General features: G+C 69.7%; 44 protein-coding genes and 2 pseudogenes. 21 read left to right on the top strand and 25 right to left on the bottom strand.

From position 1 onward, the window contains the following. Nucleotides 1–1,306 (top strand): hypothetical protein (locus FPZ47_RS30195; RefSeq protein WP_210419855.1); only part of this gene is annotated, 1,306 nt, incomplete at its 5' end. A gap of 7 nt (nt 1,307–1,313) precedes the next feature. Here the strand turns inward: FPZ47_RS30195 and FPZ47_RS07585 are convergent. After that, on the bottom strand, nt 1,314–2,456 hold the full coding sequence (locus FPZ47_RS07585) for an SPFH domain-containing protein (RefSeq protein ID WP_144950140.1): 1,143 nt from the start codon (nt 2,454–2,456) through the stop codon (nt 1,314–1,316). A 37-nt stretch (nt 2,457–2,493) separates the two neighbouring features. Beyond that, entirely contained in the window at nt 2,494–2,925 is a 432-nt protein-coding gene (locus FPZ47_RS07580) for an NfeD family protein (RefSeq protein ID WP_144950142.1), read from the bottom strand. Between the two features lie 67 nt (nt 2,926–2,992). On the opposite strand from FPZ47_RS07580, the gene FPZ47_RS07575 reads away from it, so the two are divergent. Next, entirely contained in the window at nt 2,993–3,916 is a 924-nt protein-coding gene (locus FPZ47_RS07575; RefSeq protein ID WP_144950144.1) for a hypothetical protein, read from the top strand. 18 nt (nt 3,917–3,934) lie between these two features. Here FPZ47_RS07575 and FPZ47_RS07570 read toward each other — a convergent pair whose 3' ends face one another. From FPZ47_RS07570 to FPZ47_RS07555, 4 genes are read right to left on the bottom strand one after another with little or no spacing between them, the layout of a single operon-like run. After that, nucleotides 3,935–4,942: a ferrochelatase gene (locus FPZ47_RS07570; protein WP_144950146.1), complete on the bottom strand. Its 1,008-nt coding sequence runs from the start codon at nt 4,940–4,942 to the stop codon at nt 3,935–3,937. A gap of 6 nt (nt 4,943–4,948) precedes the next feature. After that, entirely contained in the window at nt 4,949–5,758 is an 810-nt protein-coding gene (gene inhA / locus FPZ47_RS07565) for an NADH-dependent enoyl-ACP reductase InhA (RefSeq protein ID WP_144950148.1), read from the bottom strand. A 24-nt stretch (nt 5,759–5,782) separates the two neighbouring features. Continuing rightward, nucleotides 5,783–6,550 (bottom strand): 3-oxoacyl-ACP reductase FabG1, encoded by a 768-nt coding sequence (gene fabG1, locus FPZ47_RS07560; RefSeq protein ID WP_144950150.1) that lies wholly within the window; start codon nt 6,548–6,550, stop codon nt 5,783–5,785. A 52-nt stretch (nt 6,551–6,602) separates the two neighbouring features. After that, complete coding sequence (locus FPZ47_RS07555; protein ID WP_144950152.1) at nt 6,603–7,172, bottom strand: TetR/AcrR family transcriptional regulator; 570 nt, start codon at nt 7,170–7,172, stop codon at nt 6,603–6,605. Nucleotides 7,173–7,342: 170 nt separating this feature from the next. Here FPZ47_RS07555 and FPZ47_RS07550 point away from each other — a divergent pair, with 170 nt between their 5' ends. From FPZ47_RS07550 to qcrB, 3 genes are read left to right on the top strand one after another with little or no spacing between them, the layout of a single operon-like run. Beyond that, nucleotides 7,343–8,167 carry a bacteriorhodopsin-like gene (locus FPZ47_RS07550; protein ID WP_144950154.1) on the top strand — a complete coding sequence of 275 codons (825 nt, stop codon included), beginning with the start codon at nt 7,343–7,345 and terminating at the stop codon, nt 8,165–8,167. 42 nt (nt 8,168–8,209) lie between these two features. Next, nucleotides 8,210–9,283 (top strand): beta-carotene 15,15'-dioxygenase, Brp/Blh family, encoded by a 1,074-nt coding sequence (locus tag FPZ47_RS07545; protein ID WP_168209383.1) that lies wholly within the window; start codon nt 8,210–8,212, stop codon nt 9,281–9,283. Further along, a complete protein-coding gene (qcrB, locus tag FPZ47_RS07540) occupies nt 9,280–10,923 on the top strand; it encodes a cytochrome bc1 complex cytochrome b subunit (RefSeq protein ID WP_144950158.1) in 1,644 nt (547 codons plus the stop codon). The genes FPZ47_RS07545 and qcrB overlap by 4 nt, the downstream gene beginning before the upstream one ends. Before the next feature lie 76 nt (nt 10,924–10,999). Here the strand turns inward: qcrB and FPZ47_RS07535 are convergent, their stop codons facing one another. The 6 genes and pseudogenes from FPZ47_RS07535 to FPZ47_RS07510 all read right to left on the bottom strand — a co-directional run bounded on the left by FPZ47_RS07535 (nt 11,000) and on the right by FPZ47_RS07510 (nt 17,210). Further along, complete coding sequence (locus FPZ47_RS07535) at nt 11,000–12,007, bottom strand: VWA domain-containing protein (protein ID WP_144950160.1); 1,008 nt, start codon at nt 12,005–12,007, stop codon at nt 11,000–11,002. After that, complete coding sequence (locus FPZ47_RS07530; protein ID WP_144950211.1) at nt 12,004–12,915, bottom strand: DUF58 domain-containing protein; 912 nt, start codon at nt 12,913–12,915, stop codon at nt 12,004–12,006. The genes FPZ47_RS07535 and FPZ47_RS07530 overlap by 4 nt, the downstream gene beginning before the upstream one ends. Before the next feature lie 50 nt (nt 12,916–12,965). Further along, a complete protein-coding gene (moxR1, locus tag FPZ47_RS07525) occupies nt 12,966–14,099 on the bottom strand; it encodes a chaperone MoxR1 (protein WP_144950162.1) in 1,134 nt (377 codons plus the stop codon). Nucleotides 14,100–14,239: 140 nt separating this feature from the next. Next, nucleotides 14,240–14,974, bottom strand: a complete 735-nt coding sequence (gene ripB / locus FPZ47_RS07520) for an NlpC/P60 family peptidoglycan endopeptidase RipB (protein WP_144950164.1) — start codon at nt 14,972–14,974, stop codon at nt 14,240–14,242. Between the two features lie 10 nt (nt 14,975–14,984). Further along, nucleotides 14,985–16,430 carry an NlpC/P60 family peptidoglycan endopeptidase RipA gene (gene ripA, locus FPZ47_RS07515; RefSeq protein ID WP_144950166.1) on the bottom strand — a complete coding sequence of 482 codons (1,446 nt, stop codon included), beginning with the start codon at nt 16,428–16,430 and terminating at the stop codon, nt 14,985–14,987. A gap of 232 nt (nt 16,431–16,662) precedes the next feature. Beyond that, a pseudogene (locus FPZ47_RS07510) lies at nt 16,663–17,210 on the bottom strand (Rv1476 family membrane protein). Nucleotides 17,211–17,444: 234 nt separating this feature from the next. On the opposite strand from FPZ47_RS07510, the gene FPZ47_RS07505 reads away from it, so the two are divergent. After that, entirely contained in the window at nt 17,445–20,261 is a 2,817-nt protein-coding gene (locus tag FPZ47_RS07505; RefSeq protein WP_144950170.1) for an aconitate hydratase, read from the top strand. A 68-nt stretch (nt 20,262–20,329) separates the two neighbouring features. Next, nucleotides 20,330–20,905, top strand: a complete 576-nt coding sequence (locus FPZ47_RS07500) for a TetR/AcrR family transcriptional regulator (RefSeq protein WP_144950172.1) — start codon at nt 20,330–20,332, stop codon at nt 20,903–20,905. A gap of 69 nt (nt 20,906–20,974) precedes the next feature. On the opposite strand, the gene FPZ47_RS07495 is transcribed toward FPZ47_RS07500, so the two are convergent. From FPZ47_RS07495 to trxA, 4 genes are all read right to left on the bottom strand, one after another. Next, a complete protein-coding gene (locus FPZ47_RS07495; RefSeq protein ID WP_144950212.1) occupies nt 20,975–21,166 on the bottom strand; it encodes a helix-turn-helix domain-containing protein in 192 nt (63 codons plus the stop codon). 130 nt (nt 21,167–21,296) lie between these two features. Next, nucleotides 21,297–22,925, bottom strand: a complete 1,629-nt coding sequence (locus FPZ47_RS07490; RefSeq protein WP_144950174.1) for an ABC-F family ATP-binding cassette domain-containing protein — start codon at nt 22,923–22,925, stop codon at nt 21,297–21,299. Nucleotides 22,926–22,940: 15 nt separating this feature from the next. Next, nucleotides 22,941–23,750, bottom strand: a complete 810-nt coding sequence (locus FPZ47_RS07485) for an enoyl-CoA hydratase (protein WP_144950176.1) — start codon at nt 23,748–23,750, stop codon at nt 22,941–22,943. Nucleotides 23,751–23,807: 57 nt separating this feature from the next. Beyond that, nucleotides 23,808–24,179: a thioredoxin gene (gene trxA / locus FPZ47_RS07480; protein ID WP_144950178.1), complete on the bottom strand. Its 372-nt coding sequence runs from the start codon at nt 24,177–24,179 to the stop codon at nt 23,808–23,810. A 148-nt stretch (nt 24,180–24,327) separates the two neighbouring features. Between trxA and FPZ47_RS07475 the strand changes: the two genes are divergently transcribed. Both FPZ47_RS07475 and FPZ47_RS07465 read left to right on the top strand, forming a co-directional pair. Beyond that, nucleotides 24,328–26,154: an acyl-CoA dehydrogenase gene (locus FPZ47_RS07475; RefSeq protein WP_144950214.1), complete on the top strand. Its 1,827-nt coding sequence runs from the start codon at nt 24,328–24,330 to the stop codon at nt 26,152–26,154. Nucleotides 26,155–26,262: 108 nt separating this feature from the next. Next, complete coding sequence (locus tag FPZ47_RS07465; RefSeq protein WP_246133328.1) at nt 26,263–27,066, top strand: DUF5666 domain-containing protein; 804 nt, start codon at nt 26,263–26,265, stop codon at nt 27,064–27,066. A gap of 134 nt (nt 27,067–27,200) precedes the next feature. Here FPZ47_RS07465 and FPZ47_RS07460 read toward each other — a convergent pair whose 3' ends face one another. Genes FPZ47_RS07460 through FPZ47_RS07430 form a run of 7 tightly spaced genes read right to left on the bottom strand, consistent with a single transcriptional unit; the run spans nt 27,201 to nt 34,666 of the window. After that, nucleotides 27,201–27,551: a metal-sulfur cluster assembly factor gene (locus FPZ47_RS07460; protein ID WP_144950182.1), complete on the bottom strand. Its 351-nt coding sequence runs from the start codon at nt 27,549–27,551 to the stop codon at nt 27,201–27,203. After that, complete coding sequence (gene sufU, locus FPZ47_RS07455; protein ID WP_144950216.1) at nt 27,526–27,993, bottom strand: Fe-S cluster assembly sulfur transfer protein SufU; 468 nt, start codon at nt 27,991–27,993, stop codon at nt 27,526–27,528. The genes FPZ47_RS07460 and sufU overlap by 26 nt, the downstream gene beginning before the upstream one ends. 16 nt (nt 27,994–28,009) lie before the next feature. Then, nucleotides 28,010–29,272 (bottom strand): cysteine desulfurase, encoded by a 1,263-nt coding sequence (locus FPZ47_RS07450; RefSeq protein ID WP_144950184.1) that lies wholly within the window; start codon nt 29,270–29,272, stop codon nt 28,010–28,012. Further along, nucleotides 29,273–30,082 carry a Fe-S cluster assembly ATPase SufC gene (sufC, locus tag FPZ47_RS07445; RefSeq protein WP_144950186.1) on the bottom strand — a complete coding sequence of 270 codons (810 nt, stop codon included), beginning with the start codon at nt 30,080–30,082 and terminating at the stop codon, nt 29,273–29,275. It abuts the gene before it with no gap. Then, nucleotides 30,079–31,248, bottom strand: a complete 1,170-nt coding sequence (gene sufD, locus FPZ47_RS07440; protein ID WP_144950188.1) for a Fe-S cluster assembly protein SufD — start codon at nt 31,246–31,248, stop codon at nt 30,079–30,081. Before sufD ends, sufC begins: the two co-directional genes overlap by 4 nt. Next, complete coding sequence (gene sufB, locus FPZ47_RS07435; RefSeq protein ID WP_210419854.1) at nt 31,245–33,821, bottom strand: Fe-S cluster assembly protein SufB; 2,577 nt, start codon at nt 33,819–33,821, stop codon at nt 31,245–31,247. The genes sufD and sufB overlap by 4 nt, the downstream gene beginning before the upstream one ends. Beyond that, nucleotides 33,818–34,666 carry a helix-turn-helix transcriptional regulator gene (locus FPZ47_RS07430; RefSeq protein WP_144950190.1) on the bottom strand — a complete coding sequence of 283 codons (849 nt, stop codon included), beginning with the start codon at nt 34,664–34,666 and terminating at the stop codon, nt 33,818–33,820. Before FPZ47_RS07430 ends, sufB begins: the two co-directional genes overlap by 4 nt. A 69-nt stretch (nt 34,667–34,735) precedes the next feature. Here FPZ47_RS07430 and mptB point away from each other — a divergent pair, with 69 nt between their 5' ends. Genes mptB through FPZ47_RS07410 form a run of 4 tightly spaced genes read left to right on the top strand, consistent with a single transcriptional unit; the run spans nt 34,736 to nt 39,160 of the window. Continuing rightward, entirely contained in the window at nt 34,736–36,433 is a 1,698-nt protein-coding gene (mptB, locus tag FPZ47_RS07425) for a polyprenol phosphomannose-dependent alpha 1,6 mannosyltransferase MptB (protein WP_144950192.1), read from the top strand. Continuing rightward, nucleotides 36,430–37,383, top strand: coding sequence for an ABC transporter ATP-binding protein (locus FPZ47_RS07420; RefSeq protein ID WP_144950193.1), 954 nt, complete (start codon nt 36,430–36,432; stop codon nt 37,381–37,383). The genes mptB and FPZ47_RS07420 overlap by 4 nt, the downstream gene beginning before the upstream one ends. Next, on the top strand, nt 37,380–38,156 hold the full coding sequence (locus FPZ47_RS07415; RefSeq protein WP_144950195.1) for an ABC transporter permease: 777 nt from the start codon (nt 37,380–37,382) through the stop codon (nt 38,154–38,156). Before FPZ47_RS07420 ends, FPZ47_RS07415 begins: the two co-directional genes overlap by 4 nt. A 32-nt stretch (nt 38,157–38,188) precedes the next feature. Next, on the top strand, nt 38,189–39,160 hold the full coding sequence (locus FPZ47_RS07410; RefSeq protein ID WP_425461756.1) for a COX15/CtaA family protein: 972 nt from the start codon (nt 38,189–38,191) through the stop codon (nt 39,158–39,160). On the opposite strand, the gene FPZ47_RS07405 is transcribed toward FPZ47_RS07410, so the two are convergent. After that, nucleotides 39,107–39,976 carry an ATP-grasp domain-containing protein gene (locus tag FPZ47_RS07405; protein ID WP_144950197.1) on the bottom strand — a complete coding sequence of 290 codons (870 nt, stop codon included), beginning with the start codon at nt 39,974–39,976 and terminating at the stop codon, nt 39,107–39,109. The two genes, FPZ47_RS07410 and FPZ47_RS07405, sit on opposite strands and share 54 nt — an antisense overlap. A 19-nt stretch (nt 39,977–39,995) precedes the next feature. On the opposite strand from FPZ47_RS07405, the gene FPZ47_RS07400 reads away from it, so the two are divergent. Beyond that, nucleotides 39,996–40,970, top strand: coding sequence for a quinone oxidoreductase family protein (locus tag FPZ47_RS07400; RefSeq protein WP_144950199.1), 975 nt, complete (start codon nt 39,996–39,998; stop codon nt 40,968–40,970). A gap of 78 nt (nt 40,971–41,048) precedes the next feature. Here FPZ47_RS07400 and FPZ47_RS07395 read toward each other — a convergent pair whose 3' ends face one another. Further along, nucleotides 41,049–42,029 (bottom strand): heme o synthase, encoded by a 981-nt coding sequence (locus tag FPZ47_RS07395; protein WP_281291816.1) that lies wholly within the window; start codon nt 42,027–42,029, stop codon nt 41,049–41,051. Nucleotides 42,030–42,305: 276 nt separating this feature from the next. Here FPZ47_RS07395 and tkt point away from each other — a divergent pair, with 276 nt between their 5' ends. From tkt to FPZ47_RS07360, 7 genes and pseudogenes are all read left to right on the top strand, one after another. Continuing rightward, a complete protein-coding gene (gene tkt / locus FPZ47_RS07390) occupies nt 42,306–44,393 on the top strand; it encodes a transketolase (protein WP_144950201.1) in 2,088 nt (695 codons plus the stop codon). A 14-nt stretch (nt 44,394–44,407) separates the two neighbouring features. Then, a complete protein-coding gene (gene tal / locus FPZ47_RS07385) occupies nt 44,408–45,529 on the top strand; it encodes a transaldolase (protein WP_144950203.1) in 1,122 nt (373 codons plus the stop codon). Continuing rightward, complete coding sequence (gene zwf / locus FPZ47_RS07380) at nt 45,526–47,070, top strand: glucose-6-phosphate dehydrogenase (protein WP_144950204.1); 1,545 nt, start codon at nt 45,526–45,528, stop codon at nt 47,068–47,070. Before tal ends, zwf begins: the two co-directional genes overlap by 4 nt. 49 nt (nt 47,071–47,119) lie before the next feature. Continuing rightward, nucleotides 47,120–48,031 carry a glucose-6-phosphate dehydrogenase assembly protein OpcA gene (gene opcA, locus FPZ47_RS07375; RefSeq protein WP_144950207.1) on the top strand — a complete coding sequence of 304 codons (912 nt, stop codon included), beginning with the start codon at nt 47,120–47,122 and terminating at the stop codon, nt 48,029–48,031. Then, nucleotides 48,028–48,771, top strand: a complete 744-nt coding sequence (gene pgl, locus FPZ47_RS07370; RefSeq protein WP_144950209.1) for a 6-phosphogluconolactonase — start codon at nt 48,028–48,030, stop codon at nt 48,769–48,771. The genes opcA and pgl overlap by 4 nt, the downstream gene beginning before the upstream one ends. A gap of 9 nt (nt 48,772–48,780) precedes the next feature. Then, nucleotides 48,781–49,162: pseudogene (locus tag FPZ47_RS07365) on the top strand (ATPase). A 92-nt stretch (nt 49,163–49,254) separates the two neighbouring features. Continuing rightward, nucleotides 49,255–50,952 (top strand): cation:proton antiporter, encoded by a 1,698-nt coding sequence (locus tag FPZ47_RS07360; RefSeq protein WP_246133329.1) that lies wholly within the window; start codon nt 49,255–49,257, stop codon nt 50,950–50,952. The last annotated feature ends 73 nt before the right edge of the window (nt 50,953–51,025 follow it).

Here is a 51,025-nt window from a genome sequence, read left to right as displayed (position 1 = left end):
GGGGGGGGGGGGGGGGGTAAGGGGGTTTTGGTGGGGGGGGGGGGGCGGGGGGGGCTGGGGGGGCCCTGTATCCGGGGCCACGGGCGCCCGGGGGGGCGCCGGCGGCCAAGCCGGCCTACTCGCCGGAGTCGGCGGGGCCGGCGGCCAGGGCGGCCAGGGCGGACTCGGCCGCGGCGGCGACGGCGGCATCGGCGGCCAGGGAATCCTCATCGGTGACGGCGGGCACGGCGGCGTCGGAGGCACCGGCGTCGGCGGCGACGGCGGCACCGGCGGCACCGGCGGCGCGGCCGGACTCATCGGCGTCGGCGGCGGCGGGGGCACCGGTGGCACCGGCACCGGCTCCAACGGCACCATCCTGGGCGTCGGGGTGGTCGGCGGCGACGGCGGCGCCGGCGGCGCCGGGGGCGCACTGCTCGGCATCGGCGGTGCCGGCGGCAACGGAGGATTCAGCGGGCCGTTCACCGGCGGCGGCGTCGGCGGCCACGGCGGCGCAGGCGGCGCGGCCGGACTCGTCGGCGCCGGCGGGGTCGGCGGCGCCGGCGGCGCAGCAGGCTTTGGCTCCGGCGGCGCGGGCGGCACCGGCGGCACCGGCGGCGAACTGCTCGGCCTGGGCGGATCAGGCGGCACCGGCGGCTACGGCGCCTCCGGAATCGGCGGCGACGGCGGCGACGGCGGCGCCGGCAGCACCCTGGGCATCGGCAACGGCGGCGCCGGCGGTGCCGGCGGCAACAGCGGCCCGGCCACCGGCGGCACCGGCGGCCATGGCGGCCAAGGCGGCCTGATCGGCGGCAACGGCGGCGACGGCGGCGCCGGCGGCGCCAGCGGCACAACGTTCCTGGGCAAAGGCGGAGCCGGCACCAACGGCGCCGCCGGCGGCGCCGGCGGCAACGCCGGCACCCTGTTCGGCACCGGCGGCAACGGCGGCGCAGGCGGCGGCGGCGCCGAACTGCCCAGCGCCACCGGCAACGACGGCGGCCCCGGCGGCAACGGCGGCAACGGCGGATTCCTGGAAGGCGGCGGCGGCACCGGCGGCAGCGGCGGCACCGGCGGCACCGCGAACAGCGCAAACACCGGCACCGGCGGCGCCGGCGGCAACGGCGGCAACGCCGGCCTCCTCGGCAGCGGCGGCACCGGCGGCAGCGGCGGCAGCGGCGGCAACGGCACCGTCGGCGGCACCGGCGGCAGCGGCGGCAGCGGCGGGCACGGCGGCGGCACCGCCGGCGCACCCGGATCCGCCGGCGGCACTGCGGACAGCGGCGCAGGCGGCAGCGGCGGCGCCGGCGGCACCGGCGGCGGCCTGCTCTAAACGCCGACTACTGATTCAACTCCGGTGGCAGCCCACCATGACCATCCACCGGCTTCTGCGCAATCGCCTCCGCCTTGGCCACCGCCCGCGCAATCACCGGATCGGTCTCGGTCGAAAACCAGTCGGCGACGTCGGCGTCGTCGCCTGCCGCCGGTGCGGGCGCCTCGTCGACCGGCGACGGCTCGAACCGGAACACTCCGTCCTCGCCCGGTTTGCCCAGCATCCTGGTGAACCCCTGCAACGCCGCGCTGAAGTCGCTGGGCACCACCCACACCTTGTTGGCGTCACCGCGCGCCAGCTCCGGCAGCGTCTGCAGGTATTGATAGGCGAGCAACTCCGGGGTGGGCCGGGCGGCCTTGATCGCGGCGAACGTCTTCTCGATGGCCTTGGCCTGCCCCTGCGCCTGCAGGTAGGCCGCGGCGCGCTCGCCCTGGGCGCGCAGCATGCGCGACTGCCGCTCGGCCTCGGCGGCCAGGATCGCGGCCTGCTTGGCGCCCTCGGCCGCCAGGATCTGCGCCTGCTTCTGCCCCTCGGCCTCCTTGATCGACGACTCGCGCATCCCTTCGGCGGTCAAGATCATCGCCCGCTTCTCGCGGTCGGCCTTCATCTGCTTTTCCATCGACGCCTGGATCGACGGGGGCGGGTCGATGCTGCGCAGCTCGACCCGCGCCACCCGCAGGCCCCAGCGGCCGGTCGCCTCGTCGAGCACGCCCCGCAACTGACCGTTGATCTGGTCGCGGGACGTCAGCGTCTGCTCCAGCGTCATGCCACCGACGACGTTGCGCAGCGTGGTCGTGGCGAGCTGCTCGACCCCGACGAGGTAGTTGCTGATCTGGTAGACGGCCGCCTGCGGGTTGGTGACCTGGAAGTACACCACCGTGTCGATCGACAGGGTCAGGTTGTCCTCGGTGATCACCGGCTGCGGCGGAAACGACACCACCCGCTCGCGCAGGTCCACCCGCGCGCGGACCCGGTCGATGAACGGCACCAACAAGGTCAGCTGGCCGCTGACCGTGCGGCTGTACCGGCCCAGCCGTTCGATCACCGCCGCCTCGGCCTGCGGGACCAACGCAACCGACTTGGCCACCACAACGATGGCGAAGATCACCAAAACGGCCAGCAATACCAGGCCTGCAACCGCACCTTGCATCGGACTTCCTTTCTCCCGCAGCCTCTGTCGAACACCGTCACGCGGTTCGGAACACCACCGCGGTGGCGCCGTCGATGTGCACGACGGTGACCGACTCCCCCGGTTCGTAGACGTCGCCGTCGTTCAGCGGCCGCGCCGTCCAGACCTGGCCGTCGAGCTTCACCTGGCCCGCGTCGCGGGCCACCCGGTCGAGCACCAGCGCGCTGCGGCCCTCCAGCGCCTCGATGCCCAACTGCGGCGCCCCGGGCGTCAGCCTGCGCCGCAGCGCCGGACGGACCAGCACCAGCAGCAGCACCGAAACGATCAGGAACACCAGCCCGTCGGCCCAGATCGGCCAGTCCGCCAGCCAGCTGGCCGCCGACGCGGCCAGCGCGCCGCCGCCGAGCATGAGCAGGAACATATCGCCGGTGAGGGCCTCCGCGCTGGCCAGCACCAGTGCGCAGATCAGCCAAAGCGCCGCGCCGGGCATGCGGCCAGAATACGCGTGATCGCGCATGATCGGCCCGCGGCGGACAAAGCCACTACACTGCGACATCGTGTGGTGTCCCAGTGTTTCGCTGTCCCTGTGGGCCAACGCCTGGCTTGCGGGCAAGGCCGCGCCCGACGACGTTCTGGACGCGTTATCCCTTTGGGCGCCAAAGCAATCCGTCACCGCATATGATGCGGTCGCGGCCGGCCACACCGGGCTGCCGTGGCCCGATGTCGACGACGCCGGCGCGGTGTCGTTGTTGCAGACCCTGCGCACGGCGTCGGGACGCCCGGCGGCCGGCGGCCCGGTCCGGTTGCGCGGCACCATCAACGTGCTGCTGCCGGTGCCCGGCGACGTGCGGGGGCTGGCCGCGGGAACCCAGTTCCAGCGCGACGCGCTGGCCGCGGGCGAGGCGATCATCATCACCGGCCCCGACCCTGACGGCAGCGCCGTCGGGATGGTCCCCGAGTTCGGCTACGACGACTTCGAGGATGCCACCGGCGACGCGGGCCTGCCCGAATCGTCGGCGCTGTCATGGACCGTGTACTCCCTGCCCGGTGCGCCGGCGCTGCAACACCACGAACTCGGCGATGCCGAGTACTCCCTGCGCTCGGCCGTGCGCTCGGCCGCCGACGCGCTGGGCGCCCTCGGGATCGGATCGGCGGCCACCGACGTCGACGACCCGCGCGGGCTCGTCGAGCAGCTGCTGGAATCCGCACGGCAGCACCGGATTCCCGACCATGCACCGTCGCGGGCACTGCGGGTGCTGGAGAACGCCGCGCACGTCGACGCGATCATCGCGGTCAGCGCCGGGCTCAGCCGATTGTCGGACTCTGCCCGTGGTCCGTTCGCCGGGGCGGAACCGGTCATGGCGCAATCCTCGTCCGAGTCACGCATCGCCAACGACGCGCTGCGACCGCTGACCGCGGTGGTGCGGTCGGCGCGGATGGCCGCGGTCACCGCGATCCTGCGCTCGGCCTGGGCGGACTGAGGCGCCGGTGAAACGCCGCTACCGATCCCGCGCCACGCAGTGCGGCGGGCGGCACGGCTCGCCGTTGACGCTGGCCAGGCAACCCGGCACCGGGTCACGGCCGGTCACCCGCTCGGGCGTGCGGTCGCCGCACAGTTCGTCGATCAAACCGGCGGCCAGCCGGGCGAAACGCCGGTCGGCATTGGGTGTCGCGGCCCGGGCGAACGCCACGCCCGCCGCCCGGGCCTGCAGGCGCAACTCGTGGTCGAGATCCCACACCACCTCGATGTGGTCGGCGACGAAGCCGATCGGACAAACGACGACGGCGTCGGTGCCGGCTTGCGCCAGCGCCGCCAGGTGGTCGCCCACGTCGGGTTCCAGCCAGGGCACCCGCGGCGGCCCCGAACGCGACTGCCACACGACGTCGTAATCGGCGTATCCGGCGGCCGCGGCCACCAGCCTTGCGGCATAACCGACTTGGCGGCTGTAGAGGTCGGGGCCGCAGCGCCGGTCGGCGGCCACCGGGATGGAATGCGCGGTGAACACCAGCCGCGCGCCACGCGGGACCGTCGCGGCGGCCGCGGCGATCGACTCGGCGAACATCTCGACGAACAGCGGATGGTCGAAGTAGGGCCGCAGTTTGACCAGTTCGGGTGCGCCCGGCCCGGTCACCCGCCGGGCCCGGGCGATGTCCTCGACGTACTGGGTACAGCTGGAATACCCGCTCCACGCCGAGGTGGTGAACACCGCCGCCCGGCGAACACCGTTGTCGCGCATGGTCGCAACGGTCTCTTCGACGTAGGGCTCCCAGTTGCGGTTGCCAAAGTACACCGGCAGGCCCAGCTCTTCCCGCAACTCGGTGATCAGCGCGCGGTTGATCCCGTTGATCGGCGACACCCCGCCGAAATGCAGGTAGTGCTCCGCGACCTCGTCGAGGCGTTCGGGTGGCACGCCACGGCCGCGGGTGACGTTCTCCAAGAACGGCCGCACCTGCTCAGGCCCCTCCGGCCCGCCGAACGACAGCAGCAGGACCGCATCGAATTGCATTGGTGCCTACAATAACTGGGTGCTGGCGCCGCCGTCGGCGAAGATGATGGTACCGGTCGTCGCGGGCAGCCACTCCGACAGCAGTGCGCACACGGTCTTGGCGACCGGCGTGGGGTCCTTCATGTTCCAGCCGATCGGAGCGCGCTGGTCCCAGCCCTCCTCCAGCAGCTGCATCTGGGCGCCGGCCTCCTCGCCGAGCGCACCGCCGACGATCGCACTCATGGCCAGCGTCCGGATCGGGCCCGCGGCAACCAGATTCGAGCGCACCCCGTACTTGCCCGCCTCGCGCGCCACGAATCGGTTCACCGACTCCAGCGCGCTCTTGGCCACCGTCATCCAGTTGTAGGCGGGCATGGCGCGGCTCGGGTCGAAATCCATGCCGACGATGCTGCCGCCGGGATTCATGATGGGCAGCAACGCCTTTGCCAGGGAGGCGTACGAGAACGCCGAGATGTGAATGCCCTTGGAGACGTCTTCGTAGGGCGCGTCGAAGAACGGGTTGATCCCCATCCCGGTCTGCGGCATGAAGCCGATCGAGTGCACCACGCCGTCGAGCTTGTTGTCCTGCCCGATCACCTCGATCACCCGGTCGGCGAGCGTGTTCAGGTGCTCCTCGTTCTGCACGTCGAGCTCGATCAGCGGCGCCTTCTCCGGCAGCCGGTCGGCGATGCGCTGGATCAGCCGCAACCGGTCGAAACCGGTCAGCACCAACTGCGCCCCCGCCTCCTGGGCCACCTTGGCGATGTGGAACGCGATCGACGAGTCGGTGATGATCCCGCTGACCAGGATTCGTTTGCCTTCGAGCAGTCCTGCCATGTCCGTCCTAATCTTGTGGTTTCGTCAGTGGCCCATACCCATGCCGCCGTCGACCGGGATCACCGCACCGGAGATGTAACTCGCGTCCTCGGACGCGAGGAAGCTGACCACCCCGGCGACCTCGGCGGCGGTGCCGACCCGCTTGGCCGGGATGAATTGCAGCGCCCCCTCCTGAATCCGCTCATCCAGCGCGCGGGTCATGTCGGTGTCGATGTAGCCCGGGGCCACGACGTTCGCGGTCACGTTGGCCTTCGACAGCTCCCGGGCGATCGAGCGGGCCATGCCGATCACACCGGCCTTGGAGGCCGCGTAATTGGCCTGGTTGCCGATGCCCCAGGTGCCCGATACCGACCCGATGAAGATCATCCGGCCGAACCGCTTGCGCTGCATGCTGCGCGACGCCCGCTGGGCGACCCGGAACGCACCGGTCAGGTTGGCGTCGATGACCTTCTGGAACTTCTCCACGGTCATCCGCATGAGGAACGCGTCCGCGGACAGGCCGGCGTTGGACACCAGCACCTCGACCGGGCCCTGGTGTTGCTCAACGTCTTTGAAGGCGCGATCGACGGCCTCCTCGTCGGTGACGTCGCACTCGACGCCGAACAGCCCCTCGGGCACCCCGGAGCCACGGTGCGTGACGGCCACCTTGTGGCCGTCGGCGGCCAGCCGCTGCGCGATCGCCAGGCCGATCCCCCGGTTTCCCCCGGTGACCAGGACGGAACGGGACACGAACGGTGGCCTGACCGCTGCCGCGGCGTTCTCGGTGCTCTTGTCGGTGGCCGTGTCAGTCACCCCGCCAACCTAGCGCCTTGCCGCGCGGGCACTGCAATCGGCTCGCCGCGGCTCAACGACGACGAAGGACGATGTCGACCGCGGCCTCGATGACGTCGTCGCCGGGCACCGTACCGAACATCAGCGACGGGCACGCAACCACGCCGGAGAGCATCGAAACCGCCGCATCCAACTCCGGACCCTCGAAGACGTCGGCGAGAATCGTCCGGATCGGTCGCTGACCCTCGGCATTGATCTCGTTTCTGATCCGACTCATCGTGTCGACCGTCGCCCACTGGGCCATCGCGGAGAGCACCCGGTCGAGCCGCAGGTCGACCACCCCCTGCCGGAACGCCGTGAGCTGCCCGATCAGATCGGCGCGGATATCGCCGGTCCGTTCGTGGTGCTTGACCTCCCGAAGCGCCTCCAAGGCCAGGGCCGCAAGGTCGGACCGCAATGGCCAGTGCTTGTAGAGGGTGGTCTTCGAGTAGCCGGCCCGCTCGGCGACGCGGGCGTGCGTGAGCGCCTCGGCCCCCTCCTCGATCAGGACGTCGAAAGCCGTGCGCGCGATGTCGCCCCGGGTCCGGGTGATCCGGGCGTCCTCGTCCGGAGGGCCCGTCCGGCGGCCGTGCGCGAGTGTCATCCGAGCGTCCCTTCCCCCGCTGCACGCGGGCTGGATGTGTCGCAGGTGGTTCCCAAAACTACCCGATGAACGGTTCAACCAGAAATGTGTGTTCTAACCACTACTGGATAGTTTGTACATTAGTGTACGATCTGTTTCATCCCTGTCCCCTCAAGTTCAAAGGTTCAACGATGACCCCTGACGAACTGACCCACTCCCAATTCGACACGGTCTACAACCTGCTGTCCTTCTCGATCGCGGCGCAACTGTTCACCGCGATTTTCCTGCTGGCCGCGCAAGGACGGGTGCTGGCTCGCTACCGGCAGGCCGTACTGATGTCCGCGATCGTCTGCGGCATCGCCGCCTACCACTACTTCCGCATCTTCGACTCGTTCAAGCAGGCGTTCGTCACCACCGCCGTGGGCGGACGCGGCACCTACGTCCAGGCGGCCGGGCAATCGTTCAACGAGGCGTACCGCTACGTCGACTGGGTCCTCACGGTGCCACTGCTGCTGACCGAGCTCGTCGTCGTGCTGGCGCTGGCCCGCAAGCTGCAGAATTCCCTGCTCTACCGGCTCATTCCCGCATCGGCCCTGATGATCGGTCTGGGCTACCCCGGGGAGATCAGCGGCGACAATGCGGTGCGCAACGTCTTCGGGTTGCTGTCCACGATTCCCTTCCTCTACATCCTCTACGTGCTGTTCGTCGAGCTGACCCGATCGCTGGATCGTCAGCCCGCAGCCGTGCGTAGCACCGTGAGCGGAATCCGTTACTTGCTGCTGGCCACCTGGGGCGTCTACCCCATCGCCTACATCATTCCGCTCTACGCGCCGCACGCGGGCGCGGCCGCATGGGTGGTCAAGCAGGGCGGCTACTCGGTCGCCGACATCTTGGCCAAGTGCCTCTACGGGCTGTTGATCTACAAGATCGCCCGCGTCAAGTCCACGGCCGACGAACCCGACTTCGCGGTCCGGGAGGGCGTGCACACCGATCAGCGCGTCAGGGTAGCGGCGTAGCGCCAGCGGTCCGTCATGGTTCTTCTGGCAAGGCAGGTTCGCATGGGTACCGGAAGCCGCACCCGCCCTCGGGGCGCAACAGTCGCGGCGACCGGCCCGTGCGGGCCGGCGTCCCCCGGCACGACCGCCGGGCGAACGCCGCTCACGACCGCCGCCACCTGGTCGAGATGGGTGCTGTCGGGTACGGCGGTGGTGGCGGGCGGACACCTCATCGGACTGCCCGCCGTCCCGGCGCCGGTGGTGCTGGCACTCGCCGGCCTGGGGCTGGTGGCCGGAGTCCCGCACGGCGCGGCCGACCATGCGATCGTCGCGCGCCTGGCCGGGGACAGACCCGTGGCGGCTGTCGCGGCCGTCTACGCCGGAGCGGCGGCGGGCGTGTGCGCGTTGCTGCGGTGGGCCGATCCGGCCGCGTTGATCGCCGTTGTGATCCTGAGCGGGCTGCACTTCGGCCTCGGCGAACTCGAGGTCGCACGCCGACTCACCGGCTGGCGGCCGCCGCACCTGGTGGCCCTTGCGGTCGCCGTCGCCGGAACCGGGGCGCTCCTGCTGCCCCTGGCCCGTAGCGGCGACCAGCTGAGGGCGGTGGCGACCACCGTCTCACCGGGTCTTGCCCGGGCGCTCGGCTGGGCACCGATGCAGACCGGTCTGGTCGCGGTGTGGCTGCTGGCGGCGCTGGTCGCGGTGGTCGCGTCGCTGCGGACCGGTCATCCGGCGGTCGCTCTCGACGTCCTGATCCTCGGCGCCGTCGGGCTGCTCGCGCCACCGCTGCTCGCGTTCGCCGTGTGGTTCGGCGGCTGGCACTCGCTGCGCCACTGCGCGCGGCTGCTGACCATCGAGCCGGGCTGCGCCGCGCTGCTCACCACGGGCCGACGCCGCGAGGCCGTCCTGCGGCTGATCCGACTGGCCGCGGTGCCATCGCTTGCGGCATGGACGGCGTTGACCGCGCTCGCCTGGTTGACGGCGTCGGCGTCGGATCCACCCGCGGTCTTGGCCCAGGTCTTACGCCTTCTGCTCGCGCTGACGGTGCCGCACGCACTGGTCGTCCTCTGGGCAGACCGCAATACCCGCCGCACCGACGTCCTGCCAGACCCACCTCGTGAAGGGCACGCCACATGAGTTCCAGCCTCGATACTCCCACCACGCTCGCGCGTCAGGCCGAGGCGATCGATACCCGCTACCACCCCGCCGCGGCGGTGCGTCGCCAGCTGAACAAGGTGTTCCCGACGCACTGGTCGTTCCTGCTCGGCGAGATCGCGCTCTACAGCTTCGTCGTGCTGCTGCTCACCGGCGTGTACCTGGCGTTGTTCTTCGACCCGTCGATGACGGAGGTCACCTACCGCGGCGTCTACCAGCCGCTGCGCGGCATCGAGATGTCGAAGGCGTACGCGTCGACCCTCGACATCTCCTTCGAGGTGCGGGGCGGGCTGTTCATGCGGCAGGTCCACCACTGGGCCGCACTGATGTTCGCCGCCGCGATCATGGTGCACCTGGCCCGGATCTTTTTCACCGGCGCGTTCCGCCGGCCCCGCGAGGCCAACTGGGTGATCGGGTCGCTGCTGCTGATTCTGGCCATGTTCGAGGGCTTCTTCGGCTACTCGCTGCCCGACGACCTGCTCTCGGGCACCGGCCTGCGGGCGGCGCTTTCCTCGATCACCTTGGGGATCCCCGTGATCGGCACCTGGCTGCACTGGGCGTTGTTCGGTGGGGATTTCCCCGGCGACGTCCTGATCCCGCGCCTGTATGCGATCCACATCCTGATCTTCCCGGGCATCATGCTGGCACTGATCGGGCTGCATCTGGCGTTGGTGTGGTTCCAGAAGCACACCCAGTTCCCCGGGCCCGGACGCAGCGAGCACAACGTGGTCGGCGTGCGGGTGATGCCGGTGTTCGCCGTCAAGTCCGGCGCCTTCTTCGCGGCGATCGTCGGCGTGCTCGGCCTCATGGGTGGCGTGTTGCAGATCAACCCGATCTGGAATCTGGGTCCCTACAAGCCGTCTCAGGTTTCCGCGGGCTCGCAGCCGGACTTCTACCTGATGTGGACCGACGGGCTGGTCCGGCTGTGGCCGGCGTGGGAGTTCTACTTCTGGCACCACACGATCCCGGCCGCCGTGGCCGTCGCGGTGCTGATGGGTGTCATCTTCGCCGTCCTCATCGCGTATCCGTTCCTGGAGAAGCGGTTCAGCGGCGACCACGCGCACCACAACCTGCTGCAGCGCCCGCGTGACGTCCCGGTGCGTACGTCGATCGGAGCGATGGCGATCGCGTTCTACATCGTGCTCACGTTCTCGTCGTTCAACGACATCATCGCCTACAAGTTCAACATCTCCTTGAACGCGATGACGTGGCTGGGGCGCATCGGGATGGTGGTGCTGCCGCCGATCGTCTACTTCGTCACCTATCGCTGGTGCGTCAGTCTGCAGCGCAGCGACCGCGCGGTGCTCGAGCACGGCATCGAAACCGGCATCATCAAACGCCTGCCCCACGGCGCTTACATCGAAGTGCACCAGCCGCTGGGCCCGGTCGACGACCACGGCCACCCCATCCCACTGCCGTATCAGGGCGCCCCGGTGCCCAAGCGCCTGAACAAACTCGGCCTGGGCGGACGACCGGGCTCGGGCAGTCTCCTGTTCGCCGATCCGCCGGCCGAAGCGGCGGCACTGCGCGACGCGGCCCACGCCGGTGAACAGCGTGCCCTGACGGCGCTGCGCGGACGCCAGAACGGCGCCGAAGCCAACGGGCAGCACCGGGGCGGCTAGCCAGGCGGTCGGCGACGGCTCGCCGCCTGGCGCGCCCAGCGAAAAGCCGAGAAGCGACGCGACAATCCCAGAAGCGTCAGCCCGGCAGGCGGCGGTTGATCAGCAGCGCGGCCAGCGCCGCCAGCGTCAGCACCAGCGCACCCAGCCGCAACCAACCCACGCTGGCATCGCCCTTGATGGTCTCGTAGCCGATCTGCTGCTGCAGCGTCGCGTAGATCGCTTTGAGCTCCGAAAGGCTGGACGCGTTATACCAATTCCCGCCGGAAAGTTCGGCGACCCTTTTCATGGTGGAGTCATCGACCGGCACCGGCTGGCGCTGGTCGTTGATCTCGACGAAGCCGTACGGCGTGCCGAACGAGATCGTCGAGATCGGCACCCCCTGGTCCTTGGCGGCGCGCGCGGCGGTGAACGCCCCCTTGGGGTTGTCCGGGTTGGTCGGCATCGTCTCCTTGCCGTCGGAGAACAGCACGATGCGCGCCGGCGGCGGGGTGTCGCCGCCGCCGATCACCGCGCCGACCGTCGCGATCGCCTGCAGGGCGGTGAAAATGGCCTCGCCCGTGGCGGTCCGGTCGGCGAACTGCAGCTTGCCCAGCGCGTTCTTGGTCGCATCCCGGTTGGTGGTCGGCGACACCAGCACCGACGCCGTGCCCGCGTAGGAGATCAGCCCGAGGTTGATGCCCGGGGTCAGCTCGTCGGCGAACTGCTTGGCGGCATCCTGCGCGGCGGCCATCCGGTTGGGCTGGACGTCGGTGGCGCGCATCGACTGCGACACGTCGATCACCAGCATCACCACCGCGCGGTTGCGCGAGATCCGGACGTCGCGCGTGGGGCCTGCCATCGCGACCGTGAGCACCGCCAGCGACACCACCAGCAGGATCGCCGGCACGTGCCGCCAGCGAGAGGCCCGCTTGGGAGCGACGCTCTCCAGCAGCTCCATGTTGGCGAAGCGCAGCATCCGCCGCTGCCGGGCCACCTGCATCACCACGTACAGCGCGGCCAGCCCGACGACCACCACGAAGAAAAGAAAGAACCACGCATGCGCGAAGCCGGACAGCGACATCGCGCCGAAGAACGGCAAGGTCACTGCCGCCCCGCCAGTGCCCCGCGCCGGCGGGACTCGACGAAGCGGACGATGTCGGCGATCCAGTCGCGGTCGGTGCGCAACGTCAGCACCGGGGCCCCGCAGCTGCGGATCGTGCGGGCCACCTCGGCGCGGTGCGCGGCGGCCGCCCTGGCGAAGTCGTCGCGCAGCTGGGCGTCGATGGTGAACTCGCGGGTCACTCCGGATTCGGCGTCCTGCAGCACGACGTCGCCCACGTCGGGCAGTTCGACGTCGCGCGGGTCGAGCACCTCGATGGCCAGCACCTCGTGGCGGGCCGAGATCGCCCGGAGCGGGCGCATCCAGTTGATCGGCCCCAGGAAGTCGCTGATGATGACCGCCATGCCGCGGCGGCGTTCCGGGCGGCGCAGCGCGTCGATGGCCGTGGCCAGATCCCCGCGCACCCCGACCGGCGCCCGCGGCGTGGTGGCGATGGTGCGCAACAGCGTCTGCTCATGCTGGCGCCCCGACCGCGCGGGCACCCGGATCATCCTCTCGCCGTTGGTGATCAGCGCGCCGAGCCGGTTGCCGCCCCCGCTGTTGAGGTAGGTGATCGCGGCCGCCGCCGCCACCGCCAGGTCGCGCTTCTCGCATCCCACGGTGCCGAAGTCCAGGCTGGCCGACAGGTCGACCACCAGCCAGGTCTCCAGCTCCCGATCGGCGATCATCTGCCGGACGTGGGGGTGCGTGGTGCGCGCGGTGACCGCCCAGTCCATCCGGCGGACGTCGTCACCGGGCTGGTATTCGCGGGACTCCCCCGGCTCGCTGCCCGGACCCGGGATCAGCCCGAGGTGATTGCCGTGCAGCACGCCGTCCAGCTTGCGGCGCACGGTGAGCTCCAGGGTGCGCAGCGCCGCCGACAGCTTCGGGTCGTTGATCTGCCCGCGCTGCATCGACGGTGGATGGCGAGGAGCCGCGGGTACCGCGGCGGGGTCGGTGTCGGTCACCGACCGCTGGCCGCGCCCGCGGCCTGCATCACCGGGGGCACCGATTGGCCTTGCTGCGGAACGGCATTCACCTGCGGCAGGGCAACCGTCTGCAACACCCGGTTGATGACGACCTCGGGGCTGATCTCGTCAGCCAGCGCGTCGTAGGTCAGCACCAGCCGGTGGCGCAGCACGTCCGGGATCACCTCGACGATGTCCTGCGGGATCACGTAATCGCGACCGCGCACCAGCGCCAGCGAGCGCGACGCCGCGATGATGCCCAGCGAGGCACGCGGGGACGCGCCGAACGAGATCCACGCCTTGACGTCGTTCATGCCGAGCTGCTCGGGATGACGCGTGGCGGTGACCACGCGCACCACGTAGTCGACCAGCGCATGGTGGACGAAGTTGTTGGCCGCGATGTCCTGCAGCCGCAGCAGGTCGCCCGGGTTCATGATCTGCTTGGGCTGCGGCGGCTTGACGCCCATCCGGTAGATGATCTCGCGTTCCTCTTCCGGCGTCGGGTAGCCGACGTTGATCTTGAACAGGAAGCGGTCCCGCTGCGCCTCGGGCAGCGGGTAGACACCCTCGTGCTCGATCGGGTTCTGCGTCGCCATCACCAGGAACGGGTTGGGCAGCGGGAACCTCTTGCCACCGATGGACACCTGGCGTTCCTGCATGACCTCCAGCAGCGCCGACTGCACCTTCGCCGGGGCCCGGTTGATCTCGTCGGCGAGCAGGAAGTTGACCACCACCGGGCCGAGCTCGGTGTCGAACTCCTCCTTGCCCTGCCGGTAGATCCGGGTGCCGATGATGTCGGTGGGAACCAGGTCGGGGGTGAACTGGATACGCGCGAACGTGCCGCCGACCACCTTCGCGAACGTCTCCACGGCCAGCGTCTTGGCCACGCCGGGGACACCCTCGAGCAGCACGTGACCCTTGGACAGCAAACCGACGAGCATGCGCTCCACCAGCTGGTCCTGGCCGACGATGATCCGCTTGACCTCGAAGATCGCCCGCTCCAGCGTGTGGACCTCGGCGGCCAGCCCGTCACCGCCCGCGGACGGCCCGTCGGGGGCCGGCGGGACGGCGTGCGCGCCCGGGCCCGAGTAACCGCTGGCGCCCGGGGGCGGCCCGCCTGCTGATGTCATTAGCAATCCTCCACAGCTCAATCGGACACATCCGCCGGCACGACCGAAATCGTGGGGCAGCCACGTGCCCGCGTCCAACTATTCCAGGCCCGCCGGATTCCGTCGACGCCGCGGCTCCCGCCCGGGCGACCGCGCCTGGCTCAGTACTCGATAATCCTAGTCAGGAACGGCGTCATGCCGGCCTTGCGCACCGGGCTGACGGTCACCTTGCCGGCGCTTCCGGACGCCTCGAGCATCTGGCCGTTGCCCAGATACATCGTCACGTGCTGGCCGCCGCCGGGGCCGTAGAAGATCAGGTCGCCGCGCCGGGCCTGGTCGGGCGGGATGTGGCGGCCCGCGTTGTACTGGTCCCCGGAGAACCGCGGGATCAGCACACCGACCCCGGCGAAGGCGTACCGCATCAACCCGGAGCAGTCGAAGCCGGTGATGTTGGCGCCGTCGCCGACGCCCTTGCTGGGGCCCTGCAGCGAACCCCCGCCCCAGGAATAGGGCACACCCATCTGCGAGCCGCCCCGCTTGATCACGTACTCGATGGCCTGGCGCCCGTAGACGCGCGGGATCTTGCCGCCGGGATTGCTGGTGGCGGCGGCGGGGGCCTCCCCGCCGGGGAGGTTGATGCCGAGCCCGCCCAGGAACTGCCTGCCCAGATCGAAGGTGGTCTGGGTGGCCTGGGCGGTCGCCTGCAGCGACGCGTTGGCGACCGCCAGCGGGTCCCCCGGTGCGCCCGCGCTGACCATTGCCGGCAGCGTCGGGTCCCACGGGCCGGGGTCCGCGGCGGCCGGACTCGCCCCGGACACCAGCGACGACCACGTCAGCCCGGTCACCAGGGCGGCGCTGAAGGCGAGATTGATGAGGCGAAAGTGCTTGCGGCGCATGGCTCCTCGCTCAGTACTCGATGTAGCGGACCACGTAGGGCGTCATGCCGCTGGTACGCACGGGCGCGACACGCACCTTCAGGCCGACGTCGGGGGCCTCGAGCATCTGGCCGTTGCCGAGGTAGAGCGTCACGTGCTGGCTGCCGCCCGGTCCGTAGAAGATGACGTCGCCGCGGCGCATCTGCGCCGACGGGATCTGGCGGCCCAGCTTGTACTGCGCACCCGAGTAGTGCGGCAGCTTGATGCCCACCCCGGCGAACGAATACAGCACCAGGCCCGAACAGTCGAAGCCGACGGTGCCGGCTCCCGAGTCGATGCCCTTGCTGGGCCCGGCCGCGTTGCCGCCGCCCCAGGAGTAGGGGACCCCGATCTGCGATATGCCGCGCCGGATCACGTACTCGGAGGCCTGCCGGCCGTAGACCCGCGGAATCCGGCCCCCGCGAGCGCTGTTGGTGATGCCGGTGTCATCCGGCTTGAGGATGCCCAACTGTTGCAGGAAGTTTCGCCCCATGCTGGCGGTGACCTGCGTCGAGGTGGCCGAGTAGCCCAGCACCTGATTGATCACCGCGACCGGGTCCCCGGGCACGTTGGCGCTGGGCACCATGGGCAGCGTCGGGTCCCAGCCGCCGTCCCACTTGCGGCCGCCGGCCGACGGTGCGGCGGAGTCGCCGGATCCCCACCGGTCCCCCGACGGCGGGGTGGCGGACCCGCCGCTGCCCGTCGACCATTTGTGCGCGGCCTCACGCCTGGCGGCCTCGAGCGTGGCCTGGGCCTCGTCGCGCTCGGCGGCCAGACGGCTGACCTCCTCGCGTTGCCGGACGAACTTGTCCTTGGAGTCCACCAGCGCCGCCACCGCGGCGTCCTGGCTGGCCTTGGCGTCGGCGGCGGCCTTGTCGGCCCTCTGCTTGGCAAGCCGCGCCGCCGACTCCTTGTTCACCTGCTCGGTGCGGGCGCGCTGCAGCTTGTCCATCGCCGACTGCGAGCTGGCGGTCAGCGCCTGGGCGGTGGCCTGCGTGTCGAGGATGTCTTCGGGGCTGGTCGCGGTCAGGTAGCTGCCCGACGGCCCGTTCATGTACATCGCCGCGGCGAAGCGGTCGAAGCGGTGCTGCGCCGCGGCGATCGCCGCGTCGGCGTCCTTGACGGCCCCCCGGCTGGTCTCGACGTCGTGTTCGGCCGTGGCGGCGCTGTCCCGCGCGGTCTCGACGTCGACCATCGCCTTGTTGACGCTTTCGAGTTCGGTCCGGATTTCCGCGTTGAGGTCCTCCAGGCGCTGGTTGGCCTTGGCGACGTTGGCGATCGCGGCGGCCAGCTTGTCGGCCACGGGATCGGCGTGCGCCGGCCCGGTGGTGCCCACCAGCAGCGCCGCGCTCACGATCGAGCCCAGGACCGAGGGGATGACCGGCCGTATCAGCTTTGCGGCCGGTCTTACAGAAAAGCCACGCAGGGTGCCTCTCATTCGACTCAGGTCTCCTACGTCTGACGCGGATGGACGGCGCAGGTCGTGACGTAAGGCGCCATAGATAACACGAGCATCATTTGCACCGTACGTCACATATGACGCAGCGGAAACGGTGGTCACAAACTGCATTCTGGACGTGCGTTTAATGTGACCGAATGGTGATCTGCAGTATTTGCCGGGTGGAGTCGCGGGGAGCGCGCCCGGTGGGCGCCGCGCCGAAAGCTATTGGTCAGACACCTTTTCCGGCCGGGTCGCCGGAACGTCGGGCGCGCCGGCCGATGTTGCCGCACGCCTGGCACGCAACTGCAGGAAACGGGTCCCGACGGCCGCCGCGAGCACCCCGATCAGCAGGAATATCGTCAGCCCGGTCCAGGGAAACTCGGGCGTGTCCAGGGTGTGCAGAAAGTTCTGCGCCGAGACCACCGGGTTGCCGGTCTTGGAGTGGTCTTCGCCGGCCTCGAGCGTCACGCGCGGGAACTGGGTGCTGTAGCTGCCGACATAGCTCGGGCTGAGCGTGAGGACCGTGGCGTCGGGGTAGTCGGCGCCGACCACGGTGGAGATGTCGCGCAGGGGCGTGTCGTTGGGCGGATTGTGGTCGAGCAGCACGATCTTGAGGTTGATGCCTTCGGCGTGCGCCTGGTTGACCACATCGCGCAGTCCCGGGACCGCCGCCGGCGGTGCGCTGACCCCGTCGGCCGCCACCTGGGCTTTGACCACGGTCATGTCGACGTCCTGCGGGATGTAAGTCGGCAGGAGAGGTTGCCAGAAGAAAGTCATCGTGTCGCTCCTGTCGCGCCGTCACGCTCGCGTGGCACTGGGCCACGGCGGTCACTCTAGCGTGGCCGCCGGCGGGATCCGGGGGCTGCACGCGGCGAAGGGGGTTTGATCCCGCACCCCGCGCGACAAGACTGGGGTGGTACCCGTGCAGCCGCAATGCAGGACAAACGTACTGTTAAAGTGGCTCCGCCGGCGCGGCCCGTCGGCGCAAGAACTCAATCCCCGGGAGTTGATGTGACTAGCAAGGATCCTGTGAACTCGTTCGGAGCCCGCAACGACCTGAAGGTCGGCGGCAGGAGTTACCAGATCTATCGCCTGGACGCCGTCCCCAACACCGAGAAGCTCCCGTACAGCCTCAAGGTGCTCGCCGAGAACCTGCTGCGCAACGAGGACGGCAGCAACATCACCAAGGGCCACATCGAGGCCATCGCGAACTGGGATCGGCAGGCCGAGCCCAGCATCGAGATCCAGTACACGCCGGCCCGCGTGATCATGCAGGACTTCACCGGCGTGCCCTGCATCGTCGACCTGGCCACCATGCGGGAGGCCATCGCCGACCTGGGCGGCGACCCGGACAAGGTCAACCCGCTCGCACCCGCCGACCTGGTGATCGACCACTCGGTGATCGCCGACCTGTTCGGCCGGGCCGACGCGTTCGAGCGCAACGTCGAACTCGAGTACCAGCGCAACGGGGAGCGCTACCAGTTCCTGCGCTGGGGCCAGGGCGCGTTCCGCGACTTCAAGGTGGTGCCCCCGGGCACCGGCATCGTGCACCAGGTGAACATCGAGTACCTGGCCAGCGTGGTCATGGAGCGCGACGGAGTGGCATATCCCGACACGTGCGTGGGCACCGACTCGCACACCACGATGGTCAACGGCCTCGGCGTCCTGGGCTGGGGCGTGGGCGGCATCGAGGCCGAGGCCGCCATGCTCGGTCAGCCGGTGTCGATGCTGATCCCGCGGGTCGTCGGCTTCAAGCTGACCGGCGAGATCCGGCCGGGCGTCACCGCCACCGACGTGGTGCTGACGGTCACCCAGATGCTGCGCGAGCACGGCGTGGTGGGCAAATTCGTCGAGTTCTACGGCGAGGGTGTCGCCGAGGTGCCGCTGGCCAACCGCGCCACCCTGGGCAACATGAGCCCCGAATTCGGTTCCACCGCAGCAATTTTCCCGATCGACGAGGAGACCATCTCCTACCTGCGGTTCACCGGGCGCAGCGAGGAGCAGCTGGCGCTGGTCGAGGCCTACGCCAAAGAACAGGGCATGTGGCACAACCCACACCACGAGCCCGCCTTCTCCGAATACCTCGAGCTCGACCTGGCCGACGTGGTGCCGTCGATCGCCGGGCCCAAGCGTCCGCAGGACCGAATCCCGTTGTCGCAAGCCCAGGCAACGTTCCGCCGGCAACTCCCCGGCTATGTCGACGACAGTCAGGGCACCGCGGAGTACTCGAAGCTGGACGAGGCCGTCGACGAGAGCTTCCCCGCCAGCGACCCGTCGTCGCTGTCCTCCAACAACCACGGCGACGCCCCCGTGGCATCGGCCGCCGAACACGCCAACGGCCGTCCGAGCAACCCGGTGACCGTGAAGTCCGCGGAGCTCGGCGAATTCGTGATCGACCACGGCGCGGTGGTGATCGCCGCGGTCACGTCGTGCACCAACACGTCCAACCCCGAGGTGATGCTGGGCGCGGCGCTTTTGGCCCGCAACGCCGTCGAGAAGGGCCTGAGCTCCAAGCCGTGGGTGAAGACGTCGATGGCGCCCGGCTCGCAGGTGGTCCACGACTACTACGAGAAGGCCGGGCTGTGGCCGTACCTGGAGAAGCTCGGCTTCTATCTCGTCGGCTACGGCTGCACCACCTGCATCGGCAACTCCGGGCCGCTGCCCGAGGACGTGTCGAAGGCCGTCAACGACAACGACCTCGCGGTGAGCGCGGTGCTGTCCGGCAACCGGAACTTCGAGGGCCGCATCAACCCCGACGTGAAGATGAACTACCTGGCTTCGCCGCCGCTGGTGGTCGCCTACGCGCTGGCCGGCACGATGGACTTCGACTTCGAGAAGAATCCGCTGGGCACCGACAAGGACGGCAACGACGTGTTCCTCAAGGACATCTGGCCGTCGCAGAAGGACGTCTCGGACACCATCGCCTCGGCGATCAACTCCGAGATGTTCACCAAGAACTACGCCGACGTGTTCAAGGGCGACGCGCGCTGGCGCAACCTGCCGACCCCGAGCGGCAACACCTTCGAGTGGGACCAGGACTCGACGTACGTGCGCAAGCCGCCGTACTTCGACGGCATGCCGGCGGACCCCGAACCGGTCGACGACATCACCGGTGCGCGGGTGCTGGCGCTGCTCGGCGACTCGGTGACCACCGACCACATCTCCCCGGCCGGCGCGATCAAGCCGGGCACCCCGGCGGCGCAGTACCTCGACGAGCACGGCGTGGACCGCAAGGACTACAACTCCTTCGGTTCCCGGCGCGGCAACCACGAGGTGATGATCCGCGGCACGTTCGCCAACATCCGGCTGCGCAACATGCTGCTCGACGATGTTTCCGGCGGCTACACCCGCGACTTCACCCAGGAGGGCGGTCCGCAGGCGTTCATCTACGACGCGGCGCAAAACTATGCGGCACAGAACATTCCGCTGGTGGTGCTGGGCGGTAAAGAATACGGGTCCGGCTCCTCTCGGGACTGGGCGGCCAAGGGCACGCTGCTGCTGGGCGTGCGGGCGGTGATCGCCGAGTCGTTCGAGCGCATCCACCGGTCCAACCTGATCGGCATGGGCGTCATCCCGCTGCAGTTCCCCGAGGGCAAGTCGGCCGGTTCGCTCGGGCTCGACGGCACCGAGGTCTTCGACATCACCGGGATCGGTGCGCTCAACGCCGGCAAGACGCCCAGGACCGTGCACGTCAAGGCGAGCAAGGACTCCGGTGACCCGGTCGAGTTCGACGCGGTGGTGCGCATCGACACCCCCGGCGAGGCCGACTACTACCGCAACGGCGGCATTCTGCAGTACGTGTTGCGCAACATGCTCAAATCGGGCTAGTGGCGATCGCAAGCGCGGCGCGGCCGGGCGCAGCGGGTCGCCACCCGCGGACCTAGCCCCCACCACCTGTGCCCAAAGTCAGCCAGGACCATCTGGCGGCCCGCCGCCGCCAGATCCTGGACGGCGCCCGTCGTTGCTTCGCCGAGTACGGCTACGACAAGGCCACCGTCCGCCGGCTGGAACAGGCGATCGGGATGTCGCGCGGCGCGATCTTCCACCACTTCCGGGACAAGGACGCGCTGTTCTTCGCGCTCGCACACGAGGACGCCGAACGGATGGCCGACGTGGCCTCCCGCGAGGGCCTCGTCCAGGTGATGCGCGACATGCTCGCCGCGCCCGAACAGTTCGACTGGCTGGCCACCCGGCTGGAGATCGCGCGCAAGCTGCGCAACGACCCCGCCTTCAGTCGCGGGTGGGCGGAACGGTCCGCGGAACTGGCCGCGGCGACGACCGAACGCCTGCGCCGCCAGAAGGAGGCGCACCGGGTGCGCGACGACGTACCGGCCGATGTGTTGCAGTGCTACCTGGAGCTCGTCCTGGACGGCCTGGTGGCCCGGCTGGCATCCGGGGAGGAACCGCGGCGGCTGGGCGCGGTGCTGGATCTGGTGGAGAAATCGATGCGCCGCAACGGCAGCGGGCCCTAGCAGCCGGCCGACCGTGAATCGTGCGACGCGACATGCGACTGCCGCGCCGCGGAATTCACGCTCGGCGGCTCAGCGGGACCTCGCCGTGTGGTTGGGGCCGCCGCGGCCGCGCATCGTGGTACCGGACTCGCGCAGCATGCCGTGCACCGATCCGTAGGATCTGCCGACGGTGGCCGCCAGATTGCGGATGCTGGCCCCCTGCTCGTAGGCGCTGCGCAACTCCCCCAGCAGTTGTTCGCGCGTCTTGTTCGACTTCTGCACCGGCTTCCTCACAGGCCCTCTCCCCACGCTCGGATACGATCCAAGCACCCAGAGTAGAAACCCGCTGTCGGGCGTGGGCCGGATTGGCCGAAATCGCCTGCGGCGGCGTGTCCGAACACGCAACCTCGGATCAGGCCAGCTCGATGAGATCGCGGTATTCGGCGGACCAGTAGTCCTCGGTGCCGTCGGGCAGCAGCAGCACCCGCTGCGGGTCGAGCGCCTCGGCGGCACCGGGGTCGTGCGTCACCAGCACCACCGCGCCGGCGTAGCTGCGCAGCGCGTCGAGCACCTGCTCACGCGACGCGGGATCGAGGTTGTTGGTCGGTTCGTCGAGCAGCAACACGTTGGCCGTGGAGGCCACCAGGCCGGCCAGCGCCAGCCGGGTCTTCTCGCCGCCCGACAGCGTGCCCGCCGGCTGGTCGAGTTGCGGGCCGCTGAACATGAACGCCCCGAGCAGGCCGCGCAGGTCCTGTTCGCCGGATTCGGGTGCGGCGTGCCGGATGTTCTCCCACACGGTCGCGTCGTCGTCGAGCGTGTCGTGCTCCTGCGCGAAATAGCCGATCCGCAAACCGTGTCCGGGCTGCAGACCGCCGGTGTCGGGACTTTCCACACCCGCCAGCAGCCGCAGCAGCGTGGTCTTTCCGGCGCCGTTGAGCCCCAGCACCACCACCCGCGAGCCGCGGTCGATGGCCAGGTCCAGGCCGGTGAACACCTCGAGCGAGCCGTAGGTCTTGCTCAGCTCCTTGACCACCAGCGGCGTCCGCCCGCACGGGGCCGGCGTCGGGAACTTGATGCGGGCCACCTTGTCGGCGACCCGTTCGTCGTCGAGGGCGGCCATCATCCGGTCGGCGCGGCGCAACATATTCTGTGCCGCAGCGCCTTTGGTTGCCTTGGCGCCCAACTTCGCGGCCTGCTCGCGCAGCGCGGTGGACTTGCGTTCGGCGTTGGCGCGTTCCCGGCGGCGGCGCTGCTCGTCGGTGGCGCGCGCGTCGAGGTACTTCTTCCAGCCCATGTTGTAGATGTCGACCTCGCCGCGCACCGCGTCCAGAAACCACACCCGGTTGACGACGTCCTCGAGCAATTCGACGTTGTGGCTGATGACGACCAGCCCGCCGGTGTGCGCCCGCAGGAAGTCGCGCAGCCAGCCAAGCGAATCCGCGTCGAGGTGGTTGGTCGGCTCGTCGAGCAGCAGCGTGGTGTCCGAACCCGAACCACTATCGGAGGCGGCGAACAGGATGCGCGCCAGCTCCACCCGGCGGCGCTGCCCACCGGACAGGGTCCGCAGCTTCTGCGTCAGCACCCGGTCGGGCAGCCCGAGACTCGCGCAGATCCGGCCGGCCTCGCTTTCGGCGCCGTAGCCGCCCAGCGCGACGAACCGTTCCTCCAGCTGCCCGTAGCGGCGGATCGCGCGGTCGCGCGCCTCGTCGTCGGCGACCTCGGCCATCAGCACCTGCTGCTTCTCGAGATCGCTGACCAGCACGTCGAGCCCGCGGGCCGACAGCACCCGGTCACGCGCCAGCACCTCCAGATCCCCCTGTTTGGGATCCTGTGGCAGGTAACCGATTTCGCCGGTGGCGGTGACCGTGCCGGCGTACGGCTGACCCTCCCCCGCCAGGATCCGCAGGGTGGTGGTCTTGCCCGCGCCGTTGCGCCCGACGAGCCCGATGCGGTCGCCGGGCTGCACGCGCAGGTCCGGGCCGTCGGGTGAGAGCAGGATGCGCGCGCCGGCGCGAACCTCGAGGTTCGTGGCCGTGATCACGATCGCGCCCCTTGCCTATGTGTCGTCGGTGAAAACCGCCGGCCGGCGCTCTTTGCGCGCGGCGACCGCTTCTTCGAAGTTCGCGGTGAGCAGGCGCACGAACAGCTGTCCCAAACCCTCGGCCTGCATGTGCCCCTCCAGGCTACCGGCATCGAGCCCGCTCCACAGTGTGCGCTTGGTCAACTCGGTGCCCGGCCGGGAAAAGGCCGCGATCCGCGCGGCGATCGCATAGCAGCTGTCCAGCAGTTGCTCCGGGGGCACCTGGCACGACACCAGGCCGATCCGCTCGGCCTCCTCGGCGGTGACGTCGCGGCCGGTCAGCATGATCTCGAACGCGCGCGACGATCCGATCGCCCGGGGCAGCAGGTAGCTCAACCCCAGTTCGCTGGCGGTCAGGCCGTTGTTGATGCCCGCGGCGCGGAAGTAGGCGCCGGTCGCGGCCACGCGGATGTCGGCGGCCAGGGCCAGACACAGGCCGCCGCCGATGGCCGGGCCGTTGACCGCGGCGATCACCGGTTGATGCAGCCGGCGCAGCGCCAGGATGACCTCGTCGAGAAGCTCCATCGAGCGCAGCGCGTAGGTCGGCCGGGTCAACCCGTCGACGTGGGGCACCGTGCCCGCGGACTTGTGGTCGGCGCCCGAGGAGAATCCGCGGCCCGCCCCGGTCAGCACCACCACGCGCACGGAATTGTCGTACCTGACCTGCTCGAGGGCCTCCTTGAGCGGCACCATGACGTCGAACGCCATGGAGTTCATCCGCTCGGGCCGATTGAGGGTTACCAGCGCGACGCCCGGTCGCGGTTGCTCTACCAGAACCACAGTCACCCGTGAACGGTAGCGCGGAGCCCGGCACCCCGGCCGCGTCCCGGCGCGCCGGGTGGCTCAGGCCCGGTCGGGGGCCTGGTCGGGCTGCCCCGCCTGAGCGGCCTCGACGTCGAAGGCCTTGACCTGCTGCACCAGGTCCTCCAGCGCCGCCGGCGGCAGGGCTCCGGGCTGGTTGAACAGCAGCATGCCATTCTTGAACGCCATCAGGGTGGGGATGGAACGGATCTGGGCGGCCGCCGCCAGCTCCTGCTGGGCCTCGGTGTCGACCTTGGCGTGCACGACGTCGGGGTGTTTCTCCGACGACGCCTCGAACGTCGGCCCGAACTGACGGCACGGGCCGCACCACGAGGCCCAGAAGTCGACGAGCACGATGTCGTTGCCCTCGATCGTTTCGTTGAATTTATCTGCAGTGAGTTCCATAGTTGTCACCTCTGCCGAAACGCGGGCGACCGGGGTTGTGTTCCCGCGGCGGCAACCCGGTTTGGGCGCGTTCACGGCAGCCCGGACGCCCCCGGGTCACGGTTGCACACCTTTTCCTGCTCGGAGACACTGGAGTTCGCCGGTGAAGGGAACCAGCATGGGCCACTACATCGCGAACGTCCGTGACCTCGAGTTCAACCTGTTCGAGGTCCTCGATCTGGGCGCCGTCCTCGGCGCCGGGCAATACCGCGATCTCGACGAGGACACCGTCCGGACGATCCTCACCGAAGCCGCCCGCCTGGCCGAGGGGCCCGTCGCCGAGTCGTTCACCACCGCCGACCGCCACCCGCCGGTGTTCGACCCGCAGCACCACACCATCGGCGTGCCCGCGGAGTTGACCAAGACGGTCGAGGCGATCAAGGCGGCGGGGTGGTGGCGGCTGGGCCTGGCCGAAGAGATCGGCGGCGTGCCCGCCCCGCCACCGCTGACCTGGGCGGTCAACGAGATGATCATCTGCGCCAACCCCGCCGCCATCTTCTTCTGCCTCGGCCCGCTGATGGCCCAGGCGCTCTACGAGGAGGGCACCGACGAGCAGCGGCGGTGGGCGGCCGGGGGGTTGGAGCGCGGCTGGCAGGCGACCATGGTGCTCACCGAACCCGACGCGGGGTCCGACGTCGGCGCGGGCCGCACCAAGGCCGTCGCGCAACCCGACGGCACCTGGCACGTCGAGGGAGTCAAGCGGTTCATCTCCGGCGGGGACGTCGGCGACACCGCCGAGAACATCTTTCATCTCGTGCTGGCCCGGCCCGAGGGCGCCGGCCCGGGCACCAAGGGGCTGAGCCTGTTCTACGTGCCCGAGTTCCTGTTCGACCCGGACACGTTCGAGCTCGGACCCCGCAACGGGGTCTATGCCACCGGACTGGAACACAAGATGGGCATCAAGGCATCCCCGACGTGTGAGATGACTTTCGGCGCAACGGATGTGCCCGCGGTCGGCTACCTGGTCGGCGGCGTGCACAACGGGATCGCGCAGATGTTCACCGTGATCGAACAGGCGCGCATGACGATCGGCGTAAAGGCCGCCGGCACCCTGTCCACCGGCTACCTCAACGCGCTGGCCTTCGCCAAGGAGCGGGTGCAGGGCGCCGATCTCACCCAGATGGCCGACAAGACCGCGCCGCGGGTCACGATCATCCACCACCCCGACGTGCGGCGCAGCCTGATGACCCAGAAGGCCTACGCCGAAGGGCTGCGCGCGCTGTACATGTATGCCGCCGCGCACCAGGATGATGTTGTGGCACAGCATGTTTCGGGCGCGGATCACCAGCTGGCCCACCGCCTGGACGATCTGCTGCTGCCGGTGGTCAAGGGGGTGAGCTCGGAACGCGCCTACGAAGTGCTGACCGAGTCGCTGCAGACGCTGGGCGGATCGGGCTTCCTGCAGGACTATCCCCTCGAGCAGTACATCCGCGACTCCAAGATCGACTCGCTCTACGAGGGCACCACCGCCATCCAGGCGCTGGACTTCTTCTTCCGCAAGATCGTCCGCGACCGCGGGGAGGCGCTGCGGTTCGTCACCGCCCGGGTCGCCGAGACCATCGACACCTGCCACGAGGCGCTGCAACCGCAGGCCCTGCTGCTGCAGACCGCGCTGGACGACGTCACGGCGATGACCGCCGCGCTGACCGGGTACCTGATGGCGGCCGCCCAGCACCCCACCGAGATCTACAAGGTGGGACTCGCGTCGGTGCGCTACCTGCTCGCGGTGGGCGACCTGCTCATCGGCTGGCGCCTGCTGGTGCAGGCCGGTGCCGCGCGCGCCGCGCTCGACGGGGGCGGCGACACCGACGCGGCGTTCTATCGCGGCAAGATCGCGACCGCGGGGTTCTTCGCCAAGAACATGCTGCCCAGGCTGAGTGCCCTGCGCATCGTCGTCGAAGCCCTGGACGCCGACCTGATGCGCGTCCCCGAGGAGGCCTTCTGAGTTTGTTACGCACAGGTTACTTTCAGCCTCAGCGGGTATAACCCTGACGGGTATAACCCCGGCCGGTTTAACCCTGACGTTGGTGCCAAAACCACGATTGGAGAAACGTTGATCACCCTCAGCCCACAGTCCCCGCGACTCACCCGGTTCGCTGTCCTCGCTGTCACCGGCGCCACCGCGCTTTCGATCGCCGCCTGCACCTCGTCGAACAAGTCGAGCTCGACGTCGACCTCCACATCCACATCCACGTCCACGTCCACGTCCACCGAGACCTCCACGACCACTGCGCCGCCGGCCGAAGGTCAGGCGAAGGTCAGCGGGCTGGTCGCGTCGGTGGCGGGCAATGCGATCCAGGTCACCCAGAAGGACGACTCCAACGCCACCGTGGACTACACGCCGACCACCAAGATCACCGAGATCACCGCGGCGGCCCTGACCGACGTCACCACGGGCAGCTGCGTCACCGTGTGGCCCACCAAGGCCGAAGCCGAGGCCGGGCAGCCGGTCACCGCGGCGGGAGTGCGCGTCCGGCCCGCCGTCGACGGCAAGTGCCCGCAGGGGCCGAAGTCCGCGGCCGCCTCCAGCAGCCCGGCGCCCTCGGGCTCGGCGACGCCGGCGCCCGCCAAGCCGATGCGGGTCCGGGGCACGGTGGCCTCGGTGGCCAACAACACCATCAACGTCACGACCAGCGACGCCGCCGGCAATCCGGTGCAGACGGCGGTGACGGTCGACGACAAGACCAAGTACACCAAGCAGGCGCAGGTCACCAGCGAGGCCATCACGCAGGGCAAGTGCATCAAGGCGCGCGGCACCAAGGACAGCGCCGGCACCCTGCAGGCCACGAGCATCAAGCTGCGGGAGGCCGTCGACGGCAAGTGCGGCAAAGCCGCGCGGCCCGGCCAGGGCGAATAGCCTCGACGCACAGCCTCAGCCGCCCGGGATTCGTCCCGCCCGGTGCGGGCGCGGCGAAAGCAAAACGCGCCCGCACCGGGTAGCGACGTGCGCGGCCACCCCGTGACGACGTCCCGTCAGTCGACGGGGCCGGCTCAGACGGTGAAGCCGAGGGCCCGCAGTTGCTCGCGGCCGTCGTCGGTGATCTTGTCCGGGCCCCAGGGCGGGTTCCAGACCCAGTTGATCCGCAGCTCGTTGACCAGGCCGCTGCCGACCAGCGCCATGCGGGCCTGGTCCTCGATGACGTCGGTGAGCGGGCAGGCCGCCGACGTCAACGTCATGTCGATGACGGCGACGGTTCCCTCGTCGGCCTCGTCGACGACGTTGAGGCCGTAGACCAACCCCAGATCCACGACGTTGATGCCCAGCTCCGGGTCGACGACGTCGCGCATCGCCTCCTCGACGTCGGCGAGCAGCTCGTCATCCGGTGCGGTCGTCTCGCTCATCTGCAACCTCCTTGACAGCTCCGCCGGCCCGGGCCAGCGCATCCTTGCAGGCCATCCATCCCAGCAGGGCGCACTTCACCCGGGCCGGGTACTTGGCGACGCCGGCGAAGGCGACCCCGTCACCCAGGACGTCCTCGTCACCCTCGACGGTGCCGCGGGAGGACACCATCTCGGTGAACGCGGCGATGGTGGCGAGCGCCTCCGGCACGCTCTGGCCGATCACCTGCTGGGTGAGCACCGAGGTTGCCGCCTGGCTGATCGAACACCCCTGCCCGTCGTAGGAGACGTCGGCGACGCGCTCGCCGTCGTCGGACAGGGCGACCCGCAGGGTCACCTCGTCACCGCAGGTCGGGTTGACGTGGAAGACCTCCGCGCCGAACGGCTCCCGCAGTCCCCGGTGCTGCGGATGCTTGTAGTGATCGAGGATCACTTCCTGATACATCTGCTCCAAGCGCACGTCAGTCTCTCCCGAAGAAATCGAGCGCCCGCCGCACGCCGGCCACCAAACGGTCGACCTCCTCGGCGGTGTTGTACACCGCGAACGACGCGCGCGCGGTGGCCGCCACCCCGAACCGGCGGTGCAGCGGCATCGCGCAGTGGTGCCCGACGCGCACCGCGACGCCGTCGTCGTCGAGCACCTGCCCGACGTCGTGCGCGTGCACCCCGTCCACGACGAACGACACCGGCGAGCCACGGTCCGCCAGGGAGGTGGGCCCGACGATGCGGACACCGTCGATGCCCGACAGGCCCTCGATGGCGGCGGCGACCAGCTCGCGTTCGTAGGCTTCGACGGCGTCCATACCGATGGCGCCCAGATAGCGCGCGGCGGCACCCAACCCGACCACCTGGGAGGTCATCGGGGTGCCCGCCTCGAATCGCTGCGGCGCGGGCGCATAGGTGGAGCGTTCCATCGTCACGCTCTCGATCATCGAGCCGCCGGTGAGGAACGGCGGCAGCGTCGCCAACAGCTCGCGGCGCGCGTACAGCGCGCCGATCCCGGTGGGGCCCAGCATCTTGTGCCCGGAGAACGCCGCGAAGTCGACGTCCAGCGCGTGCAGGTCAACCGGCTGGTGCGGCACCGACTGGCAGGCGTCCAGCACGGTCAGCGCCCCCACCGCCTTCGCCCGCGCGACCAGCTCGGCCACCGGCGCCACCGCGCCGGTGACGTTGGAATGATGGCTGAAGGCAACGACTTTCACCCGCTCGTCGAGCCGCAACGAGTCCAGGTCGATGCGGCCCGCTTCATTTTCTCCGTCGGAGACCCCGAACCATCGCAGCGTGGCGCCGGTGCGGCGGGCCAGCTCCTGCCACGGCACCAGGTTGGCGTGGTGCTCGAGCTCGGTGGTGACGATGACGTCACCCTCGCCCACGGCCCGCTCGAACCGGTTGTCGCCCAGCACGTAGGACACCAGGTTGAGCGCCTCGGTGGCGTTGCGAGTGAAGACCAGTTCGTCGGGGTCGGCGCCGACGAACGCCGCGACGTCCGCCCGGCCCCGCTCGTAGGCGTCGGTGGCCTCCTCCATCAGCTGGTGCGCGCCGCGATGCACGGCGCCGTTGGAGGTCAGCAGAAACTCCCGCTCGGCGTCGAGCACCGGCAGCGGGCGCTGCGAGGTCGCGGCGGAATCCAAATACGCCAACTGATTCCCGCCGCGCATGACGCGCTGCAGGATCGGGAAGTCGGCGCGGATGGCCGCGACGTCCAGCCGGGTCGGGGTCTCCATTCACGCCCCTGCTGCGGCCGCTTCGGTGAAGCGCACGTAGCCGTTCTGTTCGAGTTCGTCGGCCAGCTCCGGGCCGCCGGACTCGGCGATGCGTCCGCCGACGAACACGTGGACGTGCTGCGGGCGGATGTAGCGCAGGATGCGGGTGTAGTGGGTGATCAGCAGGATGCCGCCCCGCACCGACTGGCCGGTGCCGTCGTCCCAGCCCGTCTCGGCGTAGCGGTTGACCCCTTCGCTGACCACCCGCAGCGCGTCGACGTCCAGCCCGGAGTCGGTTTCGTCGAGGATGGCGATCTTGGGCTTGAGCAGTTCGAGCTGCAGGATCTCGTGGCGCTTCTTCTCGCCGCCGGAGAAGCCCTCGTTGACGCTGCGCTCGGCGAACGCGGGGTCGATCTCGAGCGAACCCATCGCCGCCTTGACCTCTTTGACCCAGTGCCGCAGCTTCGGGGCCTCGCCGCGCACCGCCGTGGCCGCCGAGCGCAGGAAGTTCGACACCGACACGCCCGGCACCTCGACGGGATACTGCATGGCCAGGAAGATGCCGGCCCGGGCGCGCTCGTCGACGCTCATCGCCAGCACGTCCTCGCCGTCGAGCGTGATCGATCCCGAGGTCACCCGGTACTTCGGGTGACCGGCGATCGCGTAGGACAACGTCGACTTGCCCGAGCCGTTGGGGCCCATCAACGCGTGCGTCTCGCCGGATCTCACCGTGAGGTCCACACCGTTGAGGATGCGGATCTCGCGTTCCCCTTCGGGGGCATCGGGGTTGTCGACGCTGACGTGCAGGTCCTTGATTTCCAATGTTGTCATGAAGCTTTCGTCTTCTCCGTGAGTTCGAATTCGTGTTCGACGGCCGCGGTCAGCCGTTCCCTTACCTCGGGCACCGCGATCTTGGAGATGACCTCCCCGAAGAAGCCGCGGATCACCAGCCGGCGCGCCTGCTCCTCCGGGATGCCGCGGGAGCGCAGGTAGAACAGCTGCTCGTCGTCGAAACGACCGGTGGCACTGGCGTGCCCGGCGCCGGCGATCTCGCCGGTCTGGATCTCCAGGTTGGGCACCGAGTCGGCGCGCGCCCCGTCGGTGAGCACCAGGTTGCGGTTCGCCTCGAAGGAGCTGGTGCCGGTGGCCTCGGCACGGATCAGCACGTCGCCCACCCAGACGGTGTGCGCGTCGGGCCGCGCGGAATCCGGATCACCTTGCAGCGCACCCTTGTACAGCACGTTGGACGTGCAGTCCGGCTGGGCGTGGTCCACCAGCAGGCGCGACTCCAGGTGCTGGCCGTCGTCGGCGAAGTACAGGCCCAGCAGCTCCGCATCGCCGCCGGGACCGGCGAAGCGCACGGTGGCCGACATCCGCACGAGCTCCCCGCCCAGCGTGACGGCGACGTGGCGCAGCACCGCGTCCTTGCCCAGCCTGGCGTGGTGGGCGCTGACGTGCACCGTGTCGTCGGCCCAGTCGGCGATCCAGACGACGGTGAGCCGGGCCGCGTCGCCGACCACGAATTCGACGTTGTCGGCGTAGGTTCCGCTGCCCCGGTGGTCGATCACCACGACCGCCGCACCGAGCTCGGCGACCCTGATCTGCAGGTGCCCGTAGGCCACCGCGCCCTCGCCGGGGCCCGTGACGGTGATGTTGACCGGCTCGGCGATCTGCACATCCCGCCCGACGGTCACCAGAGTCGCGGAGTTGAACGATGAAAATGCTTGCGCCGCAACGCGGTCGGCGGGAACTCCGGCCTGGCCCAGCCGTGGGTCGCCACGGCGCACGGTCTCGGTCAGCACGCCGGGCCGTGGCCCGACGTCGATCCGCGCGCAGCCGGTCGCGGGCGCCGAGCCGTCGTGCAGGCCGCGCAGCCGCCGCAGCGGGGTGAACCGCCAGAGCTCGTCGCGGCCGTGCGGAACCTCGAAGGCGTCGACGTCGAAGGAGGCGAAGAGTTCGCCCTTGGTGAGGGCGACGGTCGTTCCCGTGGCGGTCATCCGACCGCACCCTCCATCTGCAGCTCGATCAGCCGGTTGAGCTCCAGGGCGTACTCCATCGGGAGCTCCTTGGCGATCGGCTCGACGAAGCCGCGCACCACCATCGCCATCGCTTCCTCTTCGGTCAACCCGCGGCTCATCAGGTAGAACAGCTGGTTGTCGCTGACCTTGGAGACGGTGGCCTCATGCCCCATCGTGACGTCGTCCTCGCGGATGTCGACGTACGGGTAGGTGTCGCTGCGGCTGATCGTATCCACCAGCAGCGCATCGCATTTCACGCTGGAGCGCGACCCGTGCGCGCCCTTGTTCACCTGCACCAGGCCGCGGTAGGAGGTGCGGCCGCCGCCGCGGGCCACCGACTTGGACACGATGTTGCTCGACGTGTTGGGCGCCAGGTGCAGCATCTTGGCGCCGGCGTCCTGGTGCTGACCCTCACCGGCGAAGGCCACCGAGAGAACCTCGCCCCTGGCGTGCTCGCCGGTCATCCACACCGCGGGGTACTTCATGGTGACCTTGGAGCCGATGTTGCCGTCGATCCACTCCATGGTGGCGCCGGCCTCGGCGCGGGCCCGCTTGGTGACCAGGTTGTAGACGTTGTTCGACCAGTTCTGGATCGTGGTGTAGCGGCAACGGCCACCGGGCTTGACGATGATTTCCACCACCGCCGAGTGCAGCGAGTCCGACTTGTAGATCGGCGCGGTGCAGCCCTCGACGTAATGCACGTAGGCGTTCTCGTCGACGATGATCAGCGTCCGCTCGAACTGGCCCATGTTCTCGGTGTTGATCCGGAAGTAGGCCTGCAGCGGGATGTCGACGTGCACGCCCGGCGGCACGTAGATGAACGATCCGCCGCTCCACACCGCGGTGTTGAGCGCCGAGAACTTGTTGTCGCCGGCCGGGATCACGGTGCCGAAGTACTGCCGGAAGATCTCGGGGTGTTCGCGCAGCGCAGTGTCGGTGTCGAGGAAGATAACTCCTTGTGCCTCAAGGTCTTCCCGAATCTGGTGGTAAACCACCTCGGAGTTGTGCACCACCAGACCTTCGGCCACGAAGTTGTGCGGTCCGTCCACCTCGATGTCGAAGACCGGCTCGACGGTGTGGGGTTCGATCGACTTGACCCGCTCGAAACCGAGCCAGTCGTTGGTGTGTGCCCGGATCGTCGTTCCATGTGCGCCGGTGGACGAGTGCATGTAGCGCCGCCGGCCGAAGCGGTCCGTCCGCTTCGGGTTACGGCAGCCGAGCCGCTCGAAGTCACCGGAAATGCCGAGCCGCCAAGCGGTTTGGATGCGCTGCGGTGCATGCCGATAGGGTTGCGTGAACGACCACGGGCCGCCCGCGCGCAGACCGCTTAATTCGGCCAGTTCGCGGGCCTGCCCGAGCAACGCTTCGTTGGCACAGGTCAGGAGGACCGATCCGCTGCTCGCCGGCCCCACATACCCGTCGGCGTCGACCCAGCCGCCGAGAAAGGCCAGCCGCTGATCGACCGGCACGCCGTAGACCCAGTCCGGCACATGCTTGGTCAGCGACAATCCGTTGAAGCCAAGCGTCACGATCCACTCGGTCAGCGCTTTCGAGTTCACGACGACACGGTATTCGTCGGCTTCGATGCAGCGCAGGCCGAAAAGCTCGTTGACCACCCGGGTCAATTCCGCGCGCAACTCGACATCCGTTGCCGGAATAGCGAACTGAACCCGATACGTCCTCCCCGAAACGTGCAGGTTGCCGTCACCGATGTAAAGGCCGAGCAGCCACATCAAGTCGACCGAGCTGGCCTGCGGCGCAGGCAAACCGGCCACGCCCGGAAGTTCCGCGTTGGCGCCGAACTCGGGGATTCCCCTTGGCACGGCGATGAAGTCGCCCGGCTTGATCTCACCAACTGTCACCCAACGGCGGGCAAAGCGCGCGCGTTGCCGGCCCTCTTTGCGTTCGTCCCGCAACACCAACATGGGGTGGTTATCGGTCGCGCGGATGCTGCGACGGGTCGTCTTGACCGTGTAGGTGAGCCGAGTGTCCGTCTGCGCGGAGGCCTTGACCGGGGCCACGACAAATCGCTCGTCCTCCTCGTCGTAGGAGAACACCCGGTCACCGCGCTGGATTTCCTTGATCGGCACTTGTCCCCGGTTGGCCGTCCACACCAGGGTCTCTCCGGCCAGACATTCGTACTGCGCCGCTACACCCGACACCAGCCGCTGCTTCTCGGCCTCCGGGATGCCCAACTTGTCGTAGGTATTGCGGATGTCGTCGGGCAGCTCGTCCCAGGTGGCGGCCTGCTTCTCGGTGGAGCGGACGAAGTACTTGATGTTGTCGAAGTCGATGCCCTCCAGGTTCGACCCCCACGACGGCATGGGCTTGCGGTCGAAGATGCGCAGCGCCTTGAGCCGCGTCTCCAGCATCCACTCGGGCTCGTTCTTCTTCGCCGAGATGTCGCGCACCACCGCCGTGGAAAGACCTCGCCTGGCCGAAGCGCCCGCGACGTCGCTGTCCGCCCAGCCGTAGCCGTAGTGGCCCAGAGAGGCGATGGCCTCCTCTTGGGTGAGCGGGACGGCAACGGTCTTGTCGGCTTCCAGGGTCATGACGACGCTCCTTTGATGCTCGTGGTGTCCCGGCGCGGGCTGTGCGCCGGGCTCAGTGGTACGTGGGTGGTGCAGGCGCAGTCGCCGTTGACGATGGTCGCCAACCGCTGCACGTGGGTCCCGAGGACCTCGGCCATGGCCTGCCGCTCGGCCTCGCACAGCTCCGGGAACTCCTCGGCGACATGCGACACCGGGCAGTGGTGCTGACAGATCTGCACGCCGTGAATCGGCCCGCCGACCCGCGCGGTGGTCGCGACGTAGCCGGCCTTGGTGAGCGCGCCGGCGACCCGCTCGGCGGCCGCCTCGACCTCGGCGTCCTCCAAGCTGCCCGCCGCCTCGACGCCGGTCAGGATCGCGTCGATGCGGCGACGGGCGAACCTCTGGATCGCCTCCTCGCCCCCGACCTCGCGCAGCTGCCGCATCGCGGCGGCCGCCAGGTCGTCGTAGGCGTGCTCGAGCTTGGCCCGGCCCGCCCCGGTCAGCCGGTAGCGTTTGGCGGGACGTCCCCGTCCCGCCTGCTGCCACGCCGCGGCGGCCACGGACTCGGCGTCACCGGCCTCGATCAGCGCGTCGAGATGACGCCGCACACCGGCGGCCGCCAGACCCAGCCGGTCGCCGATCTCGGCGACGGTGATCGATCCGGATTCCAGCAACAACCGCACGATCGCGCGGCGGGTGTGACCATCCTGCGTCGCGGCGGACACCGCCGCATCGCACGCGGCGGCCTCGCGGCCGGTTTGGATTTTCACAACACCAGTGTGACGCAATTCCGGGCGCCGGTCCACCGCGGGTCCCCCCCTGGGAGAGTTGCGCTGCTCACACCGCGTCCGCGCGCGGGGCTGCATCCGAGTGCCGCGCTCCTCAACCGGCCGCATCACGCGGCCAATCTCGTCGCCGGGGCTAGGCTGCTGAGGATGTCGGCTCGCCACCACACGCTGAGCTCGTCGATCGCCAGTCTGCACGGCGACGAACAGCCGGTGGCCTCGCCGCTGACCGACACCGAGCTGACCGTGCTGCGGCGCACGCGATTGTTCGGGGCCACCGGCACCGTCCTGATGGCGATCGGCGCCCTGGGCGCCGGCGCGCGGCCCGTCGTCCAGGACCCGACGTTCGGGGTGCGGCTGCTGAACCTGCCGTCCCGGATCCAGACCGTGTCGCTGACGATGACGACGACCGGGGCGGTGATGATGGCGCTGGCCTGGCTGATGCTGGGCCGGTTCGCGCTGGGCAGCAGGCGGATGTCGCGCGGCGACCTGGACCGCACCCTGATGCTGTGGATCCTCCCGCTGCTGATCGCGCCGCCGATGTACAGCAAGGACGTCTACTCCTACCTGGCGCAGAGCCAGATCTCACTGGAAGGACTCGACCCGTACCGCGTTGGTCCGGCGTCCGGGCTCGGGCTGTCGCACGTGTTCACCCTCTCGGTGCCCAGCCTGTGGCGGGAGACACCGGCGCCGTACGGCCCCCTGTTCTTGTGGATAGGGCGCGGAATCTCCGTCGTCACCGGAGACAACATCGTCGCCGCCGTGCTGTGTCACCGGATCGTGGTCCTGATCGGCGTGGCCCTGATCGTCTGGGCGACTCCGCGGCTGGCCCGCCGCTGCGGCGTCGCCGAGGTCAGCGCGCTGTGGCTGGGCGCGGCCAATCCGCTGCTGATCATGCATCTGGTCGCCGGCATCCACAACGAGGCCCTGATGCTCGGCCTGATGCTTGCCGGCGCGGAGTTCGCCCTGCGCGGCATCGATGCGCCCCGGCTGATGCCCACGTCGTGGCGGCTGGACACCGACTGGGAGCCGTTGCTCATGCTGATCGGCGGCGCGATCTTGATCACGCTGTCGTCCCAGGTGAAGCTGCCGTCCCTGCTGGCGTTGGGGTTCGTCACGGTCGCCCTGGCCTACCGCTGCGGTGGCACGCTCAAGGCGCTGCTGCTGTCGGGCGCGGCGATGACGGCGCTCGCGCTGGCGGTGATGGCCCTCGTCGGCCGGGCCAGCGGTCTCGGCTTCGGGTGGATCTACACGCTGGGCACCGCCGACGTGGTGCGCAGCTGGATGTCGCCGCCCACGCTGCTGGCCCTGGGCACCGGGCAGGTCGGCATCCTGCTGGGCCTGGGCGACCACACCACCGCGGTGCTGGCGCTCACCCGTGCCATCGGTGTGCTGATCATCACGGTGATGGTGGGCTGGCTGCTGGTGTCGGTCCTGCGGGGCCGGCTGCACCCGATCGGCGGCCTGGGCGTCGCGCTGGGCGTGACGGTGCTGCTGTTCCCCGTCGTGCAGCCCTGGTATCTGCTGTGGGCCATCATCCCCCTGGCCGCCTGGGCGACCCGCGCGGGTTTCCGGATGGCCGTCATCGCCATCACCCTGGTGGTGGGCATCTTCGGGCCGACGGCCAACGGCGACCGCTTCGCGCTGTTCCAGATCGTCGACGCCACCGTGGCCAGCACCGTCATCGTGCTGGGACTGATCGCGCTGACCTACACCCGGCTGCCGTGGCGGGGCCCCGCGCCCGAGGGCCCGGCACCGGCCGGCCCGGCGCCGGACGTGCCGGTCGCCGCGTCTGCCGAGACCCCGCGGCAGGCCGCGGCGCCGGACGCCTACGCTGATTCCACGTGAGCTCGCCCGCCCAACTCCCCGACACGGTGGTGCGGCTGCGCGGGGTGAGCAAGCGGTACGGTTCCGGCGCGGCCGCCGTGGAGGCCGTCGCCGACCTCGACCTGGACGTGCACGCCGCCGAGGTGTTCGCGTTGCTGGGCCCCAACGGCGCCGGGAAGACGACGACGGTCGAGATGTGCGAGGGCTTCCTACGCCCGGACTCCGGCTCGATCGAGGTGCTGGGCCTGGACCCGGTCGCCGACAACGCCCGCCTGCGCGCGCGCATCGGGGTGATGCTGCAGGGCGGCGGCGGCTATCCCGCGGCCCGCGCCGGGGAGATGCTCACGCTGGTGGCCTCCTACGCCGCCAATCCCCTGGACCCGGCGTGGCTCCTGCACACCCTGGGCCTGACCGAGGCCGCCCGCACCACCTACCGGCGGCTCTCCGGCGGCCAGCAGCAACGGCTTGCGCTGGCGTGCGCGCTGGTGGGCCGCCCGGAACTGGTGTTCCTCGACGAACCCACCGCCGGCATGGACGCGCACGCCCGGCTGCTGGTGTGGGAGCTGATCGACGCGCTGCGCCGCGACGGCGTGACGGTGGTGCTGACCACCCACCAGCTCAAGGAAGCCGAGGAGCTCGCCGATCGGCTGGTCATCATCGACCGCGGCGTGCCGGTGGCCGCCGGCACCCCGGCGGAGCTGATGCGCACCGGCGCCCAGGGCCAGCTGCGGTTCAGCGCACCGCCGCGGCTCGACCTGTCGTTGCTGACCTCCGCCCTGCCGGAGGACTACCGGGTCAGCGAGGCGACGCCGGGCGAGTACCTGGTCGAGGGCCGGGTCGACCCGCAGGTGCTGGCGACCGTCACGGCGTGGTGCGCGCAGATCGACGTGCTCGCCACCGACATGCGGGTCGAACAACGCAGCCTGGAGGACGTGTTCTTGGATCTCACCGGCAGGGACCTGCGCCCATGAGCGAATCCGCTTTTCCCGCAGGCACTTTCACCCCCGACCCGCGGCCCAACAGCGTGCCGCGGATGCTCGCCGCGCAGTTCGGCCTGGAGCTGAAGCTGCTGCTGCGCAACGGCGAACAGCTGCTGCTGACGATGTTCATCCCGATCACGCTGCTGGTGGGGCTCACGCTGCTGCCGCTGGGCTCCTTCGGCGCCAACCGGGCCGCCACGTTCGTCCCGGTCATCATGGCGCTCGCGGTGATCTCGACCGCGTTCACCGGTCAGGCGATCGCGGTCGCGTTCGACCGCCGCTACGGGGCCCTCAAGCGGCTGGGGGCCACCCCGCTGCCGGTGTGGGGAATCATCGCCGGCAAGTCGCTGGCGGTGGTCGCGGTGGTGTTCCTGCAGTCGCTCATCCTGGGCTCCATCGGGTTTGCCCTGGGCTGGCGGCCCGCGTTGGCCGGCCTGGTCCTCGGCGGGGCGATCATCGCGCTGGGCACCGCCGGTTTCGCCGCCCTGGGCCTGCTGCTGGGCGGCACGCTGCGGGCCGAGATCGTCCTCGCGGTGGCCAATCTCCTGTGGTTCGTCTTCGCCGGCCTCGGCGCGCTGACCATCGAGACGGGGATGATCCCGGCTGCGGTCAAATGGTTGTCCCGGCTGACGCCGTCGGGCGCGCTCACCGAGGCGCTGTCGCAGGCGATGAGCGTGTCGGTGGATTGGTTCGGCGTCGTCGTGCTGGCGGCGTGGGGTGCGGTGGCGGCGCTGGCGGCGCTGCGCTGGTTCCGGTTCACCTGAGCCCGCGCCCGTACTACACGTCGTAGTTGCCGTTGGCTTACGATCGGGCGGTGCTGATGCGCTTGGTGGACCTGCTTCCGCGTCCGAGCCTGCGCGCTCAGCGCGTCATCGCCGCACTGGTGATCCTCACCCAGGGCGGCATCGCCGTCACCGGCGCGATCGTCCGCGTCACCGCGTCCGGGCTCGGCTGCCCCACCTGGCCGCAGTGCTTTCCGGGCAGCTTCACCCCGGTGGCCCACGCGGAGGTCCCGCGCATCCACCAGGCCGTCGAGTTCGGCAACCGGATGATCACGTTCGCGGTGGTCATCGCCGCGCTGCTGGCCGTGCTGGCGGTGACCCGGGCCCGCCGGCGCCGCGAGGTCCTGGTGTATGCGTGGCTGATGCCGGTGTCGACGGTGGTGCAGGCGGTCATCGGCGGCATCACCGTGCGGACCGGCCTGCTGTGGTGGACGGTGGCCATCCACCTGCTGACCTCCATGACGATGGTGTGGCTGTCGGTGCTGCTCTACGTCAAGATCGGCGAGCCGGACGACGGGGTGCCGCGCCGGCGGGTGGCCCGGCCGCTACGCGCGCTCACCGCCCTGATCGGGGCGGATCTGGCGGCGGTGCTGGTCACCGGCACGCTGGTGACGGCCGCCGGCCCGCACGCGGGCGACCGCAGCCCCAGCCGGACGGTGCCGCGACTGAAAGTCGAGATCGACACCCTGGTGCACGCGCACTCCTCGCTGCTGGTCGCCTACCTGGCGCTGCTGGTCGGCCTGGGCTTCGGCCTGCTGGCCGTCGGCGCGTCGCGGCCCCTCCTGCTGCGCCTCGGCGTGCTGCTGGCCCTGGTGTGCGCGCAGGCCGGCGTCGGCACCGCGCAATACTTCACCGGGGTCCCTGCCGCCCTGGTCGCGGTGCACGTGGCGGGCGCCGCCGCGTGCACCGCGGCCACCGCGGCGCTGTGGGCGTCAATGCGGGAACGGGTGCTTGGCCGGGCCGAGCCCGAGCCGGTCGCACGCTGACTCCACGGCCAGCGCGAACCCGCGCTCGGCGCGCTCGCGGGCGCCCGGCTCCAACCGCCGCCAGCCCAGCGACGGCTCCACCAGTTGCAGTTCCAGCAGGCGCGGGTCGCGGTGGTCGCCGACGACGTGGGCGCGCGCGTAGAGCAGCTCACGTTGCGCGTGGCCCGTCCGGGCGGCCGCGGCGGCCAGCGCTGCGGCGCCGACCGCCCAGACCTCCGGGTCCGGCTCGGCCCGAACCAGCCTGCGTCCCCGCATCGTGAACGCGTGCGACGGCGCGCCGCCGACAAAGACCAGCACCGATTCGGGCGACGGGTCGCAGGCTTGCAGCAGCACGCCGCGGCCCGCGCCGTGCAGCTCCCCCGCGTCCGCCAGGGCCGAGACGCGGTCGGCGCGGCGGCGGCTCCCGGTGCCCACGGCCGGACCGACGAAGACGTGCCCGCTGCGCGGCACCCGGATGCGTTCCCCCGGCGCGAAGAACTCCCCCGGCACCGTGGGCACCCCCGCGCGCGCCAGGTCGGCCAGATAGTGACGGTCGGCGTTCCAGGCCACCACGGCGGGCGGGTTGAGCACGTGTGCGATCGCGCTCATCCAGGCCAGGAAGGCGTCGAGCCGCTCGGCGTAGTCGCTGGTGGCCCGCAAGATCACCAGGTCCGCCAGACCGGTTTCCGGATCGTCCCAGGACAGCCAGCGGGCGTGCAGGCCGCGGCGGCGCAGCGCGGCGACGAGCCCCGCGTCGTCGCCGTCGCCGGTGACGTGCCGCGGGCAGCCCGCCAGCACGATGCGCGGGTGGAAGAGGTCCGGCCGGGCGAGCTTCATTGCCCGGCATGATAGGCGCATGCACGCAATAGAAGTCGCCGACACCGGCGGCCCGGAGGTCCTGCGCTACGTCGACACCCCGCGGCCCAGCCCGGGCCCCGGCGAACTGCTGATCCGGGCCGAGGCCATCGGGGTCAACTACCTCGACACCTACTTCCGCTCCGGGCAGTACCCGCGCGAGCTGCCGTTCATCCTCGGCTCCGAGATGTGCGGCACGGTCGTCGGCGCCGGCGACGGGGTCGACGGTTTCAGCGACGGCGATCGGGTGGTCAGCGCCGCGGTGTCCGGTGGCTACGCCGAATACTCCACCGCGCCGGCCACGCTGACCGCGAAGGTACCGGACGGGGTGGCATCCGATGTGGCGGCCTCGGTGTTGCTGAAGGGCCTGACCGCCCATTACCTGCTCAAGTCGGTGTATCCCGTGCAAAGCGGCGACACCGTGCTGGTGCACGCGGGCGCCGGCGGGGTCGGGCTGCTCCTGACGCAGTGGGCGCGCTTGCTGGGCGCCCGGGTGATCAGCACGGTGTCGACGCCGGAGAAGGAGCGGATGTCGAGGGACGCCGGGGCCGCCGAGGTGCTCTCCTATCCCGACGACGCCGCCGGATTCGGTCGGCAGGTCCGGGCGCTGACCGGCGGCGCGGGGGTGGCGGTGGTGTACGACGGCGTGGGCGCGAGCACATTCGACGCGAGCCTGGCCAGCCTGGCCGTCCGCGGCACCCTGGCGTTGTTCGGCGCCGCCAGCGGACCGGTACCGCCCGTCGATCCGCAGCGGCTCAACACCGCCGGGTCGGTGTACCTCACCCGCCCCTCGCTGGTCCACTTCATCCGCACCCGCGACGAGTTCGCCCGGCGGGCCACCGAACTGTTCGACGCAATCGGCAGCGGGGCCATCTCCGTGCAGGTCGGGGGCCGGTATCCCCTCGCCGAGGCGGCCCGCGCCCACGAGGATCTGCAGGGCCGCCGGACCACGGGGTCGCTCGTGCTGCTGCCCTAGCCGCCATAGCGCGAGCAGACGCAGAAACCCCTGAATTCGCCTGGAATCGGGTGCTTTTGCGTCTGCTCGGCATTCACGCTAGAACAGCGTCGGCAGCGCGATGGCCGAGTCGACCGCCAGCGCGCAGAACACCACCGCCAGGTAGTTGTTGGACTGCAGGAACAGCCGCAGGGGTTTGACGGGCTGACCGTTGCGGACACCGGCGTACAGCTGGTGGGCCATCGCCAGGAACCACACCCCGGCGACCACGGCAACCGCCGCGTACAGCCACCCCGCCGCCGGCGCCAGCGCCAGCGTCGTCAGCACGGTCAGCCAGGTGTAGATCACGATCTGCTTGGTGACCTGACGCTCGGTCGCCACGGCCGGCAGCATCGGCACGCCCGCCCGCTTGTAGTCGTCCTTGTAGCGCATCGCCAGCGCCCACGTGTGCGGCGGCGTCCAGAAGAAGATGATGGCGAACATCACCAGCGCCGGCCACCCGATGGTGCCGGTGACCGCCGACCAGCCGATCATCACCGGCATGCAGCCCGCCGCGCCGCCCCACACCACGTTCTGCGACGTGCGGCGCTTGAGCAACAGGGTGTAGACGAAGACGTAGAACGCGATCGTGGCGACGGCCAGCAGCCCCGACAACAGGTTGGTGGTCGACCACAGCCAGAAGAACGAGCCCACGCTGAGCACCAGCCCGAACACCAGTGCGCTGCGGGTCGGCACCGCCGCCCGCGCCAGCGGCCGGCGCGCGGTCCGCTTCATCACCTTGTCGATGTCGGCGTCGGCGACGCAGTTGAGCGTGTTGGCACCCCCGGCCGCCAACATCCCCCCGACCAGCGTGTTGAGGATCAGCAGCGGGTTCACGGTGCCGCGGTCGGCCAGCAGCATTGCGGGGATCGCGGTGACCAGCAGCAGTTCGATCACCCGCGGCTTGGTCAGCGCCAGATAAGCCAGCACCGTCGCCACGGCCCGGTTGCGGACCGGCTTCTCGGAGCGGCCCATCGGGTCCGGCCCGGGGCGGGCGGACTCGGTTTTTCGGCTCGGCGCGACGCGCCCGCGAACGCTCACGCAATGACTCCTCGGGGTTCGGGCGGCGCGCAGTATCTACTACACACGATGGTAGACCGCACTCCCCCGGTGGCGGGCCCGCAGGGTCCCCTCACGCATATTTCTCCCTCGATTGCGTTTCTCCCCCGATTGCGGGACTGGTTGCACCAAGCCTCGGGCCGTCACGTAATTTTCACAACGCCCCGCCCTGGGTACCCGGAATCTTGCACTGCAAGAGCCGCCCGTCCCGCACTAGGGTTGAGATTGATCAGCTCGATGACCCCAAGGACTGAGTCTGTGACCACACTCGAAGAGATCTCCGCGCTGACCCGACCACACCATCCCGACGACTGGGCCGAGATCGACTCGGTCGCCGTCGACACCGCGAGGGTCCTGGCCGCCGATGCGGTCCAGAAGGTCGGCAACGGCCACCCCGGGACGGCGATGAGCCTGGCGCCGCTGGCGTACACGCTGTTCCAGCGGGTGATGCGGCACGACCCGAGCGACACCGCCTGGCTGGGCCGCGACCGGTTCATCCTGTCGTGCGGCCACAGCAGCCTGACCCTCTACATCCAGCTCTACCTGGGCGGTTTCGGGCTGGAGCTCTCCGACATCGAGTCGCTGCGCACCTGGGGCTCCAAGACCCCCGGGCACCCGGAGTTCCGGCATACCCGCGGCGTCGAGATCACCACCGGCCCGCTCGGCCAGGGACTGGCCTCGGCGGTTGGGATGGCGATGGCGGCTCGCTACGAGCGCGGCCTGTTCGACCCCGACGCCGCGCCGGGAACCAGCCCCTTCGACCACTTCATCTACGCGATCGCCTCCGACGGGGACATCGAGGAGGGCGTGACGTCGGAGGCGTCGTCGCTGGCGGCGGTGCAGCAGCTGGGCAACCTCATCGTGTTCTACGACCACAACCGGATCTCGATCGAGGACGACACCGACATCGCGCTGTGCGAGGACACCGCGGCCCGCTACCGCGCCTACGGCTGGCACGTCCAGGAGGTGCAGGGCGGCGAGAACGTTGTCGGCATCGAGCAGGCCATCGCCAACGCGAAGGCCGCCACCGACCGGCCGTCGTTCATCTCGCTGCGCACCATCATCGGCTACCCGGCCCCCAACCTGATGAACACCGGCAAGGCGCACGGCGCCGCCCTCGGCGACAAGGAGGTGGCGGCCGTCAAGGAAGCCCTCGGCTTCGACCCGGACAAGAAGTTCGAGGTCCGCGAGGACGTCATCACCCACACCCGGGGGCTGGTGGGCCGGGGCAAACAGGCCCACGAACGCTGGCAGGCCGACTTCGAGGCGTGGGCGCGGCGCGAGCCGGAACGCAAGGCGCTGCTGGACCGGCTGACCGCCGGGCAGTTGCCCGACGGCTGGGACGCCGACCTGCCGCACTGGGAGCCCGGCGGCGACGCGGTGGCCACCCGCAAGGCGTCCGGGGCGGTGCTGTCGGCCGTGGGCCCCAAACTGCCCGAGTTGTGGGGCGGTTCGGCCGACCTGGCCGGCAGCAACGACACCACCATGAAGGGCGCGACTTCCTTTGGCCCGCCAGTCATTTCGACCAAGGAGTACAACGCCGGCTGGTACGGCCGCACCCTGCACTTCGGTATCCGCGAGCACGCGATGGGCGCCATCCTGTCCGGCATCGTGCTGCACGGCCCGACGCGGGCCTACGGCGGCACCTTCCTGCAGTTCTCCGACTACATGCGCCCGGCGGTGCGGTTGGCGGCGTTGATGGACATCGACACCATCTACGTCTGGACGCACGACTCGATCGGGCTGGGCGAGGACGGCCCCACCCACCAGCCGATCGAGCACCTGGCGGCGCTGCGGGCGATCCCCAGGCTGTCGGTGGTGCGCCCGGCCGACGCCAACGAGACCGCCTACGCCTGGCGCACCATCCTGGCGCGCGGCAACGGCAGCGGCCCGGTCGGCCTGATCCTGACCCGCCAGGGTGTGCCGGTGCTGCAGGGCACCAGCGCCGAGGGCGTCGCCCGGGGCGGCTACGTCCTGAACGACGACGGCGAGGAGCCCGACGTCGTGCTGATCGCCACCGGCTCGGAGGTCCAGCTCGCCGTCGCGGCCCAGAAGCTGTTGGCGGACAAGGACATCGTCGCGCGGGTCGTGTCGATGCCGTGCGTGGAGTGGTTCGAGTCGCAGCCCTCGGACTACCGCGACAGCGTGCTGCCGCCGTCGGTGTCGGCGCGGGTGGCCGTCGAGGCCGGCGTCGCGCAGAGCTGGCACAAGCTGGTCGGCGACACCGGCAAGATCGTGTCGATCGAACACTACGGCGAGTCCGCCGACGCCAAGACTTTGTTCCGTGAATTCGGCTTCACCGCTGAAGCCGTCGCTGCCGCAGCGGAACAGGTAGTGGACAACTGAGAGAAGGCGATTCCATGACCACTCAGAACCCGAACCTTGCCGCGCTCAGCGCTGCGGGCGTATCCGTGTGGCTCGATGACCTGTCGCGGGAGCGGCTGCACTCGGGGAACCTGCAGGAGCTGATCGACACCAGGAGTGTCGTCGGCGTGACCACCAACCCGTCGATCTTCCAGAAGGCGCTGGCCGAGGGCGACGCCTACGACGGCCAGATCGCCGAGCTGGCCGAACGCGGCGCCGACGTGGACGCGACGATCCGCACCGTGACCACCGACGACGTGCGCAGCGCCTGCGACGTGTTCACCCCGGTGTGGGAGGCCACCCGGGGCGTCGACGGCCGGGTGTCGATCGAGGTCGACCCGCGGCTGGCCAACGAGACCGAAAAGACCATCGCGCAGGCCGTCGAACTGTGGAAGATCGTCGACCGGCCGAACCTGCTCATCAAAATCCCCGCCACCAAGGCCGGCCTGCCGGCCATCACCGCGGCTCTGGCGGAGGGGATTTCGGTCAACGTCACGCTGATCTTCTCCGTCGAACGGCACCGCGAGGTGATGGACGCGTATCTGGCCGGGCTGGAGAAGGCCCGCGAGGCCGGCCACGACCTGTCCACGATCCATTCCGTGGCATCGTTTTTCGTGTCCCGCGTGGACACCGAGATCGACAAGCGGCTGGAGAAGATCGGCTCCGGGCAGGCGCTGGGGTTGCGCGGCAAGGCCGGGGTCGCCAACGCGCGACTGGCCTACGCGGCCTACCAGGAGGTGTTCGAGCGCGGCGGGCGCTACACGGCGCTCGAGTCCGCGGGCGCCCGCGTGCAGCGCCCGCTGTGGGCGTCCACCGGCGTCAAGAACCCCGACTATTCCGACACCCTCTACGTCACCGAACTGGTGGCTCCGCACACGGTGAACACCATGCCCGAGCCCACCATCGACGCCGTCGCCGACCACGGGCAGGTCAAGGGCGACACGGTCACCGGCACGGCCGCGGCCGCCCAGCAGGTCTTCGACGACCTGGAGAAGGTCGGCATCGACTTGACCGACGTGTTCCTGGTCCTGGAGAACGAGGGGGTCGAGAAGTTCGTGGACGCCTGGACTCAGCTGCTCGCCGAGACGCGCAAACAACTGGGCTCCGCCGACAAATGAGCCGTGGCGCCCAGGCTGAACAGTGGCGTAATCCGCTACGGGACAAGGACGACAAGCGCCTGCCGAGGATCGCCGGACCGTGCGCCATGGTGCTGTTCGGCGTCACCGGCGACCTGGCCCACAAGAAGGTGGTGCCGGCCATCTACGACCTGGCCAACCGCGGCCTGCTGCCCCCCACCTTCTCGCTGGTGGGGTTCGGCCGCCGCAACTGGGACCACGACGACTTCGCGCGGGTGGTCCACGATTCGGTCAGGCAGCACTGCCGCACCCCGTTCCGCCAGTCGATATGGGAGCGGCTGGCCGACGGATTGCGTTTCGTGCGCGGCGAATTCGACGACGCCGTCGCGTTCGGACGCCTGGCCGTGACGCTGGAGAAGCTCGACGTCGAACGCGGCATCGGCAGCAACCACGCCTTCTACCTGGCGATCCCGCCCAAGTCCTTCCCGGTGGTCTGCGACCAGCTGCGCAGGTCCGGTCTGGCCGACGCCCAGGACGGCAGCTGGAGCCGGGTGGTCATCGAAAAGCCGTTCGGCCACGACCTGAACAGCGCGCGCGACCTCAACCACGTGGTCAACGCCGTCTTCCCGGAGGAGTCGGTGTTCCGCATCGACCACTACCTGGGCAAGGAGACGGTGCAGAACATCCTGGCGCTGCGGTTCGCCAACCAGCTGTGGGATCCGATCTGGAACTCCCACTACGTCGACCACGTCCAGATCACCATGGCCGAGGACATCGGGCTGGGCGGACGCGCCGGCTACTACGACGGCATCGGCGCCGCCCGCGACGTCATCCAGAACCACCTGATGCAGTTGCTGGCACTGACCGCGATGGAGGAACCGATCAGCTTCAACCCCTCGGCGCTGCAGACCGAGAAAATCAAGGTGCTCTCGGCGACCCAGCTCGCGCAGCCGCTGCACGAGACGAGCAGCCGCGGGCAGTACGCGGCCGGCTGGCAGGGCGGCGAGCAGGTGGTCGGCCTGCTCGACGAGGAAGGCTTCTCCCAGGACTCCACCACCGAGACGTTCGCCGCGATCACCCTCGAGGTCGACACGCGTCGCTGGGCCGGTGTGCCGTTCTACCTGCGCACCGGAAAACGTCTGGGCCGCAGGGTGACCGAGATCGCGCTGGTGTTCAAGCGCGCGCCGCACCTGCCGTTCGACGCGACCATGACCGACGAACTGGGCACCAACGCCATGGTGATCCGGGTCCAGCCCGACGAGGGGATCACCCTGCGGTTCGGCTCCAAGGTGCCGGGCAGCGCGATGGAAGTGCGCGACGTCAACATGGACTTCTCCTACGGCTCGGCGTTCGCCGAGGATTCGCCCGAGGCCTACGAGCGGCTGATCCTGGACGTGCTGCTCGGTGAGCCGTCCCTGTTTCCGGTGAACGACGAAGTCGAATTGGCTTGGCGCATCCTGGATCCCGTGCTGGACTATTGGGCCGCCCACGGCAAACCCGACACTTACCCGGCGGGCACCTGGGGCCCGGAGTCGGCCTTCGAGATGCTGCGCAGGACCGGCCGGGAATGGCGGCGGCCATGATTCGCGCCGGCGACGATGCAGAGCGCAGCGATGCTGAGGAGTGGCGCCCATGATCGTCGACCTGCCCGACACCAGCACCAACGCGGTCAACAAGAAACTCGACGAGCTGCGCGAGCAGGTCGGCGCCGTGACGATGGGCCGGGTCGGCACGCTGATCATCGCCTCGGAGAACGAGGCCCTGCTCGAGGAGTGCATCGACGCCGCGAACGACGCCAGCCACGAGCACCCGATGCGGGTCCTGGTGGTGATGGCCGGAGACGCCGACGCCTCCGACGCCCGGCTGGACGCCCAGCTGCGGGCCGGCGGCGACTCCACCGCGGGCGAAACGGTGGTGCTGCGGCTGTCCGGGCCGCTGGCCGGCCACGCCGACAGCGTCGTCACCCCCTTCCTGCTGCCCGACATCCCGGTCGTGGTGTGGTGGCCCGACATCGCGCCGGCGGTGCCGGCCCGGGACCCGTTGGGCAAGTTGGCGATTCGGCGCATCACCGACGCCACCAACGGGCGGGACCCCCTGTCGGCGATCAAGAGCCGGCTGCCCGGCTACACCGCCGGCGACACCGACCTGGCCTGGGCGCGGATCACCTACTGGCGGGCGCTGCTCACCTCGACCCTCGACCAGCCGCCGTACGAGCCGATCGAGTCGGCCCTGGTCTCGGGTCTGCGAAGCGAGCCCGCGCTGGACCTCGTGGCGGGGTGGCTGGCCAGCCGGATCGAGGGGCCGGTGCACCGGGTGGTCGGCGACCTCAAGGTCGAGCTGCGGCGCCCGACCGGGACCATCACCCTGAGCCGTCCGCAGGAGGGAACGACGGCGACCCTGAGCCGGACCGGCCGCCCGGACGCCCTGGTTCCGTTGGCGCGCCGGGAGACCCGCGAGTGCCTCGCCGAGGACATGCGCCGGTTGGACCCCGATGAGATCTACTTCGCCGCTCTGGAGGGGATAGGCAGGGTGCAGTACGCATGAATACCGTCGTCGAGGTTTTCCCGCAGACCCAGGAGTTGATCGAGGCCGCGGCGCGGCGACTGGTCGGCTCCGTTCGGGACGCCGTCACGGCCCGGGGGCGGGCGCTGGTCGTGCTGACCGGCGGCAGCAACGGCATCGGGCTGCTGCGGCGGCTCGGCCCCGAAGCGGACCGGATCGACTGGCCCAAGGTGCATCTGTTCTGGGGCGACGAACGCTACGTCCCCGCAAGCGACGACGAGCGCAACGACAGACAGGCGCGCGCGGCGCTGCTCGACCACATCGACATCCCGTGCAGCAACGTGCACGCGATGCCGGCCAGCGACGGGGAGTTCGGCGACGACATGGCCGCCGCGGCCCTGGCCTACGAGCAGGTGCTGGCGGCCAACGCCGAACCCGGGCAGGCGGTGCCCACCTTCGACGTCCACCTGCTGGGCATGGGCCCCGAGGGCCACGTCAACTCGCTGTTCCCGGACACCGCGGCGGTGCGGGAGACCACCCGCATGGTGGTCCCGGTCGACAACTCCCCCAAACCGCCACCGCAGCGAATCACGTTGACGCTGCCCGCGGTTCGGCGCTCTCGCGAGGTCTGGCTGATCGTCTCCGGCGAGGCCAAGGCCGACGCGGTCGCCGCCGCCATCGGCGGCGCCCCCGCCGCCTCGGTCCCGGCCGCCGGCGCCGTCGGCCTCGAAACCACGCTGTGGCTGCTCGACGAGGCGGCCGCGTCCAAGCTTCCGGGCTGACGGCGGACAATCACCCTCATGGCAGACAAAACGGTCCGCGGGGGGCCGCTGGAGCGGAGCCGGATCAGGACCCTCACCCACGCGGCGCTCAACGCCGACAAGACGGTGGAGCAGGTCGAGGACGTCCTGGAGAGAGTCCAGTAGGTCACTGACGGCGCTGAACACCACCGGCTAACGCATGAACAGCGGCCTGAACCACCTGGACGGCACGCTCTCCGACCTGGACGACCTGGCCAAGTGGCTGATCGGGCTGCTCCAGCCCATCGATGCCATCGTCGAACGGATCGACGACATCGCCAAAGCCGGTGAAACGCTGATCTCGCCCCTGTTGGCCGCCGAACACGCGGTGCGCGGCGTGCTGGACCGGCTGCGCAACCGAACGGTGCGCTAGCCCGACGGGGCGCTCGGCCTGACGGTGACAGCGCGTTGACCGCAACATGATTCGGCTCGCGTCAGCCAGGTCCATATGGTCCACTGTTCGCCGTGACGAACGTCTTTCCGTATGTGCTCCTCGACGTCGCGATGATCATGGTGCTCGCGCGGCTATTCGGCAGGATAGCGCGCATGTGCCGGCAGCCGGCGGTGATCGGCGAAATCGTCGCGGGAATTGCGCTCGGCCCTACCCTTCTCGACCTGTTGCCCCATCACGTCGAAACCTACGTCTTCCCGAGCGCTGTGCTGCCGTACTTGGGCATATTGGGTCAGCTCGGACTGGTGCTTTTCATGTTCATCGTGGGTCTGGAGCTCGACTTCTCGCTGATCCGGGGCCGCCAGGGAGCTGCCGGCATGATATCCATCCTGTCGATCGTTGCGCCCTTCGCGCTCGGCGCTCTGTTGACTTTCGATCTCTACCCCCTTCACAACGTCGTGCACGGCAGAGCGGTACCCATGGTGGGCCTGGCATTGTTCATGGGTGTGGCCATGTCGATCACCGCATTCCCGGTGCTGGCCCGAATACTGTTGGAACGCAAAATGAACCGCACTCCAGTGGGTGTTCTAGCCCTTTCCGCGGCTGCCGTCGACGACATACTGGCCTGGACCTTGTTGGCCTTGGTAACCGCCGTTCTCAAAGGAGGCAGCGCGCTTTCGGCGGTGCGCACAATGGCGTTGGCCCTGACTTTCGCTGCCGGGCTGGTTGTCGTTCTGAAACCGCTGCTCGCTCGAATGATCAACCGGCACAAGCGCACCGGCCGTATCACGCCCGACATGCTCGCCGTGATCCTGGCCGGCCTGCTGCTGTCCGCCTTCATCACCGAAAGGATTGGCATTCACGAAATCTTCGGTGCCTTCCTGTTCGGCGCAATAATGCCGCACAAGGGTGCGCAGGCATTGCGGCGGGACATCCTCGAGCGACTCGAACAGATCAGCGTACTTTTGCTGCTGCCGATTTTCTTTGTCACCATCGGCTTCGGGGTAAACCTGCGCCTGTTCAAGGACTCCGGCTTGCTCTGGCAACTGCTGCTGATTCTCGCCGTGGCGGTCGGCGGCAAATTCTGCGGAGCGTTCGCCGGTGCCCGCATTCAGCGGATGAGCTTCCAGCACAGCGCCGCCATCGCGGTGTTGATGAATACCCGCGGGCTGACCGAATTGGTGATCCTGACGGTCGGACAACAGGTTGGCGTCCTGGATAATTCGATGTTCACGATGATGGTGGTGATGGCGCTGATCACCACGGTGATGACTGAGCCGCTACTGCGCCGCATCTACCCCGACGACGCAGTACAACGCGACGTCGACGCCGCTATGAAAGCTGCACCGGCGACCGGACAGAGCTATCCGGTGCTCGTCATGGTCGACGACGTCCTTAACGCTCTGACCGCACGGATGATCCGGGTGGCGGAGGACGCGCTGGCAGACCGTCCGGCCGGCGGAATCCTCCTCGCGCAGTACCTGGACGCCGCCGACGACTCGACTCCACTCGAACTCGGCGCCAACGCGGTCCTCGACATCGCGAGGATGACCGACGCGGCCGAGGCACTGGAGACGTTTGCCGCGCAGACCACTGCGACTGCCACACCGCTGCGGGTGTTGTGCCGGTTCGGGTCCCCGTCCGCCCGGGAATTGGAACGGCAGATCGCGGCCTCGGGTGCAGAAGTCGTCGTGCTCAGCGAGGACTGGATGCGCAGTCACCCGGCCGCCTACGGCGCGCTCGACGAAGTGACGATCAAGGTGGTCGGCTAGTTGGCTAGATCCGGCGAAGCCGGATTTTTGAGTCAAGTTATGTGATGTGGGTTAGGTTCGCTTGTGTTCGATT

This window comes from Mycobacterium helveticum (assembly GCF_007714205.1).
GTDB lineage: Bacteria > Actinomycetota > Actinomycetes > Mycobacteriales > Mycobacteriaceae > Mycobacterium > Mycobacterium helveticum.
The sequence above is the reverse complement of the archived record's forward strand: the minus strand, read 5'-3'. Positions and strand labels throughout refer to the sequence as shown.

Coding starts and splice junctions, on each gene's coding strand:
- FPZ47_RS07545 (WP_168209383.1), top strand. CDS start 8,210: ATGGGTACCGGAAGCCGCACCCGCCCTCGGGGCGCAACAGTCGCGGCG.
- FPZ47_RS07530 (WP_144950211.1), bottom strand. CDS start 12,915: ATGCAGCGCGGGCAGATCAACGACCCGAAGCTGTCGGCGGCGCTGCGC.
- FPZ47_RS07460 (WP_144950182.1), bottom strand. CDS start 27,551: ATGAGCGAGACGACCGCACCGGATGACGAGCTGCTCGCCGACGTCGAG.
- FPZ47_RS07580 (WP_144950142.1), bottom strand. CDS start 2,925: ATGCCCGGCGCGGCGCTTTGGCTGATCTGCGCACTGGTGCTGGCCAGC.
- pgl (WP_144950209.1), top strand. CDS start 48,028: ATGAATACCGTCGTCGAGGTTTTCCCGCAGACCCAGGAGTTGATCGAG.
- FPZ47_RS07415 (WP_144950195.1), top strand. CDS start 37,380: ATGAGCGAATCCGCTTTTCCCGCAGGCACTTTCACCCCCGACCCGCGG.
- opcA (WP_144950207.1), top strand. CDS start 47,120: ATGATCGTCGACCTGCCCGACACCAGCACCAACGCGGTCAACAAGAAA.
- FPZ47_RS07585 (WP_144950140.1), bottom strand. CDS start 2,456: ATGCAAGGTGCGGTTGCAGGCCTGGTATTGCTGGCCGTTTTGGTGATC.
- FPZ47_RS07475 (WP_144950214.1), top strand. CDS start 24,328: ATGGGCCACTACATCGCGAACGTCCGTGACCTCGAGTTCAACCTGTTC.
- tal (WP_144950203.1), top strand. CDS start 44,408: ATGACCACTCAGAACCCGAACCTTGCCGCGCTCAGCGCTGCGGGCGTA.
- FPZ47_RS07405 (WP_144950197.1), bottom strand. CDS start 39,976: ATGAAGCTCGCCCGGCCGGACCTCTTCCACCCGCGCATCGTGCTGGCG.
- qcrB (WP_144950158.1), top strand. CDS start 9,280: ATGAGTTCCAGCCTCGATACTCCCACCACGCTCGCGCGTCAGGCCGAG.
- zwf (WP_144950204.1), top strand. CDS start 45,526: ATGAGCCGTGGCGCCCAGGCTGAACAGTGGCGTAATCCGCTACGGGAC.
- FPZ47_RS07550 (WP_144950154.1), top strand. CDS start 7,343: ATGACCCCTGACGAACTGACCCACTCCCAATTCGACACGGTCTACAAC.
- FPZ47_RS07555 (WP_144950152.1), bottom strand. CDS start 7,172: ATGACACTCGCGCACGGCCGCCGGACGGGCCCTCCGGACGAGGACGCC.
- sufU (WP_144950216.1), bottom strand. CDS start 27,993: ATGTATCAGGAAGTGATCCTCGATCACTACAAGCATCCGCAGCACCGG.
- inhA (WP_144950148.1), bottom strand. CDS start 5,758: ATGGCAGGACTGCTCGAAGGCAAACGAATCCTGGTCAGCGGGATCATC.
- FPZ47_RS07400 (WP_144950199.1), top strand. CDS start 39,996: ATGCACGCAATAGAAGTCGCCGACACCGGCGGCCCGGAGGTCCTGCGC.
- moxR1 (WP_144950162.1), bottom strand. CDS start 14,099: ATGACATCAGCAGGCGGGCCGCCCCCGGGCGCCAGCGGTTACTCGGGC.
- sufD (WP_144950188.1), bottom strand. CDS start 31,248: ATGACCGCCACGGGAACGACCGTCGCCCTCACCAAGGGCGAACTCTTC.
- FPZ47_RS07570 (WP_144950146.1), bottom strand. CDS start 4,942: ATGCAATTCGATGCGGTCCTGCTGCTGTCGTTCGGCGGGCCGGAGGGG.
- ripA (WP_144950166.1), bottom strand. CDS start 16,430: ATGAGAGGCACCCTGCGTGGCTTTTCTGTAAGACCGGCCGCAAAGCTG.
- mptB (WP_144950192.1), top strand. CDS start 34,736: ATGTCGGCTCGCCACCACACGCTGAGCTCGTCGATCGCCAGTCTGCAC.
- ripB (WP_144950164.1), bottom strand. CDS start 14,974: ATGCGCCGCAAGCACTTTCGCCTCATCAATCTCGCCTTCAGCGCCGCC.
- sufB (WP_210419854.1), bottom strand. CDS start 33,821: ATGACCCTGGAAGCCGACAAGACCGTTGCCGTCCCGCTCACCCAAGAG.
- FPZ47_RS07450 (WP_144950184.1), bottom strand. CDS start 29,272: ATGGAGACCCCGACCCGGCTGGACGTCGCGGCCATCCGCGCCGACTTC.
- FPZ47_RS07430 (WP_144950190.1), bottom strand. CDS start 34,666: ATGCAGCCCCGCGCGCGGACGCGGTGTGAGCAGCGCAACTCTCCCAGG.
- sufC (WP_144950186.1), bottom strand. CDS start 30,082: ATGACAACATTGGAAATCAAGGACCTGCACGTCAGCGTCGACAACCCC.